Origin of the sequence: Streptomyces sp. NPDC001068 (genome assembly GCF_042897315.1) — a bacterium.
GTDB lineage: Bacteria > Actinomycetota > Actinomycetes > Streptomycetales > Streptomycetaceae > Streptomyces.
The window spans coordinates 1-43247 of the sequence record NZ_JBIAYD010000008.1 but is presented as its reverse complement, the minus strand read 5'-3'; the positions used below and the strand labels follow the sequence as shown (position 1 = coordinate 43247).

Genomic DNA, 43247 nt, shown 5'->3' with positions numbered 1-43247 from the left:
GGGGGGGGGGGGGGGGGGCGGGGGGGGGGGGGGGGGGGGGGGGGGGGGGCCCCCCCCGGGGGGGGGGGGGGGGGGGGGGCGGGCCCCCCCCCCCCCGCGACAGGGCGGTCGGAGCCATCCTGCGGCAGGTCCGGCGCCGTACCCGTACGGCGGGCCAGAGCGGCGCCCGAACCCACGCGAACAGCCCAGCGGGCCGCGCCGACAGCGGCGGGCGTGGGGACCTTCGTCGCCTCCGGGGCCGTCGCCGCCCTGTTCGACCCGCCGCGCCCCGACGACCCCCGTCCGCCTCTCTGTCCCCGTCCGCCCCTGAGACCGTTCCGACCGTACGGCCGGCTCCTCGGCGGTCCGTACGACGTGCGGGGTGTTTCCGATGCGCGGGCACGCGTCGTTCGACGAGGACGGCCGGCCGGGGGCGCGCCGGGGGTTCGGATGCTCGGATCCCCGAGGCCGGTTCCCGAGGCCGGATTCCGGGGTCGGTTCCCGGGGCCCGGGGTTGGGTGAAGTCGTCCCCGGTGGGTCGGGGATGCTCTACCGTGAAGCCCCTCAAAGCGGTCCGAGCCTGGCGGATGCCGGCGAGGGGGAGCCACGGGTGCACGCAGGTGACGGCCGGACACGGCACTCCGGCGACGACGAACCGCGCCCCCGCGCCGGGGACCGTGCCGACGGCCGGACCGAGGAGTACTCCGGCGACCATGTCGACTTCCGGCGGGGCACCTTCCTGGGGCCCGTCGTCGGGCAGGTGGTCGTGCGGCACGGGGCACGGGCCGAGCGGGCCGGACCCTGTACGTTGCCCATGGCCCAGCCCGACTTCACTGGGCGCGATGAGGAGCTGACCGCGCTCGCGGAGCGGCTGCGGACACCCGCCGACCCGGTCCCGGACGCACCGGTCGTCTGTGTCGTCACCGGACTCGGCGGCATGGGCAAGACCGCCCTCGCCCTGAAGGCGGCGCACCGGGCGCGCGCCGCCGGCTGGTTCACCGGCGGCGCCCTCTTCCTCGACCTCGCGGGCTACGACGACAGCCCGGTCACCCCCACCCAGGCGGTGACGTCGTTGCTGCACGCCCTCGCCGCCGGTGATTTCGCCGCCGGCGCCGACCGGATCGGGCACTTCGGGGAGGAGGGCCGCCAACTCGACGCGTACCGCAGCCAGCTCGCCACGCTCGCCGACGCCGGCGACCGGGTGCTGCTGGTGCTGGACAACGTCTCGGACTCGGCGCAGGTCTCCTCGCTGCTGCCCGCCAGCGGCCTGCACTGCGTCCTGATCACCTCACGGGAGTGCCACGAGTCCCTGGCCGCCGACGAGTTGCCCCTCGGACCGCTCAGCCCCGACGAGTCCGTGCGCCTCATAGCCCCGGCGCTGCGCCGGCCCGGTGGCGGGACCGAGTGGACGCCCGAGGAGAGCGAGGCGGTCCGCGAACTGACCCGGTTGTGCTGCCGCATGCCGCTCGCGCTGCGGATAGCCACCGCCCTGCTGCACCGGCGCCGGGTCCGTGACGACCCGCTCGGATCCCTGGTGGAGGAACTGCGGGCGGTCGCCGACCGCAGCCGGGTCCTGCGCAGCCGGGGGGTCGACGAATACGGCAGGGCCCTCGTCCTGGCCCCGGTGTTCGCCATGTCCTTCCGCCGGCTGCTCCCGGACCGGCGACGCGCGCTGTGCGGTCTGGCCCAGGTGCCGTTCCCCGACTTCAGCACCGAGACCGCGGTGGTGGCCACCGGCCAGGACCGGCCGCTGGCGCTGGAACTCCTCGACGACCTGGTGGGCACCCACCTGATCACGGGTGAGGGGCGCGGCGGCCGGCTGCCCGAGCGGTGGCGCATCCACGACCTGGTCCGCGGTTACGCGAGCGCGCTGGCCGCGGACGATCCGGCGCTGGAGGAGGAGGGACGCGAGGCGCGCCGGCGGATACGCCGCCACTACCGGACGACGGCGGAGGCGGCCGACCGCCATCTGCGGCCGCCGGGCGACGGCCCGCCGCCGGGCGTGTTCAAAGACCGTACGGAGGCACTCGGCTGGCTGGAAGCCGAGCGGGTCAACCTCGTGGCCGCGGCCCAGTGGCCCGACGAACACGGGGCCCGCGGTGACTGTGATGCGCGTGGCGACCGCGGTGACTGCGATGTCTGTGGCGACCGTGCCGCGAACGGTGCGCGGGAACCGGTTCACACCGTCGCGCTCGCGCTCCACCTCGCCGGGTTCCTGCGTGAGCGTAGGTTCTTCGAGGACTGGGTGGCCGTCGGCCGTGCCGCCCGGCAGCGGGCGGCGGAGTCGGCCGACCGGCACGCCGAGGCGGCCGTCTGCAACAACCTCGGCAACGCGCTGCTGCGGGCGGACCGCTCGGAAGAGGCCGTCGAACCCCTCGTCCACGCCGCCGACCTGTTCCGCGCCCTCGGCGATCCGAACGGCGAGGGCATGGCGTGGAACAACCTCGGTCTCGCGCTGCGCCGGTCCGGCCGTCTCCGTGAGTCCCACGTCACCCACCGAAAGGCCTGCGAGCGGTTCCGCGACACCGGCGACCTCTCCCACGAGGGCCGGGCGTGGCACAACCTCGGTCTGGCGCTGGACGGCCTGGGCCGGTACGAGGAGGCGGTCGCCGCGTTCCGGCGGGCCTGCGCCCTGCACCACCGGACCGGCAACCTCTTCCTGCACGGCGACTCCCTGAACAGCCTCGGCCACGTCCTGCACGAGGCGGGCCGGACCGAGCAGGCCGTCGACGTCCTGCGGGATTCCATCCGGGTCCGCCGGGACTCCGACAACTGGTACGCCATGACGCTGACCTGGAACAACCTGGTCCGGGTGCTGGAGAGCACCGGCCGCGCCGAGGAGGCGGCCCGTGCCGGGAGCCGCGCCGCCGAGGCGGCCGCCCGCGCCGGAACCAGCACGACGGCCTACGGTCACCACCACTGAACCCCGAGTCCGGCGCGGTTAGGATCCGGGCATGGCCCAGACCACGAGCGAGGTGGACCGGTTCGAGGCGGCCCGGCCGCGGCTGGCCGCCATCGCCTACCGCATGCTCGGCTCCGCCGGCGAGGCCGAGGACGCCGTTCAGGAGACGTACCTGCGCTGGCAGGCCGCCGACACCGCCCGCATCGAGGTCCCCGAGGCCTGGCTGACGAAGGTGCTCACCAACCTGTGCCTCAACCAGCTCACCTCGGCCCGTGCCCGCCGCGAGACCTACGTCGGCCAGTGGCTCCCCGAACCGCTGCTCGCCGGGGACCCGATGCTCGGCCCCGCCGACACCGCCGAACGGCGCGAGTCCGTGTCGTACGCCGTCATGACCCTGCTGGAGCGGCTCGCGCCGGGCGAGCGGGCGGTCTACGTGCTGCGGGAGGCCTTCGCCTACCCGCACCGGGAGATCGCCGGGATCCTCGACATCACCGAGGCGGCCAGCCAGCAGACCTATCACCGTGCCAAACGGCATGTCGCGGCCGGCCGGACGCGCGTCGAGGTGGACGAGGCCGCCGCCCGGCGGATCATCGAGGAGTTCCTGGCGGCCGCCACCAGCGGCCGGACCGAGCCGCTGGTCCGGCTGCTCACCCAGGACGCCGTCGCGGTCGGCGACGGCGGCGGCAAGGTACCGGCCCGTGCCAGGGCTTTCGAGGGGGCGCTCGCCGTCGCGACCTTCATGCGGGGCCTGTTCAGAGCGGGTCCGGCGCAACGGGCCCTGGCCGGCGGCACCGTCGCACTCCACCTCTCGGAGGCCAACGGCGGCCCCGCCCTGGTGGCGGTCGTCGACGGCCGGGTCTTCGGGGTCATGTGCCTGGAGATCACGGACGGGGGCATCGCCGCGCTCCGCAACCAGGTCAACCCCGACAAGCTCGAACGGGCGACCAGGCAGTGGGCGGCCGGCGACCACGGCGAGCCCCTGATCCGGCTCTTCTGACCCCGTGTGAGCTGCTTCACTCCGCGTTCCTGTCAGGAAACGGCGGGCCGCCCGGTTCAGGGGGCGACCCGCCGTTCCCGACCCGCCCCTTCCCGACAGGAGCACGGACATGCAGCACCGCATCGTCGTCCTCGGCGCCGGATACTCCGGAGCCATCGCCGCCGGCCGTCTCGCCCGGCGACTGCACCGCGAAGACGTCGCCATCACCCTCGTCAACGCCGAACCCGACTTCGTCGAACGGGTCCGTATGCACCAGCTCGCGACCGGACAGGCCCTCAGGTCCCGGCCGTTCGCCGAGATGTTCGCGGGCACCGGGGTGCGGCTGCGGCTCGCGAGGGTCACCGCCGTGGACGTCGACCGCAGGACCGTCACCACCGTCCCCGCCGGGACGGCGGGGGAGGAGACCGGGGCGGCCGACACGACCGAGGTGCTGGAGTACGACACCCTCGTCTACGCCCTCGGCAGCGCCTGGAACGACCAGGGCGTCCCCGGCACCGCCGAGCACGCCCACCAGATCGCGAGCCGCCCCGGCGCGCTCCGGCTGCGCGACCGCCTCGCCGCCCTGCCGGCCGGGCAGCCGCTGCTCGTGGTCGGCGGCGGGCTCACCGGCCTGGAGGCCGCCACCGAGATCGCCGAGGCCCGCCCGGACCTGACCGTCGCCCTCGCCGTCCGCGGTGCCCTGGGCGACGGGCTCTCCCCCAAGGGCCGCCGCTACCTGCGGAAGGTCCTCGACGGCCTCGGTGTCACCGTGCACGAGCACACCGTCGTCACCTCCGTGGCCGCCGACGCCGTCCGCACCGCCGACGGCGGGACGATCCCCGCCGCGGTCACGGTGTGGGCCACCGGCTTCACCGTCCACCCCATCGCGCGGGCCACCACGCTGGAGGTCACCGACTCCGGCCGGATCGTGGTCGACGGGACCATGCGGTCGGTCTCGCACCCCGACGTGTACGCCGTGGGCGACGCGGCGATGGCGGCGGGCCCCGGTGACAAGCCGCTGCGGATGTCCTGCGCCAGCGGCACCCCGATGGCGTGGCAGGCGGCTGACGCCCTCGCGGCCCGCCTGACCGGCGGAAAGCTCCCGAAGGTGCCGCTGCGCTACTTCAACCAGTGCATCTCGCTGGGCCGCGGGCAGGGCCTGATCCAGTACGTCACCGCCGACGACCGCTCCGTGGCGGCGGCCCTGACGGGACGCACCGCCGCCCTCTACAAGGAACTGGTCTGCAAGGGCGCGGCCTGGGCCGTGGCCAACCCGACCCTCGCCCTCCCGACCCGCCCCCGCCGCACGCTCCCGACCCCGACCCACACCCCCGCGGCCACCCCCGCCTGACATCACGCGGCCGCCGGCCGACACCGGCCCGGAGGCACCCGGCGCGGGCCCGCCACCTCGGCGGACCGCGCCGCGATCCACCGGAACGCCCTCAGACGCTCTTCGGCCCGGCCGACTGCACGACGTCGAAGGACCACAGCGTCGACCCGGAGGCCGCCGGCTTCGGACGCTCCCCCTCCGCACCGCCCTGGTGCGCCGCCTTCATCGGCCCCTCCATCCACGCCTGGAACGACGCCTCGTCCCGCCACCGGGTGTACACGAGGTACTGATCGGTCCCCTCGACGGGCCGGAGCAGTTCGAACCACTCGAACCCGTCCGAGTTCTCCACGGCGTGCGCCCGTGACGCGAACCGCTTCTCCAGCGTCTCCCGCTGTTCGGCGGGGACGGCCAGCACGTTGATCTTCACTACGCTCATGCCCGCATCCTGCCCCACGGACGATCAGGAGAGCGTGAGCGCCTCGGCACCGCCGTCGCGGCCGCGGCGCCCCGGACCGCTCGGATCTGTCCGGGTTCTCCGCGGTGCGGATCCGCGGTGCCGGTCCCCGGTCTCGATCCCCGGTCCCGATCCGCGGTCCCGATCCGCGGCGCGGACCCGTCTCCGGGGCACAGGCCTTGACCAGCGGATTCGTGTCGCTGAGAGTGGCCCTTCTGATCGACTGGGGTGGGAAGCATGACGCACGACGACTATGCCGGCCGCTGCGAGGAGTTCTTCGCGGTCGGCGGATTCGCGCAGGTCCGTAAGGTGGCCGGGTCCGGGCTGGAGGAACTGGGGCCCGATCCGGTGCTCTACCGGTGGCTCGGCCTCGCCCATGCGGCGGAGGACGAGGACGACCACGACGCCGAAGCGGAGAAGGCCTACGAGGCCGGGCTGGCGCACAGCCCCGACGACCTGGGACTGCTCGTCTCCTACCTCGAGCTGTGCCTGCGGGCCGACGGGTGGACGTATCCCCGGCGCAGCGGTCGGGTGGCGTCACTCAAGGAGCGGATCGCCGTGCTGGCTCCGGCGGGTTCGCCCGAGGCGGCACAGGTGGAGGACGCGCTCGGCTGGGCGGGGCGCGGCTACTGGCAGGACGTACGGGAGCAGACGGCCACGGCGCGCGCGGAGCGGGCGGCTCTGAAGTCCCACAGCGACGATGTCGCGGAGGCGCTGGAGCGGGGCGGCCAGGAGGCCGCACATCCCGAGGACCTGCGCGCCGCCGAGGTGGCGGCCGCGCTGGAACTGCTGTCGGGTCCGTGGCGGGCGCCGCTCCGGTTCATGGTCCGTCACCGGGGGGCCGCGTACGTCGCCACCTTCGTGCTGGTCCTCGCGACCAACAAGGCGCTGGTGCTGAGCGGGACCGTCTCCTACAGCCTGTGGGGCTGGATCTGGTACGTGCCTCTCCTGCTGGCGGACGCGCAGCTCAGGCAGGCGCGGCGGCTGGCCCGGCAGCGGGTGATCGCCGCGATGGAGGCCCGGCACGCGGGTTCCGAGCCCACCCCCGCGGATCCGGAGACCTCCACCCCCGCGGATCCGGAGACCCCCGCCCCCGCGGATCCGGAGACCCCCGCCCACGCCTCTTGACCGGTTCTCCACCCGTGGACGCGGCGGCCGTGTCCGGTCCGGCGCGGCGGGGGCGGGCGGGAGCCGTCGCGGTGGGGGATCGCGCCGAACACCACGCGGCTCACAGCGGGTTCGAAGATTTCACCGAACCCTCGTACAACCCTTACTGATCGACGCGGGTCTCCTGATCGCTGGACCTCACTGACCCCGGCCGCCCGCCGGGAGGCGGACGGCCCCCGCATGCCGCAGGAGACGACCCGCATGCACACGATCCCGCGACTCGCCCTCGCGACGGCCACCGCGGCCGCGCTGACGGGCGGTCTGCTCACCTTCTCCGCCGTGTCCGCGAACGCCGCCGACTCCTTCAAGGTCGCCCGCGCGGACTTCAACGGCGACGGCTTCGGCGACATCGCCACCTCGGCCGCCACCGCCTACGTCAGCGGCCACAAGGGCGCCGGCCAGGTGGTAGCCCTCTACGGCTCCGCCTCGGGCATCACCACCACCAAGCGCACCACCCTCAGCCAGAACAGCGCCGGCGTCCCCGGCACCGCCGAGGCCGGCGACAGCTTCGGCGAGACCCTGGCGTACGCCGACTTCAACGCCGACGGCTACGACGACCTGGCCGTCGGCTCCCCGGAGGAGAAGGTCGGCTCCGACACCGACGGCGGTACGGTCACCCTCCTGTGGGGCTCCAAGAGCGGCCTCACCGGCAAGGGCGTCGACATCAAGGACCCGTCGCCCACCAGCCACGACTTCTGGGGGCTGCAGCTGGCCGCCGGTGACTTCGACGGTGACGGGAAGGCCGACCTCGCCGTCGGCAGCTCCGCCGCCACCCTGTGGGTGTTCAAGGGCGGCTTCTCCGCCAGCGGCACGCCCGGCGGCCGGTACACGGTCAAGCCGCCGATCCAGCCGGGCACCAGCTCCTACCCGTACGGCCCGATGAAGCTCACCGCCGGTGACGTCAACGGCGACGGCCGTACCGACCTGATCGTCGACGGGTACGAGACGAAGACCAGCAGCCACTGGAACACCAACTACTGGCTGCCGGGCAGCTCCAAGGGCGTGATCGCGACCGGCGCCAAGGCGCTGAAGAGCGGCATCGTCACGGGCGTCGGCGACATCAACGGCGACGGCTACGGCGACATCGTCAGCGGCGCCTCCTGGGACGCCAGCAGCGGCGGGACCGTGTTCCCGGACTCCGCCAACGGCGGCCGGGTGGCCATCACCTACGGCAGCGCCTCCGGCCCGGCCAAGGCCACCATGTTCAACCAGAACTCCTCCAACGTCCCCGGCACCTCCGAGAAGGGCGACGGGTTCGGCTGGGAGATCGACCTCGGCGACGTCAACGGCGACGGCTACGCCGACCTGGTCGTCACCACCCCGAACGAGGACATCGGCAGCAACACCAACACCGGCCAGGTCACCGTCCTCTACGGCTCGAAGACCGGCGTCAACCTGGCCTCCGGCGCCCAGTCCTTCGCGCAGAGCACGGCCGGCGTCCCCGGCGACGACGAGAAGAACGACCTCTTCGGCGCCGACGTCAAGCTCGACGACGTCACCGGCGACGGCAGGGCCGACCTGATCGTCGGCTCGTACGAGAACGCGGGCGACGGCGCGGTCACCTACCTGCCGTCCAACGGCTCGAAGATCACCACAACCGGTTCCCGGGCCCTCTCCGCGAGCCAGCTGGGCGTGTCCACGACCGGAACCCCGCAGCTCAGCGCCATGTTCGCCGACTGATCCCGCGGTCCGCGATCCGCGATCCGCGGCTCGCGGTCCGCAGGAGCCGCTCCGGTCGGTGCGGGGGCAGTCCCGTGGTCGGTCGCACGACCGACCACGGGACCGCCCCCCTCGCCTCGGTCCCGCGCCACCGCACCCCGCCTCCGCACAGAAGTGCCGCCCTGCCGCCGGCACCGCGTCCGTGTATCCGCGTATCCGCGTACCCGCGTACCTCCGGCACCCGTGCCGCCGATCTCAGGAGCACCCACCCCGTGAACTTCTCCGTGAACGCCTCCGTGAACGTCCTCGTGAACGGGCGTCACCGCCGCCGCCTCGCCCTCGCGACGGTCACCGCCGCCGCACTGACCGGTGGTCTGCTGATCCTCTCGGCCCCCGTCGCGTCCGCCGCCACGGCCCACGCCTACAAGGCCGACTTCAATCACGACGGCTACGGCGACGTCGCCTTCGCCGCCCCCTACGCCCAGGTCGGCGGCAAGAGCATGGCCGGGTACGTCGCCGTGGTCTACGGCAGCGCCTCCGGACTCAACCCCGCCAAGCGCACGATCGTCAGCCAGAACACCGCCGGAGTGCCCGGTACCGCCGAGGCCGAGGACTTCTTCGGCCGGGCGCTCGCCGTGGCCGACTTCGACAAGGACGGCTACACCGACCTCGCCGTCGGCGCGCCCGGCGAGAGCAACGGCTCGGACACCGACGGCGGTTCGGTCACGATCCTGTGGGGGTCGGCGAGCGGCCTGAAGAACGGTACGACGGTCAAGGACCCCTCCCCGGTCAAGCACGAGACGTGGGGCTCGGTGCTGGCCGCCGGCGACTTCAACGGCGACGGCAAGGCCGACCTGGCGTCCGGCACGGCCGCGTCGTACGCGTACATCGTCAAGGGCGGCTTCACCAAGTCCGGTACCACCGGCGGCGTGCAGAAGGTGCCCACGCCGCAGAAGGCCCAGTTCGGCATCGACGCGCTCGCCGCGGGCGACACCAACGGCGACAAGAAGGCCGACCTGGTCCTCACCTACCGCACGGCGCTCGCCTCGGACCCGTCGGGCAGCTGGTCCAAGGGGGCCGCCTACCTCGGCGCGTCGGGCGGCGTGGTCGCGACCCAGCCTCGCCCGCTGAACGGCGGCACTTCCCTCGCCCTGGGCGACATCGACGGTGACGGCTACGACGAGATCGCCATCGGCAACGTCTTCGCGAAGGAGGACGACCACACCGGCAGCCTCGGCGGCCAGGTCGTCGTCATCCGCGGCAGCAGGGGCGGCCCGGTCAACGGCGACGCCCCCATGGCGCAGCTCACCCAGTCCTCCACCGGCGTCCCGGGCACCGACAAGGAGGGCGACGGCTTCGGCGGCGCCGTCTCCATCGGGGACACCAACGGCGACGGCTACGGCGACCTGGCCGTCGGCGTCGTCTTCAAGGACATCGGCGCGGCCGAGGACACCGGTCTGGTCGTGCTGATGAACGGTTCGGCCGACGGCGTCTCCCGCACCGGCGCCCGCACGATCTCCCAGAACACCGTCGGCGTCCCCGGTACCTCCGAGACCATGGACTACTTCGGTTCGGAGGTCGTGCTCTCGGACGTCAACAAGGACGGCAAGGCGGACCTGACCGTCGGGGCCGACTTCGAGGACCGCGGCGTAGGCGCGGTCACCGCCCTGCGCGGCAGCGCCTCCGGTATCACCGCCACGGGCGCCAAGTCCTTCGGCCCGGGCACGTTCGGCCTGTCCCGTACGTACGGCGCGTTCGGCATGGGCCTCACCGGCTGACACTCCCGAGCAGGCCTCCGGAACCGGCCTCCCGGTGGGGGCCGGTTCCGGAGAGCGTCGCCGTCCACGGCGTCACCGCGGGCGGCTCCAAGAAATCCACCGGCACCACCTGGGCGGTCCGTCGGACGCCCGCCTCGGCGATGTACTGGCAGGCTGATCATGCGCATCCGTACGGCGGCGACCTTCGCCGCACTCCTCACCACGGGCCTCGTCCCGCTGGCCGGCACCGCCTCGGCCACACCCCCGCCGGCCGTGTTCGGCCCGTACCCGGACGACTTCAACGGCGACGGCTACCACGACCTCGTCACCGCCGCCCCGGGCGCCACGGTCGGCGGCAGGAACGACGCCGGCGCGGTGGTCGTCAGCTACGGCTCCAGGTCCGGGATCAAGGCGTCGAACCGCACGGTCCTCACCCAGGACTCGGCGGCCGTCCCCGGCACCGCCGAGAGGGGCGACGAGTTCGGCTCGGCGCTCGCCTTCGGCGACCTGAACCGGGACGGCTACTCCGACCTGGTCGTCGGCTCCGTCGGCGAGGACGGCGGGGCCGGTTCGGTGACCATCGTCTGGGGAAGCAGGAAGGGCCTGACCGGGGGCCGTCTCGTCGCCGACCCGGACGCCTCCTCCCACCACCGCTTCGGCATGGCCCTGGCGGTCGGCGACTTCACCGCGGACGGCCGGGCCGACCTGGCCGTCGGCAGCACCGGCGCCGACGTGCAGATCTTCCGGGGCGGCTTCACCAAGACCCACGGGGCCGCCTCCCGGACCTGGGTGGTGCCCGAGATGGAGACCGGTGACAGCCACGGCTCCCGGTCGCTGGCCTCCGGCGACGTCAACGCCGACGGAGTGGCCGACCTGGTGGTCAGCGGCACGTTCCACTCGGGGGACGGCTCGTGGGTCGACGGCAACCTGGTGTACCTGGGCGCGGCCTCCCGGCCCAAGTCGCTGCGGACGCTGGCGGACGGCGGCCGGCAGCGTGCGGTTCTCGGCGACGTCAACGGGGACGGTTACGACGACGTCATCACGTCCGACGTCGTCGTCCACGACGGCAAGGCCGGGCCCGGCAGGGTCGTCGTCTACCCGGGCGGTGCCCACGGCATGAGCCCCGCTCCGCCGGAGCTGCTCAGCCAGGACAGCCCGCGTGTTCCCGGCGCCGGCCGGGCGCCGGGCACCGACTCGTTCGGCGCCGCCCTCTCCGTCGGCGACGTCGACGGCGACGGCTACGAGGACGTGGCGGTCGGTACGCCGTACGAAGGGGTCGGCTCGGCTCCGCGGACCGGCACCGTCACGCTGCTGCTCGGCTCCGTCTCCGGACTGACCGGCCGGGGTGCGACCCGCTGGACCCAGAACACCCCCGGTGTCCCCGACCTCGACGAGGCCGACGACCTCTGGGGCAGCGCCGTCCGCCTGGCCGACCTCGACGGCGACCAGCGGGCCGACCTGGCGGTCGGTGCCCGACGCGAGAACGGCGGAGAGGGCGCGGTGTGGACCCTGCCCGGCTCCGCGGCGGGCCTGAGGACGGCCGGCTCGGTGTCCTTCCACGCGGCGTCGCTGGGCGTGTCGGGGACGTCGGCGCAGCTTGGTTCGCTGTTCGGGCAGTGAGCGACAGGGCTCGGCAGGGCCCTGGGGGTTCCCCTTAGGGGATGTCACAGCTCTGCGGCAATGGCGGGCTCGGGTACCCGAGCCCGCCACACTGATCTTCGGGACCAGGTACGTTCGAAGACGTGGCTGGATTCAGGAACGGACGCGGCGGCCGGGACAACCGTGCCCCGCAAGCGCGACCGCAACAACCCGCGTACGGGCAGCAGGCCCCGCCGCAGAGTTTCGGCGGGCAGCCGGCGGGACCGTCGTACGGGTACCCGTCGGCTCCGCAGCCGTACCCGCAGCACGGCGGCGGGTCCGGGTGGCCGCACCCGCAGGCGCGCGGCGCCCACCCGGGACAGGGCGGCGCGGACGGCCCGGAGTACTTCGGCGACGATCACGGTTACGGCGGCGGCAGCCCCGACCCGTACGCCGCGAACCAGCCGGGCCACACCCAGGCCTTCTCGGTCGACGAGGCCGGCGCATACACGCAGGGCGCGACCTACCACGCCGGCTCGGCGGCGCCGTCCGGCCCGATCGGCCCGCGGCTGCACTGGAAGGACCTGCTGAAGGGCATCGTCCTCGCCCCGAACCAGACGTTCCTGCAGATGCGGGACTACACGATGTGGGGCCCCGCCCTCGTCGTGACCTTCCTCTACGGCCTGCTCGCGGTCTTCGGCTTCGACGGCGCCCGCGCGGACGCGATCAACGCGACCCTGACCAACGCGGTGCCGATCGTCCTGGTGACGGCGATCGCGATGGTGCTCTCCGCGTTCGTGCTGGGCGTGGTGACCCACACCCTGGCCCGTCAGCTCGGCGGGGACGGCGCGTGGCAGCCGACGGTCGGCCTCTCCATGCTGATCATGTCGATCACCGACACCCCCCGGCTCCTGTTCGCCATGTTCTTCGGCGGCGACGCCGGCTTCGTCCAGCTCCTCGGCTGGGCCACCTGGGTCGGCGCGGGCGTGCTGCTCACCCTGATGGTCGGCAAGTCCCACGATCTGCCCTGGCCGAAGGCCCTGGGCGCGTCGGCGATCCAGCTGATCGCCCTGCTGTCGATCGTGAAACTCGGCACGTTCTAGCCACACCCGAGCACACAGGAGGGGCCCCCGGCGACGCCGCCGGGGGCCCCTCTCACACCCGTCCCCGGTCAGGCGTCGAGAACCTGCCCGCCCCGCTCCACCACGGGCGCCCGTCCCGGTGCTCAGGGCAGTCACAGCCCCACGGGGTGCGCGCAGGGACCGTGTGGGGCAGGGCGAAAATTCGGTTTCAACCTTTACCGTGCGGCAGCGCTCTGAAGAGGGGTGACAGGACACGACCCCCTGACGGGGTCCGGAGAGGAGAGCAGATGCCGGAGAACGGCCGAGGCTCCGATGCGCCGCGGGAATCCCAGGCGCCCGAGAGCTTCGAGGCCTTCGCCCAGGCGAGTCAGAGACGGTTGTACCGGACCGCGTACCTGCTGTGCGGGGATCCGGACAGGGCCAGCGACCTGACGCAGACCACGCTCGCCAAGCTGTTCCAGCACTGGCGGCGGGCGAGTGCCGCCGACCACATCGAGGCCTACGCCAGGACCGTGCTGACCCGCACCTACCTGGCCGAACGGCGGCGGCGCCTGCGGGACCTGCTGGCGCACACACGTCCCGATTCCCGGCCCGCGTCCGACCACGCAGATCTGCGGGTGACGTTGATGGCAGCGCTGGCCGGGCTGCCGCCCAGAGCGCGAGCCATGGTCGTGCTGCGGTACTGGGAGGACCAGAGCGTCGAGTCAGTCGCCACGCTCTTGAAGTGCAGCGAATCCACGGTCAAGAGCCAGTGCTCACGCTCCCTGGCAAAGCTGCGCGCCCAACTGGGCGAGGCCCACCTCTACGCCACGGGGAGCTGAGGAACTGTCATGAACGACAACATCACCGATGAAGACCACCGCAGCACCCTGCTCGTCAGGGACGCGATGGAAAGCGTAGTGGCCCAACTTCCCCCGCTGCACGACCTGGCGCCCGCCGCGCTCGCCCAGGGCCGTCGACGCAAGGCGCGTGCCCGTCTCGCGGCCGTCGCCGGGATCGCCTGCGTGGCGGGGGCCGTGGTCCTCGGCTCCCTGACACTCTCCGCCGGAGGCGGCGCCGACGGGACGGTCAGTCCGGCCACGAGTGGCACACCCTCGCCGCACGAGTCGGTCAAGGAGCCGGAGCCCTACCGCACGCCGGTCCACATCGACCCCACGAGCGACGACGAACGGCCCACGGCCGGCCTGTCCTCCACGGAGCGGGCACGGCGAGCACAGTTCCAGCAACAGGCCGCCGCCGTCCTCGACAAACTGCTTCCGGACGCCGTCGGCCTGATCCGGCCGGTCGACATCGATGTGTCGCGCTACCAGGGCGGAACCACGGACGGGAAGGTGTTCACCGTCGTCTTCTCCGTGCAGCCCTCCACCGGCAGCCCGGACCCGAAGCCCTGCCCTCCCGCCGCCGCGCTTGCCGGCAAGGGTGGAACCTGTGAGCAGACCACACTGCCGGGCGGCATCAAGGCCACATCACTCCGCGTGGCCACCGACTCGCCCGAGACCACGTCCACCGACGTCCGTTTCCGCTACGGACACAGTGATGTCCGCGTCTCCATCGAACCGGACGTGCACGCCAAGGCCTCCGCCCCCGTCACCAGCAAGGAACTCCTCGCGGCGGTCGGCGACTCCCGCTTTCTCGAACTGGTGCGGTACGCAGACCAGCACCCTGTGGAGAAGAAGCAGACCACCGTCGTGGGCGGCTGACAGCGGGTAGCGGCGCCGGAGTCGGGACCGGTACGGCAGCAACCACACACCTCGCAGAGCCGTAGCACGACCGCCGGACAGGGGCGAACTGCGACAGCTCTGTCCGGCCGCCGGACCAGGCGACCGAGGCATCAGGACCGGGCCCGGATCGAACCCCTGAAGCGGGTGCCGGCCGGCGAGGTCCACCAGCACCCTTCCGGCAGCCAGTACGACCGCCCATGACCGATCTCTGCAGAGCCACGGATCAGAAGGTGGTCCGAAGGTCCGGATAACAAGAGAGTCCCTCGCCGATCCAGCGAGGGACTCTCACATACCTGGAAAAGGTGCAGGTCAGAGCGCTTCTTTCGATGGCGTGACCGGCTCTCCGGACTTACGTACCACAGGCAGAACGCTCCACGGGAAGTTGATCCAGTCGTCGGTCCGCTTCCACACGTACTCGCATTTCACGAGGGAGTGGGACTTCTCGTAGATCACGGCGGACCGGACCTCGGCGACGGTGTCCAGGCAGAAGTCGCGGACCAGCTTCAGCGTCTTGCCGGTGTCGGCGACGTCGTCGGTGATCAGCACCTTCTTGTCGCTGAAGTCGATCGCGTTGGGTACGGGCGCGAGCATGACCGGCATGTCGAGCGTCGTCCCCACGCCCGTGTAGAACTCGACGTTGACCAGGTGCAGGTTCTTGCAGTCGAGGGCGTACGCCAGCCCGCCGGCGACGAACACGCCACCGCGGGCGATGCTCAGCACTATGTCGGGCTCGAACCCGTCGTCGGCGATGGTCTGCGCCAGCTCGCGCACGGCCGTGCCGAAGGCTTCGTAGGTGAGGTTCTCCCGTGCGTCACTGCTCATGACCGGCTCCTCACACCTGCGTCCGGTGGAAGTTGAGGTAGGAACGGGACGCGGTCGGTCCGCGCTGCCCCTGGTAACGGGAGCCGTAACGCTCGCTGCCGTAGGAGTGCTCGGCGGGGGAGGAGAGCCGGAACAGGCACAGCTGCCCGATCTTCATGCCCGGCCACAGCTTGATGGGGAGGGTCGCGAGATTGGACAGCTCGAGCGTGACGTGTCCGCTGAACCCGGGGTCGATGAACCCGGCCGTGGAGTGCGTGACCAGGCCGAGCCGTCCCAGCGAGGACTTGCCCTCCAGCCGCGACGCGAGATCGTCGGGCAGCGAGATGACCTCGTACGTCGACGCGAGGACGAACTCCCCGGGGTGCAGGATGAAGGGTTCGTCGCCCTCCGGCTCCACCAGCCGGGTCAGGTCCGGCTGCTCGACGGACGGGTCGATGTGCGGGTACCGGTGGTTCTCGAACACCCGGAAGAAGCGGTCCAGCCGCACGTCGATGCTCGACGGCTGCACCATGGTTTCGTCGTAGGGATCGATCCGTACCCGCCCGGCGTCGATCTCGGCCCGGATGTCCTTGTCTGAGAGAAGCACGCCCCGAGGATACGCAAGGCGCGCGGAGCCGCGACAATCGCGACAGTCCGCGCGCCCCTGTTACCGCGGGTGGCTGTTCCCGCTGCTACTGCCGCTGCTTCTCGAGAGCGACCGGCACGACGCTGCGCAGCCGGGTGCACTTGGGGCACCGGACGAGCCGACCGGGGCCGAGCCGCTCGGCCTGCTGCATCGGGAACGAAGTGGTGCTGAACACGTGCCCTTCGGCACAGCGGACGACGGTGCGTTCCATCAAGTCCCTTGAATCCCTTCCCAGGAGCCGCGTCGGGCTTACTGCCGTGACGACGGAAAGCCACATTACGGGATCAAAGCGGCGGCTCTCCAGGCGGCACTCCGGCCCACCCGGCCCCTCTCCCGCATCCACACCGTACGCCCCAACTCCGGCCGCCCGCACCCGGATCCCACCCCGTGAAACACACACGGACCCCACGGTGAGAGCACCGGGGGTCCGTCATGAGGTACAGTGAGCGGGCGTTCCGACACCGACAAGATCGGCGTCTTACGCGGGTGTAGTTTAATGGTAGAACATCAGCTTCCCAAGCTGAGAGCGCGAGTTCGATTCTCGTCACCCGCTCCAGATTGAAACCCCAGGTCATCGGCCTGGGGTTTGTTCGTTGTCCAGCTCGATTCGGGGTTCCGTGCCCTTGTGTGCCCTGAGCCGATGGTTATTCGTCGCCCCCGGGGCGGTCGAGCGCGATTTTCGACGCGGCAGCTCCGGAAACTCTCGAACAATGAGACGCATTTCGAGGGACCTGCGGCACCCGCTTGCCTTTGCTGAGTGAAGTCGCCAGTGCGGAGCGGCGGTTGGGCAGGGCTTTCATCCGGGCGTGCCGAGCCGGCGGCTGGCGTCAGGAGGGGAGCAGTTCGAGGTTGCGGGTGACTCGCCCCCGGCCTTTCCAGGCGCGGCGTAGTGCGAGTTGGGGCCGGGAGTGTGTTCGGCCGGGCTCCGTCGGCGATCGTATTCACGCATCTGCGGTCCCCGTCCCTCCGCGGCTGCCTCGCCAGATCGACACCGCGACGGCGCGGCTCGGCAGGGACCGCCGCCATCGGCCCGGTCGCGGTCCCGCCACCTCGCGTGAGTGTCGTACCGGCGATGGCCGCACCAGGACGGCGAGGGGACGGCCCCACCGCGGTGTCGTGGAGGCACCGTCGTGCCGGTCGTGCGGGCGGGTGCTCGGCGGGGGACCATCGGGGTACCGACGTCTCCGCGGCCCGGAGCCAGGTGGCGGTGCGGCCGGTGCGGTCGTTTCGTGAGAGCGGTGGCGGTGCGACCGGGGATTCGAGGTCCGGCGAAGGGCACGAGAGGCGGCTGTCGGCGGTGGAGCCAGGTCTGTGGCAGCAGGTCGTGGAGCGGCTGGGCACGGCGATGGCCCTGCTCGACCCGGCCGGGCGGATCGTCGCGGTCAACCCGGCCGCCGAGCGGCTGCTGGGCCGCCCGGCGGCGGTGGTGCACGGGCAGGACCTGCATGACCTGTGCCACCGGGACCCGGGAGGTGCCCCCGTCCCGCGAGAGCGCTGCCCGCTGCTGCGGGCGCTGGCCGAGGGCCGTCCGGCTCGCGGGGACGACGACAGTTGTCTGCGGGGGGACGGACGGCTGGTCCCGGTCTCCTGGTCGGCCACGCCCCTGACCGGCGACGACCTCTCCGGCGTTTCCCCGGGCATGGTCGTGCTGATCGTCGAGACGGTGGAGGACCGCCGTGCCCGCAGGGAGCGTGCGGAGCGGGTGGAACCGGATGAGCAATCGGAACGGGAGGAACGGGAAGAACGGGAGCAACGGGCGGAACGGGCGGAACGAGCCGCTCGTACGAGCGCTCTGGAGAGTCTCGCCGAGCGGCTGACGCTCGTCGCGGAGATCACCGATGTGCTCGGTCAGACCCTGGAGGTCGACGAGGCTCTCGCCCGGTTGAGCCGGCTCCTGGTTCCCCGGCTGGCCGACTGGGCCGCGGTGGACCTGTTGGTCGGTGCCCGTCGGGTGCACCGGGTGGCGGTGACCGGTCCCGAGGGCCGTGCCGCCGGGCAGGAGGACTGGCGTGGTCAGCTGCCCCCTGCCGGGGAGTCGGTTCACTCGTCTCTGGTCCAGGTGCTGAACGGAGGCGGGCCCGTCCTCCAGGACCGCCCGGGCCTGGACGCACCGTCCGACTCGCCGCTGGCCACCGTCCACAGCGCCTTCCTCAGGGCAACCGGCGCGGCTTCCGTCATCACGGTGCCGCTGGGGAGCAGACGGCAGGTCACCGGTGCGCTGACGCTGGTGCGCACCGACGCGGCACGGCCCTTCTGGACCGGCGATCTGGAGGTGGTGAGCGACATCGGCCGCCGAGTCGGCCTGGTCATCGACAACGCCCGCCGATTCGGCCGGCAGCGCGCGGTCGCCGAGGCCATGCAACGCAACCTCCTCCCCCCACTGCCCGAGCACGGCCGTATCCAACTGGCGGCCAGGTACCAGCCCGCTCCGGCCGGCTCGCAGGTCGGCGGCGACTGGTACGACGCGTTCACGCTGAGGGACGGTGCCCTCGCCCTGGTCATCGGCGACGTCGTGGGCCACGACCTGACCGCCGCGGCCGGCATGGCCCAGTTGCAGGGCGTCCTGCGCTCCCTCGCCTGGGACCACATCGGGCCGACCGGTGCCGTGGTGGACCGCCTGGACGACGCTCTGCACGCCATTACGACCGTCTCGATGGCCACCCTCGTCCTCGCCCGGCTGGAGGGCACTGACACCGGCCCCTGGACGCTGCGCTGGACCAGTGGCGGTCACCCGCCGCCGCTGCTGCTGACACCGGACGGGAACGCGCGGTACCTCGAAGCGGGGCAGGGACTGATCCTCGGAACCGGCCTGGGCGGCGGCAGCCGTCGGCCGAGCGCCGCCCAGGCCGTGCTGCCGGGGTCGACGCTCCTGCTCTACACCGACGGCCTGATCGAGTCTCCCGGCAGCGACCTGGACACCGGGCTCTGCCGACTGCGCCGCCACGCCCTCACCCTCGCCCACGAACCGCTGGACACGCTGTGCGACGAGTTGGCGTCCAGGATGCCGCCCGGCAGCACCGACGACATCGCCCTGCTCGCGCTGCGTCTGCCCCTGCCTCCGGCCGGGGCCGAGATGTGATCCGTGCGGAGACGGCCGCTCACGTCCCCGGAACCAGTACCAGAAGGCGGAACGGACCGGGCGGCACGGCCACCGGCACGGCCGGGAGGGTGCCGTCCCCCGCGTCCCGCCAGCCCCAGGACCGCAGGGTCTCGACCGTCCTGGCGTCCCGGGCGTCCACCAGCGTGACGCCGAGCGCGGCGCCGTGATCGGAGAGCAGCCGCCGCTGCAGGCGTCGGGCGAGGTTCCAGACCTGGTCCTTGTACTCCCGGCGCACGCGAGGGGGCACCACGATGCCGGAGACGACGAAGAGCCCGCCGGTGACGGCACGGCGCAGCAGGCCCTCCCTGACGTGGCCACGGAACCTCGGTCCCCACGGACCTGTGCCTGCCGTGGGAAAACCGTAGGCGTATCCGGCCAGCGCCGTGGTCTCCGCGACCAGCAGCGAGAACCCCGGTCGCCGGGAGTCGGCGGCGAGATGGAGCAGGAAGGTCGCGCGCGCCTGGTTCCACGCCCACGCGTCACCACCGGAGGTTTCCGCGTACAGGTCGCCCAGTTCCTGCAGGCGATCCGCGACCTGACCGCGGGACAGCGGGCGGACACGCTCAGCCACCTCGGGTGAGGACCGGCGCTCCGCCTTCGTGGAGTCCGGGGCCGGCAGGCGGGTGCGCGGCCTGCCCCGTGCGGGTCGGAGCGCGGGGAGGGTCGACGTCATCGGGAGGAACATGTGCGCGGGCATGAGCAACCCTGCCCCGGGCACGGGCGAAGACCGACCCGGCGTCGTCGATCCCCGAGAACGGCACCGGCGTCGGAGGCGGTGCACGGCATGCCCTCGGTCTCTCCACCGTACTCCTGGCGTCCCGGCGTCCCGGTGGCCGCCGGGAACAGGGCGGGTGCGTGCGGGTGGATCAGGGCGGGAAGGCCGGCGGGATGTCACGGCGTCCGGGTCAGCCTGCCCCGGGGGCACCCGCCGCGGCCGCCATGATCGGTTCGGCGGTGTCCTCGGTGGTGTCCGGAGGCACGACCACGAGGTCCCAGCGCCCCAGGCCGGGGGCGAGCAGGACGACGGTGTGCGGGGCGTTCGCCGCCAGGGCTCCGTGCAGTCGTACGACCTGGTTGGAGACGAGTATCCGGCTGGGCGCCGCGGACCACACGGCCCCGTTGACGGTGACGCTGGTGATGTGCCCCCATTCGCGCGGCAACCCGGCCAGCAGTCGCGGGAGTTCCACGAGGAGGTCGTAGGAGCGCGGCCACCATGCCCCGTCGATGGACCGGGGCAGGTCGCTGCGGGGCGCCAGGCGCAGGCGGAGGACGGGGTGGGAGGGAAGCGGGGGTTGCAGTGCGGTGGTCATGTGGCTGCTGCCAACTTCCGTATATGGGTGTGTGGTTGCCGTCAAGTGCGACGCGCGGCCCCTGTGTCCGGTGGCGCCGGGTGTGCGACGCGCACCGGACGGAGGCGTTCAGGAGGCGGGTGACGGCGGCCAAGGGGTCCCTCTGTCCGGGGTCCATGTCGCGCGCGGGCGCAGGCCCGTCCGGTGCGAAGGGGAAAGCGCCGATTCGGCCTCGGAGCGGCGAGGCTGTGTCCGTTGGGGTGGGCGTCGACCGGCTGGGGCGCATGGAGGGGGCCTTGACCTCGGTGGAGGCCGCTGGGACGAAGGTGCGGCCGGGGTCACGGACTGCCCCTGGGATGGGTGGTGTGCTGGTGACGACCTGTCGGATAGGCACGACACACCCTCGTTGCCCCCACCGTACTCCTCGGGCCGGGGGATACCTGGTTCCGCTGATCAGCGGCCTTCGGCCGGACGCCATCGGGCGGACGTCGCGTTGACACCGATCGTCGCCGGACGTTGACTGACAGGACGGCCGAGGGCCATGAAGGGCAGGCGGACCGGGTCCTCGGGAGCCCGATTCAGGCCGTAGGGGGAGCGAAGGGCGCCTCCCGGCGGTGATCCGCATCGCGAACGGAAGCGGTACACACGACGATGTACGACCAGACACGCGCCCAGCAGCCCGCGGGCCGTCCCTCGGACCTCGAGGGACGCCGCACCGCGGGACCTGAGCCGCTGCTCCCCCCGGACGAACGGGCCGAGATCGTGCGCCGCCTCGGGCATGCCGTCAACACCTTCGCGGACACCCCGCGCGAGGCACTGGAGGAGGCCGAGGGCGCCTTCGACGAAGCCGCCGCGCAGCTCGCGGCCGCGCTTTCGGAGGTACGGCAGGTCCTCCGCACAGGCTGGCAGGACCGGGACCCCGAAACGGACTCCGCCGAACTCCGTGCCTCGCTGAGGCAGTACCGGGAGCTCACCCAGCGGCTGCTGCGGGCATAGGCGGAGCCTGAGGCGGCAGGCTCCCGCCGGAAAGCGGCGGGGGCCCACGCCGAGTCCTTCCCGGCAGCGGCGAGAGACGAGCCTCCGGCCGGAGGCGCTGGCCCGGGCCCGTCGTGTTCTCCGGCCGGTCACCGCGGTTTGCGACGGCCGCCGTCGGTCGTCCGGACCCCGACGGCGGCCGCACGGGCTCCCCGCGCGCCGCTCCCCCCTTGTTCGGGCGCGTCAACGAGAGCCGGGTGCCCCACGTCGGACCGGGCGGCGCAAGCGGGAAGGTCACCGCGCCGGTGTCGCGACGAGGGGAAGTGGACGGGGTGACGCACAGGGGCAGCCGGCTGGGGGCCATGAGAGGCGGCTGTTCTGCGGAGGCTGCGAGTTCGATCCTTGCCCGGGTTCGGGGGCACGGGCGGCCGACGGGCTGCCGAACGGTGTGCCTTCCGCGGAAACCTGTGGCACGGCGGAATGCCGCAAGCCTAGGTGGGTTTCCTCCGGATGAGAACCTTCCGGAGAGGTTCTCGTCCTGGCCCCCACCGCCCACCGCCCACCGCCCACCGCCCACCGCGGCGGGCCCGCCCTGCGGGCGCCCTTGGCCCGGCTGCTGCTCAGCGCGGGGAGGCGTCCGATCTCGTGAGGGGACGATCCCTGCTCCCGCTCCGGTCGGCTGTCCGGACCACGTGTGATCGTGGCACGTACGGCCGGTCCTCCCCGGCGTACCCTTCAGAAAAGGGGGCGCTGCTGAATTCGGCCGGGCCCGCGTCGGACGCACCGCGGCCGCTCCGCTCCGCTCCGTCTCCCGGCGTACCGGGCAGCGACGCGTTCGCGTCCTGCCGGTCGCCCGTCAGGAGGTCCCTGTGGAGTACGACCCCCTGCCCTCCCGGGGCCACGCAGAGGTGCGCATCGTCGCCGCGACCCCGGAGGTCGCCCGGCGCGTGGCCGAGGTCCTCCGTCATTGCTTCGCCTCGACAGAGCAGCGCAGCTACCCCGCCGGAGAAGGCGGAGGCACCCGGCTCCATCTCACCCTCGACACCGCCCGCACCGCGGAACCCGCACGGTCGTGGCTCGCGGCCGGCGAGTCGACGGGCCAGGCGTCGGCACACGCCGATGAGGTGTGACCCGGGCTCGTGCGGTCAGGAGGGTCCGTCGTCCCGGTCTTCCCCACACGGCCGTCGAAACTTCGGAGGACGACAGACATGACGAAACTGCGCGAACGCAAGAACCACCGGAAGGCGGTCCTGCGGTCCCTGTACGGGGCTGTGGAGCACAACCGCTCCGAGGTCAGCGGATCGGCGCTCCGTACCGAACTGGGCCTGCCCGACGAGGACCTCTCCGCCGCCTGCGCCTACCTGGCCGACGAGGGCCTGATCAACGTGGACTGGACCTCGCACCGGACCCCGGCCGCCGTGTCGCTGACACACGAGGGCATTCGCCTGATGGAGGAGCAGGAGGAGGAGCGGGAGGAGCGGGAGGTGCAGGAGTAGCGGGATAGCGGGAGATACGGGAGTAGTGAGAGGCACAGCAGGAGGACCGGCCCCGTCCGCTTCTCCGCGATCAGGAGTAGCCTGACGACACCGAGAGCTTTTCGCGCAGCGCGGTCCGCGGTGCCGTTCCCGGCGAGTGACGCGACGGGCGGCCCGTTCCAGGGTGCCCGAGACGGGACCGCACGATGGGAACCAGCAGAACGCCGCCCCCTGCCGCGTCCGCGCCCGACGCGCACACGTATCGCATGCCCGTGCCTCGCCTGACCGTCACCCGGGACATCAGTCATGGCCCGTTGGACGGTGCCTGGTGGCCGCGCTGCGACGCCCTGGAACTCGAACTGCCCTCACTCGTGGCCGCGTTGGAACCGGACCTGGACGCCGAGGTTCGGGTCACCGTCGACCCCGCCGAATGGCCCGGTGCCCCGCACGCGGTCATGGCGCCCGGCCGGGTGATCACCGTGGAGCCGGCTGGTCCCGGAGGCGCGGCGCACGTCATCACCCTGGACTGCGACACCGTGGGCCGCTGGGTGCTTCTGGTGGTCCCGCCCGAGGAGTCCGTGGGAACGGCCGCCCGGCTGCTGGCCGCGGTCGACGACCCCGAGAACCTGCTGACCGCGGTGCGGATGCTGGCGCTCGCCCGCACCGGCCGCCTCGGAGGCACGGCAGGGAAGACCGGATGAGGACCGCGTCCCCCGCGGAAGCCGCGACGGGCCCGGCCGCCCTGCCCCGATCCCCCGCACCGCGCGATCCGTCGCCCGGTCAGGGCGAAGCGCACGCGCTCATCGAGGAGTGCCGCATCGCCCGTGCGCACGGTGAACCGGACGCGCGGACCGTCGCACCACCGGCCGACGCCCTGGCCGAGGTCTCGAGGCCCGGCTCGGACGGCTCATGATCATCGTGGACCTGACGCCCGGGGCGGATGGAACCGTGCAGAGGACGGGCGGTGCGCGGGACTGGTCACCCGGGCCCGAGCCGTCGCGCTCCGCGACGGCTCCTGGTTCAGCGACCGCACTCGGCCCCTGACCCGGCTCGGGTTCACCTGCCACGACGCGCCCCCGGTGAGGTGGCCCCGGGACGCCCGTGCCGACGAGGACGCGCTCGGCTGGTGACGATTTCCGAAGGCACGGCAATTCATGTGCTGTTTTCCGGTTGAAAAGCCGAGGGCCTGGCACTCGGTCTGTGAGTGGGCCGGACAGTGAACCCTCCCGTGAGGTCCGACGGTTTGGCAAGAAGCCGTCAGCCGCACGAGAACGGTATGGTCCGCTCCGCCCGGTTGCCGCCATGAGGACGCACGGCGGCGACCGGCGCGGCCCGTCTGTTCTCCCGGGCACTGTGCATTCGCGAACGCAACTCCCACGGCCCGTCCACCGTGCGCCACGACCGGCTGACCGAGGCCGCCGGGTCCGCGCTGAGAGCGGGAGTTCGATTCGCGTCACCCGCTCCAGCGGAAACCCCAAGGGCGTGGACCCGGGGGTTCCTTGTCGTCCGGACCGGTGAGCGATGGCCCGACGTCGGCGCCTCCACCTGGTCGACCGGGCGGTCGGTGACCTGCGGGAGTGCCTGGTGATCACCGCACGAGTCCTGTTCCACGCCCCCGACCGTGATCAACGGCCGGGAGGTCGTCAGGTGCGGATCGTGAAGTAGCTCCAGCCGCTCCACGTGGGCGAGTTGGCCGTGTCGGTGCCCTGCGGGTCGGACTCCGCCCTGACGCGGAACCGGTCGCCGGTCGGCCCGGTGTAGGAGAACGAGTAGGTAGAGCCGCTGGTCGCGTTCAGGCGGACGCAGCTCAGGTCCTTCGAGGTCTGCCAGGACCCGGAGTGGTAGTGCTGCACGAGCAGCCGTACGCATGCTCCGGGCTTCGCGGGGGCGACGGTCACCGTGTACTTCTGCTTCGCGGTGTGGTGGTAGACCCGGTACGACGTGTTCCCGTAGGACGTGGTCGTGTAGTAGCCGCTCAGCGAACCGTGAACCGAGGCGTGGACGCCCGCCGATCTGGTGGCGGTGGCGGCGTAGTAGTCGTGGGCGCCGGCGAACACCGCGGTGAACGTCGTGTCTCTGGTGACCTGGTAGCTCGCGGTGAGGTTGCCGGAGGAATCCACGGTGCCCGATTTCAGCAGCCGCTTGCCGGCGCCGGCGGGCTGAGCGTAGAGGGAGACCTTCGCGCCCTTGAAGTCCACGCTCAGGTGCGCGGTGGCCTTCGCGGTGGCGCCGTAGGCGTAGCTGCCGGCGTCGGTGGCGACGCCGAGCACCTTGGCCACGCGTATCGTCGCGGTGGTCTGCGACGGCAGGTGGTCGGCATCGCCGGGATATCGCACCTGGTAGGTGTACGTCCCCGTGCCGGGCGGGGTGTCCCGGACGGCGAAGCCGCCGTCGGGGGTGAGGGGTGCGTCGGGAAGCACGACACCGCCGGGATGTGCCGCGTCCGTGCGGCTGATGTGGACCAGGGCGCCGGTCGGGAAACGGAGTGAGCTGTTCACCCTGCCGGTCTCGGGGACGGCGGTTCCCGTGTTGAGGGTCAGATCGTCGTAGGTGACGGCCATCGAGGTCTGGGCCGCTCGCGGCCGCGTCAGTTCGTGCAGCCGCAGGGTGCCCATGGTGTCGATCACCGACAGCAGACGGGAGCCGTCGGGAGTCCACGCGATGTCCTGCACCGTGATCCCGGTGGACTGGAAGTCCGGGAAACTGTAGCTCCGCAGGGTCTGAGTGCCTTGGGCCGACAGGGTCGTGACACTCTCGTGGACCGAACTGCCCATGCCCTCCCAGTTCCCCACGGCCATGGTCCCGTCGGAGGCGAAGGCGAAGCTGTTCAGCGATCCTCCCGCGGGAAAGGAGCTGTAATCGGTGTCCCGGGAGAGGTCGGCGAGCCGCAGGACGCCGTTGCCGTCGGTGGCCACGCCCTGTCCGTCGGGCGTGATCGCGAGGCGGGACGACCAGACGCCGGGCGCGTGCGCGGTGATCCGGGGCGTGCCGGTGGCGACGTCGACGACGTCGAGTTCCGGGTGACCGGCCACCTGGAGGGAGACCGCCAGGGTGCCCGGCGCCTCGGGGCTCGCCTGCACGGCGTACCCCCGGCCCAGTTCCGTGCGGGTGGCCGGCGCGGCCGGATCCGCGGGATCGAGGGATCCGAGCCCGCCGCTGTCGCCCTGTGTATAGGTGAACCAGATCCTTCCCGCGCTGAACGCGAGTGAGGCGGGGACGGGGCGGTCCGCGGTTCCGGCCTTGCCGCCGGTGTCGTAGCGGGCGACCTCCGAGAGCGTCGTCGTGTCGACGGCTGAGATCGCGCCCTGGTCCGGCAGCAGCGCGTACAGGGTGGTGCTGTCGGGCGACAGCGCCAGCTTGGTCGCCCCCGGCTCGTCCGCGATCTCGCCGATCTCGGCACCGGACAGGTCCGTGACGAGGATCTTGTCGGCGCGGCTGCCGCCGCTGAGGAAGAGCCGGTCATGCACCGGATCGACCATCAGGCTGCTGAAGCCGGCCACGGGGAGCACGGTGCCCGTGTCGTCCTCCACGGCTGCCGCGGATCCGGCCACCACCGGATTTGCCGCGAGCAGCACCGACGCCGTCACGACACCGAGCCGCACTCTCTTCACTTGCTCCCCCTGAACTGCACTGTTGGTGCGAGGACTTTACTCAATGAGGTCGGGTGTACAGGACCAGGCCTCCGGAGGCCGGGCACCGGGCTCGCGTTCGGTCAGCCGATGTAACCCTCGAGGTCGGCGAGGACGTTGAGGGATCCGTTCGCGTTGTGGATGTGGATGTCGCCGTTGGCGTCGACGCGGATCACGGCCAGGACCGGGCGGGTTTCGCCGGTGCTCAGGTTGTCGTTGTACACGGCGGGCAGGCTGCCGGCGCCGTACGCGGTGAGGTGGGTACCGGTGGTCGGGGCGACGCCGGTGAGGTTGACCAGTACGGCGGTCGCGTCGGCCGGGACGCCGTGGACTCCGGCGATCTTCACGGTGAGGGTGCTGTTAGCGCCGAGCGGTCTGGCCGGGGCGCCGGTGCCGTTGCGGGTGTCGAGGAAGCGGGTGGGGGTGGCCGGCACGAAGGGGCTGCCCACAGGAGCGCTGTCGCCGTCGGCGTTGTAGTCGGTGTAGACGCCCTGGAGGTCGGCGATCAGGTTGACGTGTCCGCCGCTGTTGTAGATCTTGATCTTGCCGCCGCCGCACACCTTCGTCACGACCAGGTTGGAGACGGTCTGCCCGGTGCGGTAGTTGAGGTTCGACGTGGTGGGGCGGCTGCCGCAGTAGACGGTGACCGCGCCGCTGCCGGTGCCTCCCGTCACGGTGACGTCGAGGACGGCGCCGATGGTCTCGGCCGACCGTTCTCCCTTCGGCAGCGTGACGGTCGTCGTGCTGCCGGACGCGACCTTGCTCTTGGCCGCTCCGGTGCCGTAGCGGGTGTCCAGGATCCGGGTCGGGGCGGCGGGGGCGAGGTTGCCCATCCGGTCGTCACCGTCGCCGGCCCTGGTCGTGAAATAGCCCTGCACGTCGGCGACGAGATCGACGTAGCCGTGGGCGTTGTACAGGTCGATGCAGCCATCCGTGCCCACCCGGACCGTGACCAGGTTCGGGTTGCTCCGCCCGGCGGTGAAGTCGAGGCTGGTCGCGGTCGGGCGGCCGGTGCCGTGCGGGTACACCGTGACGTAGCTGCTCGCGGTGGCGTCGGCGTCGGTGACGTTCAGGGTCACCGCGGTCACCCGGGAGGTCGGGACACCGCCCGCACCGAGGACCTTGAGGCGGACCACGCCACCGGGCCCGACCCGGCGCTTGGCCGCACCGGTGCCGCTGCGGGTGTCGAGGATGCGCTTCGGGCCGACGGCGACGTATGCCGGGCCGACGGTGGTCCGGGTGGTGTCGGTGGCGGTACGTCCGTCGGAGTCGGTGAGCCGCTGGGTGACGGTGTACGAGCCGGCGGCGGCGTACGTGTGCCGCACATACCCCTCGGCGCCCGTGACGGAGACGGCCGCCGAGCCGTCGCCGAAGGTGATCCGGTCACCGGTGATCGTGTAGCCGCTGTATCCGGAGGCGTCGAAGTGGCAGACCGTGCCGTCCGGGAGGCCAGGGCCGGTCCCGCAGGTGAGGTTTCCGGTCAGCGACGGAACCGGTCTGACGGACAGGTAGTAGCTGGCCTCGGTGCCCATCCTGGTGCCGTCCGGCCGGTACACCGTGACCGTGGCGTAGATGTTCGTGCCCGTCGTGGGCTGCGTGTACGTGTGCGTGGCCGAACCGGTGGTGGACGGGGCCGTGGTGCCGTCCCCGAAGTCGAAGGTGTAGGTGTAGCCGTCCAGGGAGTCCGACCACGGGTTGATCAGGTCGGCCGAGAAGGTGACCGGCACGCCGACGTACACGGCCTGGGACGAGCGGCCGGCTATACCGAGGCTCAGCGGGTCCTGGAACTCGACCGCGCCCCGGTCGTGGGTACCGGAGCCGGTGTCGGTGACGAGCGGGTCGTCGACGCGCCGCGCTCCGTGGAGGTCGGTGGGGAGCTCGCCGGGAGCGTCGGCGTCGGCCGAATCGATCAGCGGCGAGTGCTCCGAGGGAGCACCGGACGTGGCGGAGAGCGCCACGTCCGTCTGGTCCAGGTCGTGGGCTCCCTGACCGGTGCCGGTCAGGAACGCCTGGCCGGTGGCGTAGGCGGTGCCCGCCCAGTCGTAGTCGGTGCCGGTCGACAGCGGGTTGACCGCGTTGTAGTCCGCCGTGACGTGCGGTGCGGAGGCGGCGTCCACCGTGATCTCGGCGGGAGCCCCGGTGCCGGAGCAGGGTGCCTGCGGGTCGGGGAGCATGACGGTGTTCTCCACGGTCCCCGAGCTGCCGTCGGTCAGGCTGACGGCGTTGCCGCAGACCGTCCGGACGGTGTCACCGGCAAGGTGGAGGCCCGTGGTGCCGGCGGCCGAGATGCCGCCACCGAGCCGAGTGATGTCGCCGGCCAGCGTGATGTCCTGTGCTCCGGCCGCGCTGGCGAAGGCCAGGCCGCCGGGGGCGGATTCGATGCTCAGACGGGTGAGGGAGACACCGGAGGACGAACCGTCGACGCTGATCGTCTGCGCGGTGGCGGGGGCCGTCCGAGCCGTGTCGACATCGCCCGAGTCGTAGGTGATGTGCTGGGACCGGGAGACCACCAGGGTGCTCGTCCCGGTCGACGAGAGGTTGAATCCGGTCACGTCGACGTACCGGGCGCCGGAGAAGGTCATCGCCGGAGTCGCGGTGTCGCCCAGGACGCCGGTTCGGGTGGCCGTCGGGTTGTCGCCGGGACCGGTGGCAAAGGTGACGGGCGCGTCCACGGTGCCGGCCGACCTGATGGTCACCGGTGCGTACCGGGTCTTGTTCCGCGCCACCCACACGGTGTCCCCGGGCGCCGCCCCGTCCGCGGCGGGCTGGATCTGGCAGAAGGGCTCCGCCTGCGAGCCGGGTCCGGTGTCGCTGCAGCCGGCAGCGTCGTCGTCGACGTACAGGGCCGTGCCGGTGTCGGCGTGGGCGACGCCGGCACCGAGGTTGCACATCAGTACGGAGAGGACGGCAGCGGATGTCGCGAGCAGCCGCTTACGGCTCATGGACGTGTTCCCCCCGGGCCGTGGGACGTCGCCGCGCACAGCCGCCGAGATCCAGTCACCTGTCTGCTGGAGTTGGCCGAACCATAAGACACATCAGGTGCGGGCAGATGGCCGGAATGCGGCCCCCGCACGGTCGACGAGCCCTTCGAGGCAAATCTTGATCAATCGAAGAGCGTTGCACTGCAGACCTTTGGGCCGCCCATTACCTTGTACCCCCGTCGGCCGAGGCGCCGTTCCCGGCACGTTCGTCCCGGACCGCGACTCCCCGGTCAGCGTCCCTGCAGCTCACTCGACGGGCGTCGACAGCAAGGCCCGTCGCCGGACGGCCCGCCGCGTGCGGGGCACGTGGTGGGCCGTCCGGAGGCGTCTGCGCGGGGGTCAGGCGTGCCGGGGGCCGTGGTGGTCGTTCCTGATGCGGATGTCGAGGGACTTCACGCGCTCGTGGTTCTGCGCGTGGTCCACCGAGCGGAATCGCAGGCGGTGCGTGCCGTCGCCGCGCACCTTGATCCGCGAGGTGTAGTGCTTCCAGCCCCTGCCGTCGAGGTCGTACTCGGTCCTGGCCACACCGGACACGTCGTCCGTGGCCATGAGGGCGACGGTGACGTCCGAGTGGTGGACGCCGTACGCGTCGGGGCGGGGGGTCGTCGTGGCCCTGGTGACCGGGGGCGTGGTGTCCAGCGGCTCGTTCATGGCCTCGTCGGCCGGGGTCATCTCGTTCTCGGTGGTCGGTGCCGGCATGCTGCCCGAGGCGCTGGTGCCGATGGAGCCGACGCGCAGCAGGAGGTTGCCCCAGTCGTCCCAGCCGGTGAGCCGGGTGTGCCGTCCGTCGCCGTTGACGTCGTAGCTGACCCGGTTCTCGCTGATCAGGCCGTCGCAGTTCCAGTCGACCTGCTTGTCCGCCGCGGGGACGGTGACGAAGGCGCCGCCCCCTCCCGGGTTCGCGCAGTAGTGCTTGAGGTCGTAGTCGCCACTGCTGGCCGGGTAGGACCTTTCGTCGAGACTGGTCTCGTCGAGTGTGGTGTTCCGATCGGAGAACGCCGTGTTCCCGGTGGTCGACCCGGAGGTGAGGCCCATCTGGTAGGCGTAGTTCAGCACGCTGAAGTACTGCGGCTTGTGGTTGACGTTGTCGTTCCCGCCGTGCTCCAGGTTGAGGTCGTGGCCCAACTCGTGCATGAACGTGCCGGCCTGCTCGGAGACGGTGCCCACCTGGTCGGCGAAGCTGCCCAGACTGACGATCAGGTCACTGCCCGGGGTGGGGGCGATGCCGCTGGATTCGCTGCCGGGTTCCAGGTTGTGCGCCGAGACGGCGTAGTGGAAGATCGGCGCCCGGCCGGTGCTCTTGAAGCCTCCGGTCTGCGTCTTGATCGTGTTGAAGGCGTTCCACTGGTAGAGGCCGTTGACCGAGGTGCCCAGGTTCTTCGTCTCCGGGAGCTGCCGGGCCGTACTCAGGTCTCCCCACGTCGTGCCGGCCGCGAAGTCGAGGACGCTGTCCCGCCCGGCGTCCACGTGCAGGTTGATGCCGGTGCTGGGCGAGTGGCGGTGGTACGGCGAGTTGGCGAAGGCGGTGACCACCCGTTTGATCGCCTCGGCCGAGAGGGCGTGGCTGTGTGTCTTGTCCGCCATCCAGTCCGTCTGGACGAAGATGTCCGGCTTGTTCACCGTGGCCCCCATCGCGGGCAGGTCGATGAACTTCAGGCCGGGGCCGGGCCCGGTGTGGGCGCTGCCGTCGGCCGGGTTGATGTAGACGCCGTTGCGCTTCCAGCTGTCGGGGATCCCGTCGCAGGTCGTGGAGTTGCAGTCGAAGGTGAAGTCGACCGTGGGGTCGAGGCCCTGACCGCCGCTGTGGCTGATCACGTAGCCGGGCGGTGCCGACGCGGTGTAGCCGGCCGCGCCGAGCAGGGGCGCGTCCCAGCCGATGTTCACCCGGCCGGACTCCCGGTAGACGTTGAAGGCCACGGTCCCGATGTTGCCGCGGGGGTTGTTGCACGCGTGGAGGGTCCAGCTGGCGGTGGCGCCCGCGTTGATGTGGTTCGGCAGGGCGGCGGGGCACCCGTTGTATTCGAACGGGCCCAGGGTCAGGTCGCGGTCACTGTTGTTGGTGAACCTCACGGTCAGCATGGCACCCGACCGCTGTGCGGCGGCGGCCGGCGTGCCGGCCGCCGCCAGAGTGACCAGTACCAGGGCCAGCATGCCCAGGAGCGTGAGCCTGCCGGGACCGGACAGGCCGGTGCCGCCTGCTCGTCTCCAGGCGGCACCGGCATGACGCTGTGTCTTCATGACGGCACGGTATGGCGACGTTCCGTGTCTTTTCCGGGTGACGCGACGCCCTGTCACTCCGCTGGCCGTCCCTACGCGGCCGGTCGCCGCCGGGACCGCCGGGGGTGCCGCCGCGCGGTGCCGCGGCCGAGGAGGGCCTCGGCGCGGTATTACTTGCTGACCGCGAAACGCATGAGGGCATGCTCGTCACCCTGCTTGATCCGGCCGGTCACGTTGATCACCTCGAGCTTCCAACCGCCCCCGACCCGGACCGCCTTGGCCACGGCGCAGCCGTTGTCCTGGGTGAGCAGGCTGGGCCAGATGTCGGCGACCTGCTGAGAGCTGCCGCCGGTCGCGTCGTAGACCTTGAAGCTGACGTTGCGTGCCTTCTGGAAGGAACTGCCCTTCTTGTACGCGGCCGCCACGAACACGATCGACGTGATGTTGGGCGGGATCCGGGCGAACTCCACGGTCACCGTCTCGTCGTCACCGTCCCCGCGGCCGGTCTGGTTGTCGCCGCTGTGGACCAGCGAGCCGTTGCCCATCGGGTCGAGCGAGTCGAGACCCGCGAGGCGCACCGGGTCCCCGCCCTGCAGGGCTATGGCGATCAGGTCGAGGTCGGTGCCGCTCTGGCGGCGGAGCTTGCCCAGCACGCCGCCGCTGCTGCCGGCCGTGGGATCCCAGGAGACCCCGAGGGACAGGTGGGTCACTCCGTCCAGGTCCGCCGGGCCGTCTTCCTTGGTGAGCGTGATCATTCCGTGGCTCATCCTGTCTCTCGGAGGGACTGCAACACGCAAAGTGTGCCCGGAGTCCTCGCGGTTCCCCACCCGGGGGACTCCGCGGCCGGGGTCCGCCTCAGGCGCCGGTGCTCCCGTCCGTCCACAGGCTCTCCACCGCCCGCTCCGGGCCGCCCGCCTCGCGGACCCGGTCCATGGCCGTCCGGACGAAGGCCCGCAGCCGGGCCGTCTCGTGACCGGTGGGCCACACGAAGGCGTAGTCGATGCCGGGGGCGTCCGTGAACGGCCTGAAGACCAGGCCGGGTCGGCTGTAGTAGTGCGCGCCCGCGGCCGCCACCGGGGTCACGCCCTTGCCCGCCAGGACCAGGGAGAGCGCGTCCTCCCAGTGCGTCATGGCCTGCCCGTGCGGGATGGGCCGGCCCGACGGCGTCCGCCGCGGGAAGTGGTGGTCCAGCCAGTGCGCCGGCACGTTCCCGGCGACCGTCAGCAGCGTCGACTCCGCCAGGTCCTCCACGCTCACCGACCCGTGCCGCGCCAACGGGTGCGCGGACGACATCAGCAGCACCCTGGGCTGAGACACCAGCACCGGCCCCAGCGTCAGGTCGGGCTCGGCCAACGGGGGCTCGGTGACCTGGAGTTCGACGTCTCCGGCGCGCAGCGGACCGTAGGGGTCGGAGATCTGCACCTGGCGTATCCGCACGTCCACCCCCGGGTACCGGCGTGTGAACACCTCGGCGACACTGTGCAGGAAATGGCCCGTGAACGCGCCGGAGAAGCCGACCCGCAGCGAGCCGGTGATGCCCCGTCCCGCCGCCATGGCCCTGGCTACGGCCTCCTCCAACCCCCGCCACGCGGGGGCGAGATCGTCCCGGAGCTGTTCCCCGATGGGCGTGAGGGCGACCTGGCGGCTGGTGCGGTCGAACAGCCTGGCCCCGATGCGGCGCTCCAGCCGGGCGACGGTCTGACTGACCCGGCTCTGCGAGACGCCCACCCGCTCGGCGGTCCGCCCGAAGTGCAGCTCCGCCGCGAGGGTCAGGAAGATCTCGATCTCCTGGCGTTCCATCACCGGGTCCCCCGTGCCCCTCGTCTCCGTGGCCTCGAACGATGAGTCCAGCGAATCGATCGTTGCACAGAACGTCCTTGTTGCGCGGGTTCCCCGATCCGAAGGTGAACAGGTCAAAGGCACCGCCAGGAAGGACCGTTCATGGCCGTCACCGAGTCGTCGCCCCCCGCCCGCGCCACGCGTGCCGCCGCCGCACCGCCCGGACCCCCCGCCACCGGCGCCGCCTTCGGGGCACGGGAGTGGCGGGTGCTGCTCACACTGTGCTGCGCCACGTTCATGTGCGGCCTCGACTTCTCCGTCGTCACCGTCGCCCTGCCCGACATCGGCGCCGCCCTCGGGTTCTCCTCGACGGGCACCCTGCAGTGGGTGGCCACCGCGAGCCTGCTGCCGTCGGCGAGCCTGCTGCCCCTGTTCGCGCGGGTCGCCGACCTGATCGGACGCAAGCGGCTGTTCACCGTCGGGGTCGCCGTGTTCACCCTGTTCTCGCTCGGCGCCGCCCTCGCCACCGGCCCCGGCGTGCTGATCGCCGCCCGTATCGGGCAGGGCACCGCCGCCGCGATGATCGCCCCGGCCGCCGTCGCCCTGATGACCGGCTACTTCAGGGAGGGCCCCGAGCGGGCCCGCGCCCTCGGCCTCAACGGGGCCGTCATGTCACTGGGCTTCGTGCTCGGCGCGCTCGGCGGCGGTGTCATCACCAACGGCTTCAGCTGGCGCTGGACCATGGTCGCGCTGTCCGTGATGGGCGTGTCGGCACTGGCGGGCGCGTTGTGTCTGCCGCCGATCCACGAGTCCGGTGCCGCCCGGCGGATGGACATCCCCGGTGCGGTCCTGGCCACGCTCGGCCTCTTCGGCCTGGTGTACGGCATCTCCACCGGCGGTGACCAGGGCTGGTCGCGCCCCGCGGCCTTCGGCCCGATCGCCGGCGGCCTGGTGCTGCTGGTGGGATTCCTGCTGGCCGAGCGGCGCCACCCGGAGCCGCTGGTGCCGCTGTCCGTGCTGAACCGGCCGTCCGTGAAGTGGGCGGGGCTCTTCGGCGTCGTCACCTTCGGCATGTGCGCGGGTACGACCGTGCTGCTCAGCCTCTACATGCAGGACGTGCTGGGCTTCACGGCCCTCCGGGCCGGCCTCTGCTACCTCGGTGAGGGCGTCGCGGCCACGCTCGGAGGCATGTGTGTCGGCCGGTTGCTCGGCCGGTTCGGCGGGGCCCGGGTGCTGGCCGCGGGCCTGTTCGTCCAGGGCGTCGGCACGGCCTCGATGTTCGTCCTGCCGGCCCGCACCGACCTGCCCGCGCTGCTCGTCACCTCCTCCGTCATGGGGCTCGGCCACGTCCTGAGCGTCGTCTCCTTCATCACCGTGATGACCACCGGCGTCACCGAGGAGGACCAGGGGGTCGTCGGAGGTCTGTCGCAACTGCCGCAGTACGTGGCCGCGATCGGCGTCTCGGGGCTCGGCGCGATCGCCGCGGCCCGCACCGGCGCGCTGTCGTCGGGTGCCAGCGCGTCCCGCGCCGACGTCCTGGGCGGGCTGCACGCGGGGATGGTCACGGCCGGGGTCGTCGCCCTCGCCGGCTCCCTGCTCGCCGGTGCCGTACTGCGCGGGCGGCCCACGGCACGGCCGTTCCCGCCGCGGTGAAGGGCCGGCCCCGGTTCGGCGCACCGCGTCGCCGCCGCTCGTGTCGGGCCGGTGTGAGGGCCTCCGGGCGGGGTACGTGCGGTTTCCTCGTCGGGAGGACCAATCCGTCACCTCCCCGGGACCGGATTACGTCCGGAGATGTCCCAACCGCGGAGGCCCCTTGTGAAAGAAGCCGTGCACATCGGCACGAATCCGGCGTCGGAACCGGACCTGCAGGAGCTCGTGGGTCGCGTCGCCCTCGGTGACGAGGACGCGTTCGCCTCCGTCTACGACGTGGTGGCCGGCCCCGTCCTCGGTGTCGTACGGGCCGTCGTACGGGACCGTGCGCAGTCGGAGGAGGTCGCCCAGGAGGTGCTGGTGGAGGTGTGGCGGACCGCACCGCGCTACCGCTCGGACCGCGGTACGGCCGTCAACTGGATCCTCACCCTCGCGCACCGCCGCGCGGTGGACCGGGTCCGCTCGGTGGAGGCCGCCGCCGCCCGGGACCACAAGGCCGCGCTGCTGGAACGGACACCCGAGTTCGACGAGGTGACCGAACAGGTCGAGGCCCGGCTGGAACGCGAGCAGGTGCGGAGGTGCCTGCGCACCCTGACCGAGATCCAGCGGCAGGCCGTCACCCTCGCCTACTACCGCGGGCTGACCTACCGCCAGGTGGCGGAGGCGCTCACCCTGCCGCTCGGCACCGTCAAGACCAGGCTGCGGGACGGCCTCATCCGTATGCGCGACTGCCTGGGGGTGTCCGCGTGACCACCACCGCCGATCTGCACCTGATGACCGGGGCCTACGCCCTGCACGCCCTGCCCGGCGAGGAACGTGCCAGGTTCGAGCGCCATCTGGCCGGCTGCGAGCCGTGCGCGCAGGAGACCGCCGAACTGTCGGCCACCGCCGCCCGGCTGGGGCTGGCCGTCACCGTGTCGCCCGCGCCGGCCATGCGCGAGCGGGTGCTGCACCGCGTCTCATCCGTCCGGCAGGAGTCGCCGGACGGTCCGGCGGCGGTCCGGACGGGCCGTTCCGGTCCGCGCGGCCGCCTGCTGTCCCGGTGGGCGCTGGCCGCCTGCCTGGCCGCCGCCGCGGCGCTGGGCGGTACGACGGTGTGGCAGCACCAGCGTGCCGAGGACGCCCTGAGCCAGGCGCGCCGGGCCCGGCAGGGGACCGCCGAGATCGCCGCCGTACTGGCCGCGCCGGACGCCCGGACCCGCAGTGCCGCGCTCGGCGACGGGGCGACCGGCACGGTCGTCGTCTCCCAGGGCCGGGACCAGGCCGTCTTCGTCGTCGCCGGGATGGCGCACCCCGCCGCAGGCAAGGTCTACCAGCTCTGGTTCGACGACGCGGGCACCATGCGGTCGGCCGGTCTCATGGATCCCGACCGCACGGATCAGGCCGTGCTGCTGAAGGGCGGCCTCGACGGGGCCTCGGGTCTGGGGGTCACCGTGGAACCGGCGGGCGGCTCATCCGCACCGACCACCCCGCCACTGGCCCTGCTCGGCTTCCCGGCCTGAAAGCGGGCCGCCCCGGCCGTCCGGGGCGGTCCGCGGACGGTCAGCGCCGACGCGGCGGGAGCGGGAAGAAACCGCTGGTACGGGCGCGGTATCCGGCATAGCCGGGCCGGTCCGCCATGTGCCGTTCCAGCAGGCGCTTCCCGCTGCCCCGGATCAGCAGCAGGCTCATCACCAGCGGGGACACCACCGACACCGCGGCGGCGGCCGGGGCGTCGCAGGCCAGCAGGAACAGGCCCCACCAGACGCAGAAGTCGCCGAAGTAGTTCGGGTGCCGGGTCCAGGCCCACAGCCCCCGGTCCATGATCTGCCCCTTGGTGGCGGGGTCGGCCTTGAACCGGGCGAGCTGGGCGTCCCCGACCGCCTCGAAACCGAGACCGACCGCCCACAGCGCGGTGCCCGCCCAGGCGAGGGCGGACGGCGGCCCGGACACGTACTGGGCCGCCTGCACGGGCAGGGACACCAGCCACACCAGGGCGCCCTGGAGCAGGTAGACCTTCCGCAGGGCGTAGGCGTCCCGGTTGCCGGGGGCCTTGGCGAGCATCTCCTCGTAGCGCGGGTCCTCGCCGTGGCCGCGCCCACGGCGCGCGATGTGCACGGCGAGCCGCAGCCCCCACACGGCGGTCAGCGCCGTGACCAGGAGCCGCCGGGTGAGGTCCCCGTGCCCCGCGGAGGCCGCGAAGGTCACCACGGCGACGGCGGCGAACCCGATTCCCCACGCGACGTCCACCACGCGGTGCAGGCCCACCCGCACCGCCACGGCGAAGGTCACCAGCATCACCGCGAGGGCCGCGGCGGCGGCCCAGGCCAGGTTGGGCGCGAACGCGTGCCACGGAAAACCGGTCACGGCTTCTCCAGCCCCTCGTACCACCCGAGCGTGGTCGCCGGCATGCCGCTGTCACCGCCGGCGTCGCGCCGTACGCACAGGATCTGGTCGACGCCCATGCGGCCCTCCTCGAAGGCCAGCGCCCCGCCGGCCAGGTAGAGCCGCCACACCCGCGCGGTCTCCTCCCCGGCCAGGCGGACGAACGACGCCCACCGGTCCTCCAGGGTGCGGTGCCAGGCGGCGATCGTACGGACGTAGTGCTCGCGCAGCGACTCGGTGTGCCGGACCTCCAGGCCGGCGGCCTCCAGCAGCCCCGTCGTCTCGCCGAGCGGCCGCATGTGCATGTCGGGAGCGATGTACGCCTCGATGAACGGGCCGCCGCCGGGAGCGGTGCGGCCGCGTGACATCTGCTGCACCAGCAGCCGTCCGCGCGGTCGCAGGAACCGGTGCAGGGCGGCGGCGAACGCCGGGTACTGGGCGTCGCCGACGTGCTCGCCCATCTCGATCGTGCTCACGGCGTCGAAGCCGCCGCCCGCGATGTCGCGGTAGTCCTGGCACACCACCTCGACCCGGTCGGCCAGGCCGCGCTCGGCGACCCGCTCGCGCACGAACGCCGCCTGTTCGCGGGCAAGCGTGACGGCCGTGACGCGGGCCCCGTGCCGTTCGGCGGCGTGCAGGGTGAGCGAGCCCCAGCCGCAGCCGATGTCCAGCAGCCGGGCGCCGGGCCTCAGGCCGAGCTTGCGGCAGATCAGCTCCAGCTTGGCCCGCTGGGCGTCGGCGGCGGTGAAGCCGGGGTCCTCGCCCGCCCAGTAGCCGCACGAGTAGGCCATGGTGTCGTCGAGGAGGAGGCCGTAGAACTCGTTGGACAGGTCGTAGTGGTGGCTGACGGCGGCCCGGTCGCGGGCCCGGCTGTGCAGGCCTCCGTGCAGCCTGGCCTGGGAGGCGGGGGCGGCCGGCGGCGGGCCCACGACGCCCAGGCGTACGGCGGCGGCCAGCGCTCTGGCCCGGTCGGCGGGTGTCAGCCGGGGCGGGCGCAGGCCCCGTTCCCGGACGGCGGTCCACACCGTCCGCAGCCCCTCGCCGAGGTCGCCCTCGATGTCGAGTTCGCCGGTGACGTACGCCTGCGCCAGCCCGAGTTCGCCGGGCTGCCAGAGCAGGCGGCGCAGCGCGCGCCGGGACCGCAGCACGACCAGCGGGGCGCCGGCGGGGCCCGTCTCGCTGCCGTCCCAGGCGCGCAGCCGCACCGGGAGCGGCCCGCCGAGCAGGTCCTCGGCCAGGGCGGTGAGACGGTGTGCGGCGCCGGGTGCCTTCGGCGCGGCGGTGGTGCTCATCGGGCGGTGCCCTCCTTCGTGAACAGGTACTGCTGCACGTCGAGGTAGCCGGACCTGAAGCCGGCCTCGGAGTAGGCGAGGTAGAAGGTCCAAAGGCGGCGGAAGGTCTCGTCGAAGCCGAGCGCCGCGACCTCCTCGGCCCGTTCGGTGAACCGCTCCCGCCACAGGCGCAGGGTCTCGGCGTAGTGGGCGCCGAAGGCGTCACGGCGGGTCAGACGCAGTCCGGTGTTCTCGACGACGGTCTCCTCGATCGCCCGGGTGGACGGGATGAGGCCGCCGGGGAAGACGTACTTGTGGATCCAGGTGAAGGTGGACCGGGAGGCGAGCATCCGCTCGTGCGGCATGGTGATGGCCTGGAGCGCCGCCCGGCCGCCGGGGACCAGCCGTTCGTCGAGGGTACGGAAGTACACCGGCCAGAACTCGGCGCCGACCGCCTCGATCATCTCGACGCTGACCACGGCGTCGTACGTCCCGCGTGCCTCGCGGTAGTCGCACAGCTCGACGGTGACCCGGTCGCCGTGGCCCGCCGCGCGCACCCGTTCCAGGGCCAGTTGGCGCTGTTCCCGGGAGAGGGTGAGCGAGGTGACCCGGGCGCCGCGGGCGGCGGCACGCAGGGCCAGTTCGCCCCAGCCGGTGCCGATCTCCAGCAGCCGGGTGCCCTCGCCGACGCCGGCCAGGTCGAGCAGCCGGTCGATCTTGCGGTGCTGGGCGGCGGCGAGCAGGTCGGGGCCGGCGGGGAAGCCGCGGAAGACGGCGGAGGAGTAGGTGAGGGTGTCGTCGAGGAAGAGGGCGAAGAGGTCGTTGGAGAGGTCGTAGTGGCGGCTGATGTTGGCGCGGGAGCCGTCGGGGGTGTTGCGCTCCGCGTGCGGGTGCCGCAGCGCCCACAGCCGGCGCAGCCGCTGCAGCGGGGCCGGGACCAGGTCGGCGGCGTGCTCGGCGAGCACCGTGAGGGCGGCGACCAGGTCGGGGGCGTCCCACTCGCCGGCCATGTAGGACTCGCCGAACCCGACGAGCCCGGCGGCGCCGACGCGGGCGTGGAAGGCGGCCGGGTCGCGCACCTCCAGCAGCGGCCCGCCGAGCCCGAGGGGCTCCGCCCCGCCGAACCGTGCCCACAGCGGCAGCCCGCGCAGGGCCCGGCGGACCAGTATTTCGGCCACGGCGGTACGCGCCCACGAGGCGGGCGGTACGACGGCGACGTCGGGCCAGCGGGCGTGGGCCGCGGCGGGTTCGGCGGGCGGGTCGGCGGGCGGGTTGGCGGAGCCGGATGCGGATGCGGATGCGGTGCCGGAGCCCGGAGCGGATGCGGAGCCGGGTTCGGAGCCCGCAGCGGGGCCGGAGCCGGGACCTGGGACGGAGGCGGGTGTGGACGGGGGTGTGGTGGCGGTGTGGGACTCTGCGGTCCTCATGGCGTGTCCTTCGGGGTGCGGTGGGCGTCGGGCCGGGGTTGGACGGGCAGTCCCCGCAGGTAGAGGCGGATGCCGTGGAATCTGATGGCGGCCGCGACGGCGAGGGTGGACCAGGGACGGCGCAGCGCCAGCCGCAGCAGCGCCGCCGGGGTCGCCTCCCGCCGGGTACCGCGTACGGTCGCGGTGAAAGCCCGGCCCGCCTCGCGGTCCAGGTGCACGGTCAGGTCGAGCCGCTGCCCCGGCGGCGGCACCCGCATCCGGTAGCCGCCGTCGACGGGGAAGAACGGCGAGACGTAGAACCGCTTGTCGGCGCGTGCGGTACCGGCCGCGTCCGGGCGCAGCAGATAGCAGTGCCGGCCGCCGTACGTGTTGTGCACCTCCGCGACCACGCAGCGCAGCTCGCCGCCCGGGCCGTGGCACCAGTACAGGGTGAGGGGGTTGAAGACGTATCCGAGGACCCGGGCGTGCGCGAGCATCAGCACGTGCCCGCCGTCCAGGGACACCCCCCGGGCGGCGAGGAAGTCGTCGAGTCCGGCGCGGATCGTGGGACGGTCGCCGGTGAAGTGGTCGCGGGGGTCGAACCGGGCGAGCGGGCGCAGCGGGCGCGGGAGCCGGGGCGGCCGGTCGGGGTCGACGAGCCACAGGTAGGTGCGGTGCCGCAGCACGTACCGCCGGGGCGCGGTGCGCACGTGCGCGACGGTGCACGGGTACAGGGCGGGTACGGCGGTCACCAGCGCGCTCCCAGCGCCGCGGCGGCCTCGACGCCGGAGCGGCAGCCGTCCTCGTGGAACCCCCAGCCGTGATAGGCGCCCGCGAACACGCAGCCGGGGCCGGAGAGTTCGGGCAGGCGCTGCTGGGCGGCCACCGACTCGGGCGTGTAGACGGGGTGTTCGTAGGTCATGCGGGCCAGTACCCGGTCCGGGTCCACCCGGTCCGCGCCGCCCAGGGTCACCACGAACGTCTCGGCGGCGTCCAGGCGTTGCAGCCGGTTCATGTCGTAGCTGACCCGCACCCGGTCCGCGCCGGCCCCGCACGCCGGCATCAGGTAGTTCCACGAGGCCCGGGCGCCCCGGGCCCGGGGCAGCAGCGTGGTGTCGGTGTGCAGGAGCGTCTCGTTGCGGGAGTAGCGGAACGCGCCCAGCACCTCGCGCTCCGACTCGGTGGCGTCGGCCAGCAGGCGCAGGGCCTGGTCCGGATGGACCGCGATCACCACGGCGTCGTACGACTCCGTGGTGCCGTCGCCGGCCGTGACGTCGGCGCCGTCGGAGTGCCGTCGCACCGCCCGCACCGGTGTGCCGGTGCGCACCTCGGGGATCTGCTTGGCGATCCGGTCGACGTACTCGCGCGAACCGCCGCTCACCGTGCGCCACACCGGTGAGCCGTGCACGGAGAGCATGCCGTGGTGCTCAAGGAACCGGAACAGGTAGGCGGCCGGGTAGCGTTGGGCGGTCGCGGCGTCGCAGGACCACACCGCCGACACCAGCGGGGTCATGAAGTGGCTGCGGAAGTACGCGGAGAAGCCCTCCCGGTCCAGGAACCCGCCCAGGGTCAGCGTGCCGTGCGTGTCCTCGGCGCCGCCGGAGCCCTCGGCGAGCAGCCGCCGGGCCGCCCGGTGGAAGACCGGCACCTCGGCGAGCAGCCGCAGGTAGGGGCCCCGCAGGAGGCTGCGGGGCCGGGCCAGGAGCCCCGCCGGGCCCCGCGCGCCCGCGTACTCCAGGCCGCACCCCTCGCACCGCACCGACATGCTCATCTCCGACTCCTGCGTGACGACGCCGAGCTCGTCGAAGAGGCGCAGCAGGTTCGGGTACGTGCGCCGGTTGTGCACGATGAACCCGGAGTCGACGCGGTGCACCCGCCCGTCGTGCGCCGACGTCAGCTCATGGGTGTGCGCGTGCCCGCCGAGCCGGTCGTCGGCCTCGTACAGGGTGACGTGACCCCGGCGGGCCAGCAGGTGGGCGGCGGTCAGTCCCGCGACCCCGGACCCCACCACGGCGGTCCGCCGCCCGCCTCGGGCGGGCTGCTCCGAGCCGTACGGGGCATGCCGCGACGTCCGCTCCATCGTCGATCCTCCAGCGCTGCGTGTCCGGGCTTGCACCCGTAATCCGGAGCAGGTCGAGCGGCGGATTGGCCCGGACGGCGAACCGGCGGATCCCGGTGGCGGGCCCCGCGGGTCCACACCGGTCGGGGGCCGGCGAGCGGGCCGAAGAAGGCGAACAGGGGGATCATGTGCCCCGACGGTAGTGCGGGCCACGGGACCGGGGCCGTGCGGTCGGTGGCCCCTCACACGCCCGTGGGACCGACCGTCATCACGGTCGGTCCCACGAGCGGGTATGCGCGGAGTCAGGTCACCATCGGTACCAGCGTCCGCGGCCTCCGCCGGCGTTGGTGGAACGCATCACGAATCCGAGCAGCCACAGCACGAGAACGACTATGGCCACCCACCACAGGATCTTCAGTGCGAAGCCGGCACCGAAGAGGATCAGGGCGAGAAGCAGAACAAGAAGCAGGGGAACCATGATTATCAACCTCCTTGGCCCCCGAGTGCCCCGCGTTTTCACCGGCACTCCTGATCAGTGCCTGGTTTGTGAAGGGAAAGTGCGGGCACAGGCATTCATTCGAATTGTCCGGTGGAGCCTCGACGGGCCGGCCCATGAATGCGGCGAGTGCGGGTAAATGGTCGGGGACGACAGCGAAAGCCCTCGGTGAAAGCCGTGAAGCCGTGAAGCCGTAAGGCCGTGGAAGCCGTCGAAGCCGTACAGGGCCGAGAAGGCGGAGACGACGACGGCGACGAGGGCGAAGACGAAGACAAGGACGACCCACGGGAAGAGTTCTATGGTCACCCCGCTGAAGAACCGGGCATCGGACGAACAGGAACCCGCTCCTCCGCTGCGGTACAGCACCGCGTGGGAGACGACGGACGTGTCGGTCGCGGACGCGCGGGCGGCCGTGCGCGCGCTGCTGGCGCGGGCCGGTCACCATCCCGGCCACCGGCCGAGCCAGGACGCCCAGCTCGTCGTCAGCGAGCTGGTCACCAACGC

At 72.5% G+C, this 43247-nt stretch carries 36 protein-coding genes, 1 tRNA gene and 1 pseudogene; 21 read left to right on the top strand and 17 right to left on the bottom strand.

Annotated elements, in window-relative coordinates; translation table 11 throughout:
- Window positions 1-589: 589 nt before the first annotated feature.
- From ACFY3I_RS22745 to ACFY3I_RS22735, 3 genes are all read left to right on the top strand, one after another.
- A complete protein-coding gene (locus tag ACFY3I_RS22745) occupies window positions 590-2902 on the top strand; it encodes a tetratricopeptide repeat protein (protein WP_390862240.1) in 2313 nt (770 codons plus the stop codon).
- Between the two features lie 31 nt (window positions 2903-2933).
- A complete protein-coding gene (gene sigJ / locus ACFY3I_RS22740; RefSeq protein ID WP_390862238.1) occupies window positions 2934-3878 on the top strand; it encodes an RNA polymerase sigma factor SigJ in 945 nt (314 codons plus the stop codon).
- A 109-nt stretch (window positions 3879-3987) separates the two neighbouring features.
- The gene (locus tag ACFY3I_RS22735; RefSeq protein WP_390862236.1) at window positions 3988-5208 is read left to right on the top strand and encodes an NAD(P)/FAD-dependent oxidoreductase; all 1221 of its coding nucleotides are present in this window, start codon (window positions 3988-3990) and stop codon (window positions 5206-5208) included.
- Between the two features lie 91 nt (window positions 5209-5299).
- Here ACFY3I_RS22735 and ACFY3I_RS22730 read toward each other — a convergent pair whose 3' ends face one another.
- A complete protein-coding gene (locus ACFY3I_RS22730; RefSeq protein WP_390862234.1) occupies window positions 5300-5623 on the bottom strand; it encodes an antibiotic biosynthesis monooxygenase family protein in 324 nt (107 codons plus the stop codon).
- Between the two features lie 255 nt (window positions 5624-5878).
- Between ACFY3I_RS22730 and ACFY3I_RS22725 the strand changes: the two genes are divergently transcribed.
- From ACFY3I_RS22725 to ACFY3I_RS22695, 7 genes are all read left to right on the top strand, one after another.
- Window positions 5879-6769: a hypothetical protein gene (locus ACFY3I_RS22725; protein WP_390862232.1), complete on the top strand. Its 891-nt coding sequence runs from the start codon at window positions 5879-5881 to the stop codon at window positions 6767-6769.
- A 240-nt stretch (window positions 6770-7009) separates the two neighbouring features.
- Window positions 7010-8488, top strand: a complete 1479-nt coding sequence (locus ACFY3I_RS22720) for an FG-GAP and VCBS repeat-containing protein (RefSeq protein WP_390862230.1) — start codon at window positions 7010-7012, stop codon at window positions 8486-8488.
- Between the two features lie 251 nt (window positions 8489-8739).
- A complete protein-coding gene (locus ACFY3I_RS22715) occupies window positions 8740-10245 on the top strand; it encodes an FG-GAP-like repeat-containing protein (RefSeq protein ID WP_390862229.1) in 1506 nt (501 codons plus the stop codon).
- A 159-nt stretch (window positions 10246-10404) separates the two neighbouring features.
- A complete protein-coding gene (locus tag ACFY3I_RS22710; protein WP_390862227.1) occupies window positions 10405-11844 on the top strand; it encodes an FG-GAP-like repeat-containing protein in 1440 nt (479 codons plus the stop codon).
- A 122-nt stretch (window positions 11845-11966) separates the two neighbouring features.
- On the top strand, window positions 11967-12905 hold the full coding sequence (locus ACFY3I_RS22705) for a YIP1 family protein (protein WP_365296585.1): 939 nt from the start codon (window positions 11967-11969) through the stop codon (window positions 12903-12905).
- A 266-nt stretch (window positions 12906-13171) separates the two neighbouring features.
- A complete protein-coding gene (locus tag ACFY3I_RS22700; protein ID WP_390862225.1) occupies window positions 13172-13705 on the top strand; it encodes a SigE family RNA polymerase sigma factor in 534 nt (177 codons plus the stop codon).
- Between the two features lie 9 nt (window positions 13706-13714).
- The gene (locus ACFY3I_RS22695) at window positions 13715-14584 is read left to right on the top strand and encodes a hypothetical protein (protein WP_390862224.1); all 870 of its coding nucleotides are present in this window, start codon (window positions 13715-13717) and stop codon (window positions 14582-14584) included.
- A 330-nt stretch (window positions 14585-14914) separates the two neighbouring features.
- On the opposite strand, the gene ACFY3I_RS22690 is transcribed toward ACFY3I_RS22695, so the two are convergent.
- The 3 genes from ACFY3I_RS22690 to ACFY3I_RS22680 form a co-directional block, all read right to left on the bottom strand.
- Window positions 14915-15427, bottom strand: coding sequence for a phosphoribosyltransferase (locus ACFY3I_RS22690; RefSeq protein WP_390862222.1), 513 nt, complete (start codon window positions 15425-15427; stop codon window positions 14915-14917).
- A gap of 10 nt (window positions 15428-15437) precedes the next feature.
- Window positions 15438-16013: a dCTP deaminase gene (dcd, locus tag ACFY3I_RS22685; protein WP_365296582.1), complete on the bottom strand. Its 576-nt coding sequence runs from the start codon at window positions 16011-16013 to the stop codon at window positions 15438-15440.
- 85 nt (window positions 16014-16098) lie between these two features.
- Window positions 16099-16263, bottom strand: a complete 165-nt coding sequence (locus ACFY3I_RS22680; RefSeq protein WP_365296580.1) for a hypothetical protein — start codon at window positions 16261-16263, stop codon at window positions 16099-16101.
- Between the two features lie 271 nt (window positions 16264-16534).
- Here ACFY3I_RS22680 and ACFY3I_RS22675 point away from each other — a divergent pair.
- Both ACFY3I_RS22675 and ACFY3I_RS22670 read left to right on the top strand, forming a co-directional pair.
- A tRNA-Gly gene (locus ACFY3I_RS22675) sits at window positions 16535-16608 on the top strand.
- Between the two features lie 741 nt (window positions 16609-17349).
- Window positions 17350-19131, top strand: coding sequence for a SpoIIE family protein phosphatase (locus tag ACFY3I_RS22670; protein WP_390862220.1), 1782 nt, complete (start codon window positions 17350-17352; stop codon window positions 19129-19131).
- Window positions 19132-19150: 19 nt separating this feature from the next.
- Here ACFY3I_RS22670 and ACFY3I_RS22665 read toward each other — a convergent pair whose 3' ends face one another.
- Together ACFY3I_RS22665 and ACFY3I_RS22660 are read right to left on the bottom strand one after the other, a co-directional pair.
- Entirely contained in the window at window positions 19151-19825 is a 675-nt protein-coding gene (locus tag ACFY3I_RS22665; RefSeq protein WP_390862218.1) for a hypothetical protein, read from the bottom strand.
- A gap of 232 nt (window positions 19826-20057) precedes the next feature.
- A complete protein-coding gene (locus ACFY3I_RS22660; protein ID WP_390862216.1) occupies window positions 20058-20462 on the bottom strand; it encodes a DUF5994 family protein in 405 nt (134 codons plus the stop codon).
- Between the two features lie 630 nt (window positions 20463-21092).
- Here ACFY3I_RS22660 and ACFY3I_RS22655 point away from each other — a divergent pair.
- The 5 genes from ACFY3I_RS22655 to ACFY3I_RS22635 all read left to right on the top strand — a co-directional run bounded on the left by ACFY3I_RS22655 (window position 21093) and on the right by ACFY3I_RS22635 (window position 23804).
- Window positions 21093-21437 carry a hypothetical protein gene (locus tag ACFY3I_RS22655; RefSeq protein ID WP_390862215.1) on the top strand — a complete coding sequence of 115 codons (345 nt, stop codon included), beginning with the start codon at window positions 21093-21095 and terminating at the stop codon, window positions 21435-21437.
- Between the two features lie 848 nt (window positions 21438-22285).
- Window positions 22286-22546, top strand: a complete 261-nt coding sequence (locus tag ACFY3I_RS22650) for a hypothetical protein (RefSeq protein WP_390862213.1) — start codon at window positions 22286-22288, stop codon at window positions 22544-22546.
- Window positions 22547-22624: 78 nt separating this feature from the next.
- The gene (locus tag ACFY3I_RS22645; protein ID WP_390862211.1) at window positions 22625-22912 is read left to right on the top strand and encodes a hypothetical protein; all 288 of its coding nucleotides are present in this window, start codon (window positions 22625-22627) and stop codon (window positions 22910-22912) included.
- Window positions 22913-23157: 245 nt separating this feature from the next.
- Complete coding sequence (locus ACFY3I_RS22640) at window positions 23158-23592, top strand: DUF5994 family protein (protein WP_390862210.1); 435 nt, start codon at window positions 23158-23160, stop codon at window positions 23590-23592.
- Window positions 23589-23804: a hypothetical protein gene (locus ACFY3I_RS22635; RefSeq protein ID WP_390862208.1), complete on the top strand. Its 216-nt coding sequence runs from the start codon at window positions 23589-23591 to the stop codon at window positions 23802-23804. Before ACFY3I_RS22640 ends, ACFY3I_RS22635 begins: the two co-directional genes overlap by 4 nt.
- Window positions 23805-24534: 730 nt before the next feature.
- Here ACFY3I_RS22635 and ACFY3I_RS22630 read toward each other — a convergent pair.
- From ACFY3I_RS22630 to ACFY3I_RS22610, 5 genes are all read right to left on the bottom strand, one after another.
- A complete protein-coding gene (locus ACFY3I_RS22630; RefSeq protein WP_390862207.1) occupies window positions 24535-26502 on the bottom strand; it encodes a hypothetical protein in 1968 nt (655 codons plus the stop codon).
- A 101-nt stretch (window positions 26503-26603) separates the two neighbouring features.
- Entirely contained in the window at window positions 26604-29462 is a 2859-nt protein-coding gene (locus ACFY3I_RS22625) for a PKD domain-containing protein (RefSeq protein WP_390862205.1), read from the bottom strand.
- A gap of 378 nt (window positions 29463-29840) precedes the next feature.
- The gene (locus ACFY3I_RS22620) at window positions 29841-31739 is read right to left on the bottom strand and encodes an OmpL47-type beta-barrel domain-containing protein (RefSeq protein ID WP_390862203.1); all 1899 of its coding nucleotides are present in this window, start codon (window positions 31737-31739) and stop codon (window positions 29841-29843) included.
- Window positions 31740-31888: 149 nt separating this feature from the next.
- Entirely contained in the window at window positions 31889-32473 is a 585-nt protein-coding gene (locus tag ACFY3I_RS22615) for a TerD family protein (protein WP_390862201.1), read from the bottom strand.
- Window positions 32474-32573: 100 nt separating this feature from the next.
- Entirely contained in the window at window positions 32574-33518 is a 945-nt protein-coding gene (locus ACFY3I_RS22610; RefSeq protein WP_390862200.1) for a LysR family transcriptional regulator, read from the bottom strand.
- Between the two features lie 141 nt (window positions 33519-33659).
- Between ACFY3I_RS22610 and ACFY3I_RS22605 the strand changes: the two genes are divergently transcribed.
- The 3 genes from ACFY3I_RS22605 (at window position 33660) to ACFY3I_RS22595 (ending at window position 36649) form a co-directional block, all read left to right on the top strand.
- Window positions 33660-35150 carry an MFS transporter gene (locus ACFY3I_RS22605; protein ID WP_390862198.1) on the top strand — a complete coding sequence of 497 codons (1491 nt, stop codon included), beginning with the start codon at window positions 33660-33662 and terminating at the stop codon, window positions 35148-35150.
- A gap of 162 nt (window positions 35151-35312) precedes the next feature.
- Window positions 35313-35897, top strand: coding sequence for a sigma-70 family RNA polymerase sigma factor (locus ACFY3I_RS22600; protein WP_390862196.1), 585 nt, complete (start codon window positions 35313-35315; stop codon window positions 35895-35897).
- 23 nt (window positions 35898-35920) lie between these two features.
- A complete protein-coding gene (locus ACFY3I_RS22595; protein ID WP_390862707.1) occupies window positions 35921-36649 on the top strand; it encodes an anti-sigma factor domain-containing protein in 729 nt (242 codons plus the stop codon).
- 40 nt (window positions 36650-36689) lie between these two features.
- On the opposite strand, the gene ACFY3I_RS22590 is transcribed toward ACFY3I_RS22595, so the two are convergent.
- The 6 genes from ACFY3I_RS22590 to ACFY3I_RS22565 all read right to left on the bottom strand — a co-directional run bounded on the left by ACFY3I_RS22590 (window position 36690) and on the right by ACFY3I_RS22565 (window position 42725).
- Window positions 36690-37493: a DUF1295 domain-containing protein gene (locus ACFY3I_RS22590; protein WP_390862194.1), complete on the bottom strand. Its 804-nt coding sequence runs from the start codon at window positions 37491-37493 to the stop codon at window positions 36690-36692.
- Complete coding sequence (locus ACFY3I_RS22585) at window positions 37490-38803, bottom strand: class I SAM-dependent methyltransferase (protein WP_390862192.1); 1314 nt, start codon at window positions 38801-38803, stop codon at window positions 37490-37492. Before ACFY3I_RS22585 ends, ACFY3I_RS22590 begins: the two co-directional genes overlap by 4 nt.
- A complete protein-coding gene (locus ACFY3I_RS22580) occupies window positions 38800-40209 on the bottom strand; it encodes a class I SAM-dependent methyltransferase (RefSeq protein ID WP_390862190.1) in 1410 nt (469 codons plus the stop codon). Before ACFY3I_RS22580 ends, ACFY3I_RS22585 begins: the two co-directional genes overlap by 4 nt.
- On the bottom strand, window positions 40206-40940 hold the full coding sequence (locus ACFY3I_RS22575) for a DUF1365 domain-containing protein (RefSeq protein WP_390862188.1): 735 nt from the start codon (window positions 40938-40940) through the stop codon (window positions 40206-40208). The genes ACFY3I_RS22580 and ACFY3I_RS22575 overlap by 4 nt, the downstream gene beginning before the upstream one ends.
- Window positions 40937-42268, bottom strand: a complete 1332-nt coding sequence (locus ACFY3I_RS22570; protein WP_390862186.1) for an NAD(P)/FAD-dependent oxidoreductase — start codon at window positions 42266-42268, stop codon at window positions 40937-40939. The genes ACFY3I_RS22575 and ACFY3I_RS22570 overlap by 4 nt, the downstream gene beginning before the upstream one ends.
- Window positions 42269-42554: 286 nt before the next feature.
- Window positions 42555-42725, bottom strand: a complete 171-nt coding sequence (locus ACFY3I_RS22565; RefSeq protein WP_365296533.1) for a hydrophobic protein — start codon at window positions 42723-42725, stop codon at window positions 42555-42557.
- Between the two features lie 316 nt (window positions 42726-43041).
- Here ACFY3I_RS22565 and ACFY3I_RS22560 point away from each other — a divergent pair.
- Window positions 43042-43247 (top strand): annotated as a pseudogene (locus tag ACFY3I_RS22560) (hypothetical protein); the annotation flags it as partial.

Excerpts from the sequence above, each read along its gene's own strand:
- sigJ (WP_390862238.1), top strand. The coding sequence starts at position 2,934 with ATGGCCCAGACCACGAGCGAGGTGGACCGGTTCGAGGCGGCCCGGCCG.
- ACFY3I_RS22735 (WP_390862236.1), top strand. The coding sequence starts at position 3,988 with ATGCAGCACCGCATCGTCGTCCTCGGCGCCGGATACTCCGGAGCCATC.
- ACFY3I_RS22730 (WP_390862234.1), bottom strand. The coding sequence starts at position 5,623 with ATGAGCGTAGTGAAGATCAACGTGCTGGCCGTCCCCGCCGAACAGCGG.
- ACFY3I_RS22725 (WP_390862232.1), top strand. The coding sequence starts at position 5,879 with ATGACGCACGACGACTATGCCGGCCGCTGCGAGGAGTTCTTCGCGGTC.
- ACFY3I_RS22720 (WP_390862230.1), top strand. The coding sequence starts at position 7,010 with ATGCACACGATCCCGCGACTCGCCCTCGCGACGGCCACCGCGGCCGCG.
- ACFY3I_RS22710 (WP_390862227.1), top strand. The coding sequence starts at position 10,405 with ATGCGCATCCGTACGGCGGCGACCTTCGCCGCACTCCTCACCACGGGC.
- ACFY3I_RS22700 (WP_390862225.1), top strand. The coding sequence starts at position 13,172 with ATGCCGGAGAACGGCCGAGGCTCCGATGCGCCGCGGGAATCCCAGGCG.
- ACFY3I_RS22695 (WP_390862224.1), top strand. The coding sequence starts at position 13,715 with ATGAACGACAACATCACCGATGAAGACCACCGCAGCACCCTGCTCGTC.
- ACFY3I_RS22690 (WP_390862222.1), bottom strand. The coding sequence starts at position 15,427 with ATGAGCAGTGACGCACGGGAGAACCTCACCTACGAAGCCTTCGGCACG.
- ACFY3I_RS22680 (WP_365296580.1), bottom strand. The coding sequence starts at position 16,263 with ATGGAACGCACCGTCGTCCGCTGTGCCGAAGGGCACGTGTTCAGCACC.
- ACFY3I_RS22665 (WP_390862218.1), bottom strand. The coding sequence starts at position 19,825 with ATGACGTCGACCCTCCCCGCGCTCCGACCCGCACGGGGCAGGCCGCGC.
- ACFY3I_RS22660 (WP_390862216.1), bottom strand. The coding sequence starts at position 20,462 with ATGACCACCGCACTGCAACCCCCGCTTCCCTCCCACCCCGTCCTCCGC.
- ACFY3I_RS22655 (WP_390862215.1), top strand. The coding sequence starts at position 21,093 with ATGTACGACCAGACACGCGCCCAGCAGCCCGCGGGCCGTCCCTCGGAC.
- ACFY3I_RS22645 (WP_390862211.1), top strand. The coding sequence starts at position 22,625 with ATGACGAAACTGCGCGAACGCAAGAACCACCGGAAGGCGGTCCTGCGG.
- ACFY3I_RS22640 (WP_390862210.1), top strand. The coding sequence starts at position 23,158 with ATGCCCGTGCCTCGCCTGACCGTCACCCGGGACATCAGTCATGGCCCG.
- ACFY3I_RS22635 (WP_390862208.1), top strand. The coding sequence starts at position 23,589 with ATGAGGACCGCGTCCCCCGCGGAAGCCGCGACGGGCCCGGCCGCCCTG.
- ACFY3I_RS22625 (WP_390862205.1), bottom strand. The coding sequence starts at position 29,462 with ATGAGCCGTAAGCGGCTGCTCGCGACATCCGCTGCCGTCCTCTCCGTA.
- ACFY3I_RS22620 (WP_390862203.1), bottom strand. The coding sequence starts at position 31,739 with ATGAAGACACAGCGTCATGCCGGTGCCGCCTGGAGACGAGCAGGCGGC.
- ACFY3I_RS22615 (WP_390862201.1), bottom strand. The coding sequence starts at position 32,473 with ATGATCACGCTCACCAAGGAAGACGGCCCGGCGGACCTGGACGGAGTG.
- ACFY3I_RS22610 (WP_390862200.1), bottom strand. The coding sequence starts at position 33,518 with ATGGAACGCCAGGAGATCGAGATCTTCCTGACCCTCGCGGCGGAGCTG.
- ACFY3I_RS22605 (WP_390862198.1), top strand. The coding sequence starts at position 33,660 with ATGGCCGTCACCGAGTCGTCGCCCCCCGCCCGCGCCACGCGTGCCGCC.
- ACFY3I_RS22595 (WP_390862707.1), top strand. The coding sequence starts at position 35,921 with ATGACCGGGGCCTACGCCCTGCACGCCCTGCCCGGCGAGGAACGTGCC.
- ACFY3I_RS22585 (WP_390862192.1), bottom strand. The coding sequence starts at position 38,803 with ATGAGCACCACCGCCGCGCCGAAGGCACCCGGCGCCGCACACCGTCTC.
- ACFY3I_RS22580 (WP_390862190.1), bottom strand. The coding sequence starts at position 40,209 with ATGAGGACCGCAGAGTCCCACACCGCCACCACACCCCCGTCCACACCC.
- ACFY3I_RS22570 (WP_390862186.1), bottom strand. The coding sequence starts at position 42,268 with ATGGAGCGGACGTCGCGGCATGCCCCGTACGGCTCGGAGCAGCCCGCC.
- ACFY3I_RS22565 (WP_365296533.1), bottom strand. The coding sequence starts at position 42,725 with ATGGTTCCCCTGCTTCTTGTTCTGCTTCTCGCCCTGATCCTCTTCGGT.